Raw genomic sequence first — 55,900 nt, forward strand, 5'->3', positions numbered from 1 at the left:
ATTACGCTGCTGCTCAATGCCAATTCCCGTGAAAGTTATCAAAGCGCGCTTCGTAACGCCGCGCAACTTCCTGTCAGCGCTTTAGTGTTTCTTACCTCGCTGTTTAGTGATGAGCTGAGTGTGGCAGCCGATATTCTGCCGCAGGCGACATCCGTCCATCTCAGCCACAGCGCCAGCGCGGATGCCAACGTCGTGATTGCCGATAGTTATGACGCAGGTGCAGAGATGGGATTATTGCTGCTGTCGCAAGGTCACCAACGTTTCGGCTTTATGCACAGCCAGGAAAACAGCGCGCCTGTGCGCCAGCTGGACGGTTTTGTCGCCAGCCTGCAAGCAGAACAGAAAGAACTGAAAATCGAGCTCTCCGCCGGTGGCAACGATCGCGAACTGGCTTATCAGGCGATGATGGCGTATTTGAAGAAAACTCGTGCTGCCGAGCGCATCAATGCGCTGTTCTGCGAAAGCGATGTGCTGGCTTTTGGCGCGTTACAAGCAGTGCGTGACTTCGCGCAAGGCGCACATGTTGCGGTGGTGGGTTTTGATGATGTCGATGAAGCGCGCGCGTCAACCTGGCATCTCACCAGCTGGGCGCAGCGTCGTGATTTGCTGGTGGCCGAAGCGCTTAATCGTTTACTGGAAAACCGTGCCGATACCAGTAACGCCTGGCAGCAGGGCGAATTGCAGGTGCGCCATTCGCATCACGGCAAGCATGTGCCGGGCGAAATGTCGCAGTGCGGATGTGCGATTCGGCATTGATAGCCGAAACAGGAACGGAAGGAGATGTTAATGCTGTGGCTTATCGCCAAATATGCCATTACTGCCGGCATGGTGGTGCTGATATCTGAAGTGGCTAAGCGTAGCGATCGCCTCGGTGGACTGATTGCCGCGCTCCCATTGGTGACCGTGCTGGTGCTGATCTGGATGAAGCTGGAAGGACAAAGTCAGGCCAAAATTGCCAGCCACGCGTGGTACACCTTCTGGTATGTGGTGCCGACTTTACCAATGTTTGTCGCCTTTCCGTTTCTCTATCAACGCCTCGGATTCTGGCCGACGCTGATTGCGAGCTGCGTGCTCACCATCTTGTTATTTCTGCTGTGGGCCACGCTGCTCAAGCGCTTTGGCATTGAGCTGATGTAATTTTGCTAAGTGAAAAGAGGGCGTTTGCCCTCATTTCCAGTCACTCAGAAAGCATATGCGGCGCTTGAAACTAGCTGTACAAAGGGCCCAGCAAGGGTTTGATTATGGTGCGCAATAATCTGCTCAGCGCTCAGCACGCCGTTATCCATCGAAGTATGTCCATCCTCAATCAGCACCACGCGAAAACCTAAATCTGCGGCAGCGCGACAAGTGGTATCCACGCAGTATTCGCTCTTCATTCCAACAATTACTAACTCTTGAATATCAGCACTTTTTAGCGCTGCCAGTAATTCAGTGTCGCGGAAACAGTTGGGATAGCGCTTCACAAATACCCGATCGCGCGATGCATTCATCTGCAGTTCAGGAATCAGCTGAGTCAGCGGGCTGCTTTCGGCGAAGGGCGATCCATCCGGTCCGATGTGGCGCGCGAAGAAAATGGGCGCATGCGCTTGATGGGCTAACGCGATTAGCTGATTGATATTGGCTAGAACAGTGTCCGCAGCAAAGGGCGCTGGCGAAGCGTGAAATAACCCATTCTGCATATCAATGACTAACAAGGCTTTGTGTTGCGATGGCTGCATGGTGTGTCTCCTTTCTGCATGCTATGAACGGAGACCATTCCCCGTCCAGTGATTGACGGGGCTGAGGATGCTGGAGCTTATCTCTTCGCTACAGATGCACACACGCCGCCGCCATATGCGGTGGTGGTTGTGGTCTCTGTGGTTAATGCGTTGAAGATAGACATAAAAGCTCGCCAGAATGTGGTGTGAGTTTTGAATCTAACAGAGTGCCGCGAGAAAACAAGCGTGAAGTGTTAACAGCTGTGAAACAAAAAGGCGAGCGCGGATTAACATGCGTTCGCCTGGTGTTTAATGCTTGGTTCCATTACCTGAACCGTCACGATTGCGGAAAATATGCGTCACGTTGTCAGTATTCTTGATCGCCACGCCGCTCGACTGCGGTGTTTCAATATGATTCATCACTTCCGACATCGCGCGGCTTAGTGCTTGCTGGCGCGGAGGATCGCGCTCAATCGACGCCATCCCACGCAATTTATCCAGCAGCGCGCGAGGTGAAAGCGGGCCGGATTTTTTCAGCAACTGTAAAATTGCATCGCCCATGATGATGTCGGTGAGCCGTTCTTCATCACTTCTGTACATAGATTCTCTCTGGTTACCGCGGCAGACCTGCGGCAAATAACAAAGTGGATTCAGTCTTACCAGTGTGCGAATGAGGCGGAAACCACTTGGTTAATTCTCAGGCCAGCTACGCCTGGTTAGGATTCTCGTTCTACGGAAAACATCAGTCCAATTAATTGCTGATAGTGAATTTCTGCTTCAGTACCGCGCGCTTGTTCCATGCGGCACAGCAACTTGGTACACAGTGTTTTACGGCTTAGCGTCCGTCCGGAACGCAAGATTTCAACCACAATCTGCCCCAGCGTTTCCTGCTGCGAAGGCAAAGAGGCTTCTTTGAAGTAGCGCGCAATAGCTTCCGACGCGGGGGAAAAGTTACGATCCTGACGCATGGTTCCATCCTTAAGGTTGACGTATACACTTTAGCCAACAAACTTATACAAGTTTAATTAATATGTACAGGAATATGGCGAATCAGCTACGTAGTGATTTGGCCAAAAGTGCTAATTTATTGTTAACAATAACTTAAGGAATGGATAGGCAATGCTGAGTGTATTCAGCGCAATACTCGTCACTTAAGCGTCTTTAGGTCGCCATGAATGGCGACCCTACAAAGGCTTGGCGCGTTTTTTGTAGGTTGCGCATTCATGCGCACCTGCATATTACCGTTTATCTTCCATCAGCCATCCGTCGATCGCGTCAGCGTTTCCCAGCGATCAATCTCTGCGCTAAATGATTCAATCTTCTGCCGCACCAATGCCAAAGCATCGCTGCCTAACAACAGATGCGCCGGGGGATTGCTACTTTCGATCACATCCAGTATCGCACTGGCGGCTTTGAGCGGATCGCCCAGCTGTTTGCCGCTTTTCTCCTCTCGCGCCTGCCGAATCGGGTCGAAAAGCGCGTCATAGTCGGCGATGCTGCGTGCGCTACGCACCATCGAACGGCCAGCCCAATCGGTGCGAAACGATCCTGGTGCGACGGCGGTCACGTGAATGTTGAAAGGTGCAAGTTCTTTGCTCAGGGTTTCCGAAATCCCTTCCAGCGCAAACTTGCTGCCGCAGTAATAACTGATCCCGGGCATGGTGATGAACCCGCCCATTGAGGTTATGTTGATGATGTGGCCGTGACGGCGCTGGCGCATAAAGGGCAGCAAGGCTTTAATCATCGCCACCGCGCCAAACACGTTGACGTCAAACTGGCGGCGCATCTCATCCAGCGATGATTCTTCCATCACGCCTTCATGACCGTAACCGGCGTTATTTACCAACACATCTATTGGGCCAACGTGGGATTCAACATCGGCAATCACCGCATCAATGGCGCCGAAATGGGTGACATCCAACTCATAGGCGAAAGCATTTTCCGCATGCAAACTTTCAAACTCAGCCTTTGCGGCAGCATTGCGCACGGTACCGACCACGCGATAGCCACGACTTAGTGCAACTTGTGCCAATGCGCGACCAAATCCGCTGCTGACGCCGGTAATGAATAAAGTTTTAGTCCTGGACATTTGCGGTTTCTCCTCAAAAAGTAGAGGATGCATAATATTCTGGCGATTAAACGGCTTTAAGACCTTATCTTGTATATTCCTTGCCTAATCTTATGAGAGTGATGTTGCGCGATGAAAGAAACGCTCCAGCAGCAAACGGTAGAACTGCTTAAAACGCTAGCGCCGCAGGAAGGTTACAACCTGACCGCGCTGCCGGACGTGCGCATCCTGCGTTCCGATCGGCCGCTGGCGCGCACGCCGGTGCTGTACGATCCGGGCATCGTGATTGTGTGTCAGGGATCGAAGCGCGGTTTCTTTGGCGAACAGATCTATCTGTACGATGAGCAACATTATCTGGCGGTTTCGGTGCCGGTGCCTTTTACCATGGAAACGGCGGCGTCAGCGGAACATCCGCTGCTGGCGATTTACCTGCATCTCGACTTCAATGTGGCGACTGAATTGCTGTTGCAGTTGGAGCAGCAGGATGTGGCGTTTGAGAGCCAGGCGGCGCAGAGCATGATGTCGAGTCCGATGGATCAGACGCTGCGCGAGACGGTATTGCGCTTTCTCACCACGCTAAATCATCCGCTGGATGCGAAGATGCTCGGTCCTGCGCTGGTGCGTGAACTCTATTATCGCGTGCTGACCGGTGCGCAGGGCAGCGCGATGCGAGCGGCGCTCACCTTGCAAGGGCAGTTTGGCAAAGTGGGCAAAGCGCTGAGCCACATTCACGCACACTATGCGCAGCCGCTAACGCTCGGACAACTGGCGGCGTTGGCGGGCATGAGTGTGCCCACTTTCCACACCCATTTCAAAAGCATCACCAATCAGCCGCCGATGCAGTATGTGAAGTCGGTACGATTGCATCAGGCGCGCATGTTGATGGTGCGTCAGGAGATAACTGCAGCAGCGGCCGGCCATGCGGTGGGCTATGAAAGCGCTTCGCAGTTTAATCGCGAGTTCAAACGTCTGTTCGGTTTGCCGCCAGCAGAAGAGATCAAACGCATGCAGCGTAACTTTGCCGTGCCGCCGGCGCACCAGGCATCGCTGTACGTATCCTCACATTAACGCCAGTCTATGCTATAAATGATAACCATTATCATTTTTGGCGTGAGGCACAGGATGCAGTCAGCACAGGAAAATGCGTTAAGCGCGGATTGTTGTATCGTTGGCGGCGGTCCGGCGGGATTGATGTTGGGCTATTTACTGGCGCGCGCGGGCTTGCGTGCCGTGGTAATCGAAAAACATCCCGACTTTCTGCGCGATTTTCGCGGCGACACCATTCATCCCTCAACGCTGGAGATCATGCGCCAGCTTGGCTTGCTGGATGAGCTGCTAACCTTGCCACATCAGCGCGCGGAGAAGCTGCAAGCGGAAGTGGCTGGCGAAGAGATCACCATGGCCGATTTCTCGCGTTTACCGGTTCAGTGCCGCTTTATCGCCTTTATGCCGCAGTGGGATTTCCTCAACTTTCTCGCCAAAAAAGCCGCTGAATTTCCGGGATTTACTCTGCTGCAATCCACTGCATTTGATGGCTTCGTTTATGAGGATGGCGCAATCAGCGGCGTGCAAACGTTACAGGGTAACGAGCGTCACATCATTCTCACTTCGTTAGTGATAGGTGCAGATGGCCGCAATTCTCAGGTCAAAGCCAAAGCCGGACTTACCGGAAAAAGCTTCGGTGCGCGACGCGATGTGTTGTGGTTCCGGCTGGAAAAACATCCCGATGATCCGCAGTTGGGCATGGGCCATAAAGGGCCGAAGCAGAACTTCATTGTCATCGATCGCGGTGAGTACTGGCAATGCGGCTACACCATTCAGAAAAACCAGTTCGACGAGTTAAAACTGGCGGGATTGCATGCACTGAAAAGCACCATGGCGCAGGTGGCACCGTTCAGCGCAGAGCGCATGGCGGAAGTCGATGAGTGGGACAAACTCAAGCTATTGTCGATTCGCATCGATCGCCTCGATCACTGGATGAAACCTGGCGTGCTCTGTATCGGCGATGCTGCGCATGCGATGTCGCCGATTGGCGGCGTTGGGGTTAACCTGGCGATTCAGGATGCGGTGGCCGCAGCGAATATGCTGACCAAACCGCTGCAGCAGGGCAAGGTTGCCTTGCACGATCTGCAAAAAGTGCAGCAGCGCCGCCAGTTTCCAACGGTCGCTACCCAGTTCCTGCAAATCAAAATGAGCAGCAACAAACGCAAACGTTCTACACCGAGCAAAGTGCCACAGATGATCAGCCGCTTTCCGTTCCTGCGCCATCTGTTTGGCCGCTTAATTGGCCTGGGATTCCGCACCGAAAAGCCGCGTTATTTATAACCGGCAAAAAAAAGCCCGCTAAGCGCGGGCCAGGTAAACGTTACCAATCTGAAATTCTCGTAGCAACGCATTGCTGTGTGTTGCGTCGCTATAGTAGCAACAGATCGCTATCTGTGCAGGAAATGATCAATGAGTAAATTTTGTGCTAAGGATTAGTATTACGCTTTCCGCACGCGCGTTGACCACCAGCACATTAGCGATCCGAGGCTAACCATCGCGGTGCCTTGCCAGAAGGCGACGGTGAGATGCGAGCGCAGAATAAAGGCGGCGAGAAGCGAGGAGATGATCGGAATGAAGTAAGACGCGGCGGCCAAAATGGTGACGTTACCATGTAGAATACCGACATTCCATGCGGCATAGCCAAAGCCCATCGCCATCGCCGCTAGCGCCAGACTGACGCAAACCCCAACGGATAATACAAACGGCGGCTGTGGCGAGAACAAAAACTTCAGCCAAAGCGTCAGTGCGGTTAGGATAAAGAACAGCGTTATGCCATTGCTGCCATTAGCAATTTTTTTGGTTACCACACAATATACCGCCCAGATCACCGCGCCGCTTAATGCCAGGCCGTAACTCAACGGATTATCCATCACGTTATTGGCGATCTCGCTGAATGAAAAACCCTGATCGCCGCCCAAAACGCGACAAATGCCCGCAACCGCCAGCAACACGCCCGGAATAATCAGCGGATGGGTTTTTTGCCGATTCACTATCACCGCTAAAACGATGGTCAAACTTGGCCAGAGATAATTGACCATGCCGACTTCAATCGCCTGGCGTCCGCTGTGGGTAAAGCCTAGTGAAAGCGACAGGCAGAGTTCATAACAGACGAACAGTACGCTGCCGATAATCAAATAGCGGCGCGGAAAAGAGCGCAGTTTTGGCAAGCCTACGGTGAAAATCAGCAAAACCGCGCTGGCGCTGTATATCAGTGCCGCACCGCCCACCGGGCCGAATCCTTCACTGACATTTTTAATTAGTCCTACAATCGCGCTCCACAGCAGAATGGCCATTAAACCAATCAGCGTCGCTCTCTTTTGGGGCATGACCCGCAACCTTATTTCGCAAATTCGGGCCAAAATCCTATCAAATCAAACGCGCTTTGTATTTGCTGGATTATCTGCGGTCTTTCGAGAGGTCGCCATGAATGGCGACCCTACAAGAGAATGGTGCGGTCTTTCGAGAGGTCGCCATGAATGGCGACCCTACATGGGATTTGAGCAGTTTTTCGTAGGGGCGCCATTTATGGCGACCTCACTCACTGAAACATCCATTACCACTTCATCTCGCCGGTATTCACTTTGGCGCTCAGATCCAACGAACTCTCCTCCGGCAGATGCGGATAAGCGGCTTTCATGGTCTCGATCACCTGGGCCGAACCTTTATGCTGCTGTAACGCTTTCTCAAAGGTTTGCAGGTAGTTCAAGGTAAAGGTAATCGCCGCATCACCCGCCGGGCGCTCGCCGAGATAATGGCCCGGAATCACCTGTTTAGGTTGCAGTTTTTGCATCTCGCTCAGCACATTACGCCACTGCTGACGAATAGCTGGCGTTTGTGTATCGGCGGTCCAGACGTGAATGCCGGAAGCCACACCGGTGCCACCGAGAATCGCTTTGTTGGCCGGGATCCACACGTAAGCGGCGTAATCATCGGCGTGACGCAGTTCCAGCGTTTCACCGTCGATTTTAAAGCTGGTGGCATGCGTAACCTGCGGAACATACAACTGCTTTGGTGCGCCGTTCTTCATCTGCGGACCCCAATACGCCAGTTTGGCGGCTTTGGTCGCTTCGATGTGTTTCACCACGTCCGACGTCGCCACAATCTTCACCTGCGGGAACGCTTTTACAATCGGTTCCAGACCGAAATAGAAGTCAGGATCGCCGGAGGTGATGACAATCTGCGTCAGCTTTTTGCCGCTGGCTTTAATCATCTGCACCAGCTTTTCACCGTCTTTAGTGCTGAACTGCGCATCAAACAATATTGTTTCATGCGGTCCGGAAACCAGCGTCGAAGAGACCGGGAAAATGCCGTTCTCCTGCGGGTTATACACCTCTAAATTGAGCGGCGCAGCGAAGGCAGGCAGGGCGGCGAAGGCCAAAGCCAGTGTCATCGTTTTCATTTTCATCGAATTTTCCTTTATCCGGCACCTCGCCGTATTTGTGGGCTCTATTGTAGGGAAATCGCTGGCTGGTAGAATTCCCGAAACTGGATATGATCAGTTTCATAAAACGATCAGATGGAGCCAACATGGACAGAGTCACGGCGGCAACAGTGTTTAACCGCATTTGCGAGCTGGGCAGCTTAAGTGCTGCGGCGCGTGCGTTGGATATTTCGCGGCCGATGGTCAGCCGCTATCTGGATGAAATGGAGAAGTGGGCTGGCGCGCGTTTACTGCACCGGTCATCACGCAAGCTAACCATCACGCCCGCTGGGGAGAAGATCCTCGAAAAATCGCGCGCGCTAGCCAGATTGGCTGAAGAGATTGCCGATCAGGGCGCGGATAGCGAGCCGCACGGCACGTTGCGCGTCGCCTGTGCGCACTCCACCGCCACGCATATTTTGGGCCCGATGATCCCGGCATTCCTGGCGCGTTTCCCGGCGGTGCGCATCGAGCTGGAGATCAATAATCAGCCGGTGAGTTTGATCGGTGAGCGCATTGATGTGGCGATGCGCATTACCGACGATCCCGAACCTGGCGCCATTGCCCGACGTTTAGGCGAGTGTGTTTCGGTGGTATGTGCATCACCGGGCTATCTGCAGGCGCATGGTTCGCCGCACACGCCAGCCGATCTCGCGCAGCATAACTGCCTGCATTACAGCCGTTTCGCTGGGCAGAGCTGGCAATTTTCAGATGCGCAGGGCGAAACGATCTCCGCAGCGGTGCACGGCAATTTCAGCGCCGGCATCTCGTCGGTTCTATGTGATGCGGCGATTGCCGGTTGTGGAGTGGCGATGGTGCCGGAAATGGAAGCGCGTCTCGCCATAGACAACGGACAGCTGCAAACCGTATTGCCGGCTTATCAGCCAAAAACGCTGGCGATCTATGGTCTTTACATGTCGCGTGAACGGCAACCGGCGGCGCTGCGGGCGTTTTTAGATGCGGTGCAGCAGCAGTTAAGCGCCTGAAAGTTCGACATGCATTTGGGCTTGAAGGAATGACCAAATAATCAGTGTGTTAGGCAAATAATTCTGGCTACGAAAAGCCGGTTTTCAGCCTGAAATCGCCAAAGCTGTGGCGAAAATTTGCTCAATTGTGGCCGATGTAAAATGATGGCACCTGACCGGTGACGCGACGAAACATAGTGGAGAAAGCGGAGCTGCTGTCATAGCCGAGTGACAGCGCCACCTCGTTAACCGATTTGCCCGCCACCAGCCACGCCAGCGCCGTCACCACGCAGGCGCGCTGTCGCCAGGCCGAGAAAGACAAGCCGGTTTGCTGTAAGAAATGGCGGCGGAAGGTACTGGGGCTCATACACATCGCGCTGGCCCAGCCATCGGCGGCATCATGAATGGTTGGCGCCAGTAAGAATTCCTGACATTGCGCCAACAGCGCCGGATGCTGGGGCAGCGGAATATCGAATTCCCGTGCTGGCATCGCCGCTAGCTCCAATAGCAGCAACTGCACCAGCGATTGATCGCGATCGGATGCATATAACAGCGGTAAATCAACGGCTTCAATCAACAGCTGTCGCAGTAGCGGCGAGACGCTAATGACGCTACAGCGATCGCGCAATGCTGCCGTACAAGCCGGCTCGATATACAGGCTGCGCGTCGAGACGCCGACAAACTTCACGCTGTGCACAGTGTTCGGCGGAATCCACACCGCATGCTGTGGCGGTACCACCCATTCGCCCGCCTGCGTTGCGAAGTGCATTAAACCTGTCGCGCCATATAGCAGCTGCGCGCGGCGATGGCGATGCTCTGGCAGCACAAATCCCTGCGCGTAGTCATTGCCCAGCGCCACCACGTCACGATCAATATGGTCGTATTCATCAATGTGACTATTTCGCATCCCCGACATCCACCGCAAATTGACTGATTTGCAAGGGTAAATGAGCGCTGCGCAAATGGGAAGCGGGCTGCTTGCTGCGTAAGCTGCATCACTCTTTTCATGATGCAGAGAAAGGCGATGAACGAGCTGTTAATTATTGGGTTGGCGGGTTTTGCCACCGGCATCACCACGGTGTTGTTTGGCTTTGGCGGCGGTTTTGTGGTGGTGCCGTTTGTCTATCAATTGCTGTTGCAGCAGCCACTGCTGGCGGCGCAGGCGATGCATATCGCGGTGGCAACCTCGACCGCCGTGATGATTTTCAACGCCGGTTGGGCCAGCTATAAAAACTGGCGGGCGGGCAAATTGCATGATGTCCCTTTGTTGCCGCTAATCTGGTTTATCGCGCTCGGTGCGGTGATCGGATCCTGGCTGGCGGGCGTGATGAGCGACATTTGGGTGCGCAGGCTGTTTATGCTTTACATGGTGGTGACTATCGCTGATTGCCTGCTGCGGAAAGGCTTCTTTAGCCGCACTGCACCGCGAATGTTGTCGCGGCTGACCGTCAGCGCAGGCGGCACAGTAATTGGTGTGATCGCCGCCATGCTCGGCGTTGGCGGCAGCGTAATGACCGTGCCGCTGCTGCGTCGTCATGGTTATGCCATGCGCGATTGCGTCAGCGCGGCTAATCCACTGTCGCTGCCGGTCGCCATTTTTGGCGCGATAACGTATGGCATCAGCGGCTGGCAGCAGATTCCTGCCAGCGGTTATCTCGGCTTTATCAGCCTGAAAATTTTACTGCTGCTGGTGGTCGCCGGTTTTATCGGGATGGTGTTTGCCCGCCGCTGTATTCCGGCGGTGCCCGATGTCTGGCATGCGCGTACCTATGTTCTGCTGCTATGCATAGTGTTAGTGGCTATCGCCGTGTAAACCGGTTAATCGTTAAGCCAATTTTAAGCTTTGCCACGTACAGTGCCCTCATTGTTACAACCATCAGTAAACGAAGTCAGAATTAGAGGGCGATCGCCGAACTCCTGCAGATTGCCCGCGTCTACAGAGCGTACTGAGCTTTGAGTTAAGCGCTGGAGTGTTCATTTGTTGCGATTACTGTTTCTGCTGATGGGTGGGCCGGCACTCAGATCCGGCTGGCCTTATCTCGCCGCGTTAGGTGTGATTTGTCTGGGGGCCAGTGCCGGGATCGTCATGGATCTGCTGCAACATGGAACGGTCTCCTTTCCCTTGCAACTTTTAGGCATGTTTTTGGCGTTAGAGGGCGGAGCGGAAGCGCTAAATGCATTTTATGCCCCCGCCGGTATCGCCTGGCCGTCTTTGATGAAATCGACGATATTGCTGATCTTTGGCACGCTGGTGTTTCTCGCTCCCCACGACAGCGGCGTTTGTCTTTCACTGGCATTCGCCACAGTATTTTTACTCGATGGCGGTTTTCGCGTCATCTCATGTTGTCTGATGCGCTGTCGGCGCTGGACGCGCAAGTTAACGCTCGGCTGTAGCGAGTTGGTGTTCAGCGTGCTGATTGCCACCAACTGGCCGCTATCACCGCATGTGATTGTGCCACTGTGTTTTGCGCTGTTGCTGTTGGGTTGGGGCATCAATCTGTTGGTGATGACGGCACAAATCCACGCCTTGCCCGCCAACACCAGCGTCACCGCATTGCCAATGTTTACGCGTGCCGGTCTGCGTGCGCCGCACGGATTAGGCTATGTGCATCCGCCGATGAGTCAGAATGCGGTGAGCACGCCACTTAACGTCTACATCTGGACGCCGGTGGGTTCCGGCGATGTGGCAGGTCGTCGTCCGTGGTTTGATCGCTGGGTGGCGGCGATTGACCATCGCGGCGAAGTCTCTACCGGCCATACCTCGCTGGAAATGGGCGAAGAGATTTACATCAGCCTCTATCCTGCGGATGACGTTTCCCGCGATTTTCGTGGCTTTCTGAAAACGTTACGCGCGAAAGAGGAGTTTGATGTAGAAGGTTGTTTCCTGCCTTCACTGGAGAAAGAGATTAAGGCGTGGTGTCGGCCCGACAAACGCCTGACGCTGCCACATTATAATCAGCAAGCGCTGCGTAATTTCTGGCTCAGCAACGCCAGCGACACGCGCTATAACCTGACCTCACGTAACTGTTCCACCAGCGTGATTCAGGCGCTGGATGTCGCCACCGAAGGTTTGCTGGGCGAGCGCGGTTTGCAGGGTTTATGGGTGCTGTTTAATCCTGACTTCTGGCTGTTGAGCCTGGTGCGCAGTCGCGCCGAAGGCATGACCTGGACGCCGGGATTGGTGATGGATTATTGCCTGCTGCTGCGCCAGGTTTTGGCACCGGCACAGCGCTTGAGTCGCTATAAAAGGGCGGCGAGTTGGCTGCAGCAGCAGCTTGGAAATAAGCGTTCGGCTACCGATCCGTAAACGGTATAAAACCGTGCTGCTGCAGAATTGTTTGCGCCGCAGCGGATGAGAGAAATGCCGCGAAAGGCTGTGCGGCAGCTGAGCAGTACGCCCAACCGTATTCGGCCTGAACGTTGAAGGGCGCGGGGATGTTTATCACCTGTAACTGCGGGCAGCGCCGCAAGCGCGGCGCATAGCTGGCGTAACCGATAAACATGTCAGCGTGTTGCTGCTCAATCAACCATTGTGCTGCCAGTTCACCAGCGGGCACCACCAAACTGTCTGGACCGCCGACCAAAGCACGCGCTTTGGTTTTCAGCATCATTCCTAATCCGGGATGCCGTTGCTTAATGTTATCAAACAGTTGCCAGGTGTAATCACCCGAAGGATCGCTGAGCGGCGTTGTGGTCGCTAAGCGCAAATCATCCCGGCACAGCAGCGATAACCAATCATCATTTTGCGTGACAATGTCACGCTTTACCGTCAGGCACAGCGTATTAGCGGCAAACAATCCTACTTCTGATGCGCGTCCAGACTGCAAAAGCGCCTCAGGATGCTGCTTGTTGGCGGAAGCAAAAAAGTCGCAGGGTTCACCTGCTTCGATCCGCTGGCGCAGCAGGCCCGCTGGACCGAAATTGGTGGTGACTGTAAGGCCGCAAAGCGCGCTAAATGCCGCCACCAAATCCGGCCACACGGCGCGCAAGCTACCGGCGGCCAGAATCTTCAGCGTGGTCATGATAATGCGTCCGGTAGAAGCGCTGATACCAGCGATCGGCTTGTTGTTGCATATCGATGTCGCGGAATTTTTCCGGATAGAGCTTTTTCGCCATCCAAAGTTCGCCGAGGCCAATCGCTTCTGGCATCGGATAGCCCCATGCTTTGGCGTATTCCGGCATTAGCCACACCCGATGATTTTTCACCGCGTCAATGGTTTGCCAGCGCGCATCCTGTTGGATCTCCGGCACCACGTTGGGATAGCGATCCTGCACGAAAATCACCTGCGGATTCCACGCCACAACCTGTTCCATGCTGACCTGTTTGAAACCTTGCACGGTCGCGGCCGCCACGTTGAATGCGCCCGCATGCGCCATCATCAAGCCGGTGTATTTGCCCGAGCCGTACGTGGTGATGTCGGGATTCGCCATATAGGCGCGTACGCGCTGTTGTTCGGGCAGATTCTTCAAACGATCGCTGACGATTTTGCGTCCGGCAAAGGCGGCATCAATCAATTCCTGTGCCTGTTTTGGCTTGTTAACCACATTGCCAATCAGCGTGATGCCTTCCTTAATGCCGAGATCGTAAGCCTGGTCTTCATTCTGCATGCTGGGATTGATTTTGCCTTGCTGACCGGCGTCATCGTGACGCAGTGAAATCGCCAGCACCGGAATGCCCAAGGCAGAAATCTGGTCGATCATCTCTTTCGGCGCATAGTTGGTGACAAACACCACCTGCGGATGCAGCGCCACCAGCTTTTCCAAATCGACATGCGTCAAATCGCCCAGCATCGCTTTTTGCGTTAGTTCCGGCACCAATTGCGCATAACCCTCACCTAATTGCTGCTTCCAGTTCGCCAAAATCCCGACGATTTTATCGGTGGCGTTGAGCTGCACCAGCAGGTTCAGGGTTTGATGTTGCAGCACCACCACGCGATCAATCTTGTCCGGAATCGTCACCTGACGGCCAATTTGATCGGTGACGACGCGGCTGGCATAGCTGTGCAACGAGGCGAAAGTGAGTAATCCCGCGAGAATAATCCGCTTAAAAGAGATGTGCATAAAGGCTCCTGAATTCGATATGCACCGGAGTATATAGCGATTAACCAGGCGGAGATATGGCTGTTTTGAACATCACAATACGCGGTGTTACTCGCACATCACTGCGTCGATCATCTTATCGATCATACTGTTAATCACCTTCTGATCAGGATTATCCAGCGCCATCAGGGCTAAACCGCTTTCGAAAGTCAGAATAAATTCAGCGGTTTCTCCAGGAGATAATTTGCCTGAAAGGGTGTTGTTCTGCTGTGCACGCTGCGCTTCCTCGATGATCCACACTTTAAATGCATGACGTTCATTGAATAACTCAGCGCCTAACGATGAGGCTTCAGGGCGAAATGAGAGCGCGGAAAACACCAACAAGCAGCCTGGCGGTTTGCCTTCGCAGGAAAAAAGGTTAAACGCCGAAAACAGGAACTGCTTAATCTTATTGTTAAAACTCAACTCCTCTGAGGAAAGAATCTTCTCCAGATCCGCCAGCCACGTCGTTTTGTAGTGTTCAAGCGCAGCGATAAACATCCCTTCTTTATTACCAAAGGCCTGGTACAAGGTGGCGGGTTTAGTACCCGTTGCCTGGGTAAGATCGTTGAGTGAGGTGGCTTCATAACCTTTGTTCGCAAAGATCGAGAACATGATCGCCGCCAGCTCTTCTTTAGGTAACAGACGCGGTCTGCCTGATTTTTTGTTGACATTCATTGACATAACTCCCTCTCGACCTGAACTTTCTGATAAAGTCATCACATATTTTAGTGTTCACTAATAAAATGTGATGCGTTTGCTCTTAAGCTGCGTTATATATTTTAGCGAACACTAACAAAAGGAAGATATTATGAAAAGCGCAATCATCGCAGTTTTGGTTTTGATCCCATTTTTCTCTAACGCAGCTCAGGAACTCACGCGTAACAGCAGTGAAAATGTGGTGCGTACCGGCAGTATCAGCGTGCAGGGCGGTACGCACAGTGAACTGGTGACAAAATTGGCGGCGAAAGCCGAGATGAAGGGCAGTGATTTTTATCGCGTGACCTATATCAACACGCGTAATCAGGGTTATGCCTCCGCCACCTTATATGACAGCGTTGAGATGTAATCGACATCATGAACCATGACTTTATGCCAGCTCATTTCTTATTGAGCTGGCTGCATAAATCACTGGAGAGTTTATTATGACAACAGCTAAACAAGTCTGTACTTCACGAGTGGTCCATTTTCTCGCGAGCAAAGAACCGATGGTGTTGAGATTATCGGTGATTATTATTTTCCTGGTATTTGGTATGGCAAAGTGGTTTGAATTTGAAGTTCAGGCGCTGGAGCCCATATTTACCAAAACATGGCTGAGTATTTTTCCCTACTTCCTTGGCCTGCACGGCAGCAGTTATTTTCTTGGTGTGGTTGAACTCATCACGGTTATTCTGCTTATTGCGGGTTTTAAACGTCCGGATTTAGGCATGATAGGCGCGGGATTGTTGATTCTTACCGGATTAGTCACGCTAAGCCTGTTACCGCAGTTGGGCGGACTCGATTCGTTTATTTTCAAAGATATTATGGTGGTGGCGATTGGTCTGACGTTACTAAAGCGCGATCTAATCCGTTGGAAAAACAACCTCTAACAGCTACTCTATAATGCGTGTTTACTCTCGGGTATTTAAGAGGGCTTTATGAATAATGTTTACGTGATACTGGCGATATCCATCGTCGCTGAGACGATTGCCACAACCATGATGAAGGCTTCGCAAGGATTCTCACGCCTTATTCCCAGCGTGGTTGTGGTAATCGGTTATGCCATTTCATTTTATGGATTATCTCAAGTGGTTAAACAGATGAATGTCGGCATTGCTTATTCTATCTGGGCCGGAATGGGCATATTTTTGGTGTCGGTCATGTCTTATTTTTTCTACAACCAGAAACTGGATTTTGCTGCAATGGCGGGCTTAATGTTAATCGGGCTGGGCATTGTAGTGATTCAGGTTTTCTCTAAAACTATTTTGCATTAATCGATTAATAACAGGGAAGCGCAGGCTTCCCTGTTGGCTTAAGGGATAATGCGTGCTGCGCGTAACTGCGTAAACAGCGTAAAGAACATCTCATCCGTTGCCTGATATCCGCTAAAACCCGCGCGCCGCAATTTGCTGCCGTCACCAAACATGTCGTAATCCCAGCCAAAGACAAAATCGGCAAATTGCCCATCATTCAGTTGCAAGATATCCGGCTCGATCAGCTGATATTGCTCAGCGAGAGTTTGCCATTGATCGCGGTAATCCTGGAAAAGCTGATGAAACGACAGATTTACCGCTGGCGCGCATTCCAGTTCAAACCAGCGGGCGATCGCCGGCCATAATTCGCTCCAGCGCCACAAATCGCCGTTGTTGACGTTAAATGCCTGATTGTGGGCGCCAGGCGCATTGGCCGCCCACAGCGTGGCCTGCGCCAGCAATCCGCCATCGGTGTGATCGACCATGCTGTGCCAGGCGAGTGAAGAACCGGGAAAACGTAGCGGCAAACCCTGAGATTTACACAGCGATGCATACAGCGCGATGCTCAGCGCCAGGTTCATGGCATTGCCGGGCAGCGCGCTGCCGACCACGCCGGGTCGCAGGGCATGCCAGTGCCAGCTTTTTCCGCGTTGAAAGTCACTGAGCCAGCGCAGCTGTTCCGCATTGAATTCGGCTCCCGCCACGCCGGGATCGCTTTCTCGCGCGGGCGTTTTAAACGGCCCTAAATGCGCGCCATACACTTTGTATCCCTGCATCAAACTGACGCTGCGCAGCAGCGCGACCTTATCGATGTTAACTACCAGATTGCGCAGCATCGTCACGTTAGGCTCGACCATCTCGCGCCAGCTGGCGGCATTCAGCCACGCGCTGTAGAAGATATGCGTGACCTTATTGAGCGGGGCCAGCGCCTGCGCGCTCTGTTGCGCATCCAGCAGATCAACGTGGATGAAAGGGATATCGTGCGTTGAGATTGCGGGCTGGCGCGTCAGGCCGATTATCTGCCAATCCTGCTGACGCAGTGCGGTGACCAGCTGACTGCCAACAATCCCGGTCGCGCCTGCTACCAATGCGACGTTATGTGTTTGCGACATGATGATTCTCCTGTGAACAAGACAGCTGCAGTGTTATCTATTATTTTTATTGCTGATATCCCACAATTCAGATGTCACTTATCAGAAAAATCATTAAATGAATAACAAACTCAACGCCATCAACACCTTCATTCGCGTGGCGCAAGCCGGATCGTTTTCGGCGGCGGCGCGCCTGTGCGGCATGAAACAGTCCGCCGTGAGCCAGCAAATCGCCGCGCTGGAGGATGAACTCGGGATCGTGTTGCTGCACCGCACTACGCGCGCCATGAAATTGACCGAGCAGGGCGAGCGTTATTTGCAGCAGATGCAGCCGCTGCTTGCTGCCATGCAGGAAGTGGAGAGCCAGTTGCGACCGGCGCAGCAAGCGTTGCATGGCAGCGTGCATATCCAGTTACCCAGCGGATTAGGCCAGCGCTTTCTGCCGCATTTGCTGGCGCTGCAAACAGCAAATCCCGAACTGCATCTGACCATTGCGCTCGACGATCGTGTGGCTGAACTGGTGAGTGAAGGCGTGGATATCGCGTTGCGCCTGAGTGAAATGCCGCCTGAGATGTTTCCGGCGCGATTACTGGCGCGTATTGAAACGCCGCTGTTCGCTGCGCCTGAACGGGTACGCGCGACGTCGATTACCACGCTGACAGAGTTGGCGGCGCATCCGCATGTCCGCTTCAGCGGCATCGATAAAGAGGCGCCGCTGCGCCTGATATCCCATCAGGAAAGCGTGGCGATGGCGGTCAATACCGTGTTTCGTGCCAACAGCAGCGAAGGATTGTTGCAGGCGCTGCAGGCGAATATTGGTGTCGGCGGCATGCAATTACCGCTGGTGCACGAAGCGTTGCAATCAGGAAAGCTGGTGCGCATCCTGCCACAATATCGCCTGCCAGATCGTTTTCTCTACGCGGTGTTTCCCGACGCGCGCTTCATCCCGCTGCGCGTTAGACGCGTGGTTGAAGTGATCGAACAGGTTCTGGTGGATTTAATCCCGGCTGCTGATTAAGCCGCTCTCCATTGTGGCGCATGGCTGCGCCATTTTCGTGCTTCTTTTCTCCACATCTGCATTGTAAAGAAACATAAGTATTCGATCTTGTATCCAAGAGCGTATCCCATCTGGCCTGGCAGCCAGCACTCTCATTTTCGGCGTTTTTTGGCACGCAAACTGCAACGTTTCCGATAAGTCATAAATCGGGAGTATTCGCATGTTTGATGCACTGTTGGATGAAGATGCCACCACGCTGGCGGCGTTAATTCGCAGCGGCGACGTTTCGGCGCAGGAAGTGACGCAAGCCGCAATCGATCGCATGGAGCAGCGCGAGCCGCAGATTCAGGCGTTTTGTACCGCCACGCCACAGCTGGCGCTGCAACAGGCGGCCGCCGTTGATGCAAAGCGCGCGCGCGGCGAACCGCTGGGTGCGCTGGCGGGCGTGCCGCTGGCGGTGAAAGACCTGATTTGCACCGCAGGTGTAAAAACCACCTCGGGATCGCATGCCTACGCCGATTTTGTCCCGGAAGAGGATGACATCACGGTTGAACGTCTGCTGGCAGCCGATGCCGTACTGCTGGGGAAAACCACCGCGCCGGAGTTTGGTTATAGCGGCGTCGGGCATAATCCGCTGTTTCCTTCACCGCGCAATCCGTGGGATCTCAGCAAAACGCCGGGCGGTTCCAGCGCCGGTTCCGGTGCGGCATTGGCAGCGCGCCTGTGTCCGATTGCCTTAGGCAGCGACGGCGGCGGTTCGGTGCGCATCCCTGCTGCGCACTGCGGCGTGTTTGGTCTGAAAGCCTCTATGGGGCGTGTACCTTTGTGGCCGGGATGTCGTGATGAGCGTTATCCCGGCGTTTCCAGTTGGGAATCGCTGGAGCATATCGGCCCGATGACGCGTTCAGTGCGCGACAGCGCGCTAATGATGTCGGTGATGGCGGGGCCCGATATGCGCGATCGCCACTCGATTCCCTGCAATGACGTCGATTGGCTGGCCGCGCTGGAAAAGCCGCTCAGCGGTCTGCGCATCGCCTTTAGCGCAGATTTCGGTTACATCGCCGTCGATGCTGAAGTGCGTGACGTTGTCACTCAGGCCGCACGCCGTTTTGCCCGTGAACTGGGTGCGCAGCTTGATGAAGTTGATCCCGGCATCGCCGATGAAGGCGCCACCTTCGCTGCGCTGGTGGCCTTTGAAAGCGATCTTTCCGGCATGCGTAACATGCAAGCTGAACTCGGTTCACGTATGTCACCGCATCTCAGCGCCATGCTGCAACGCGACTGGCGCGCTGAAAACTTTACCGACGCCAACACCACGCGCAAAAAGCTGTGCAACCAGATGTGGCGCTTTATGCAGCACTACGATCTGCTGCTATCGCCAACGCTGGCGGTGCCGCCATTCCCGCTCAATATGCAGGGACCGGAGATTATCGATGGCCGCATGGTGCGCAGCGATCACTGGCTCTCCTTCTGCTTCCCATTCAATTTTACCGGCCAACCGGCGGCGTCTGTTCCCGCGGGCTTTACCGCCAGCGGATTGCCGATTGGCATGCAAATCGTTGGTCGTCATCTGGACGATGGCCTGGTGCTGGCGGCAAGTGCCGCATTCGAGCGCATACAACCCTGGAATCACATCACACCTGTTTCAATCGGAGTTGCCCATGACTAACAAAAATTCACCGGCTTTAGAGCAGGAGTTCGAGCACGAACCGGTTCCGCTCAGCCATCGCCACTCGACCGGTTCGGTGTCGGCGGTGTGGTTTGGTTTTCCGATGATCCTCACCAATGCGCTGTTTGGCGGCATCATTACCTGGCATCTCGGCTTCTGGCCGGCGCTGATTGCCATTTTGCTCGGCAATCTGGTGCTGTTTGCCTATGTCGGCGCGCTCAGCTGGTTCGCGGGTAACACCGGCATGAACTTCGCGCTGCAGGCGAAACGGACTTTTGGTACCAAAGGCTACATTTTGGTTTCGGGCTTCCTTTCTACCGTGGTGATTGGCTGGTACGCCTTTCAGACTGGTTTAACCGGCACGGTGATCAATCAAACCTTTGGCTGGAACGCGCTGGCGGTGACGGCGTTTGCCATGGTGCTGTATACCGCCATCACTTTCCTCGGCGTGCGCGCGTTGTCAGTGCTCGGCATGATCGCGGCACCGCTGTTCGTGGTATTGGGTTTGGTGGCGCTGTGGCTGATTGGGAAGGATCATGATTTTAGCACCATCACGCAGTTTACCGGCAGCAGCAGCGCGGTAGGTGCGATGAGCATGGGCACCGCCGTGACAATGGTGGTGGCCGGATTCGCCGATTCCGGCACCATGACGGCAGATTTCACCCGCTGGTCGAAAGACGGTAAATCCGCGGTGATTGCCGCGTTCTCCGCGTTCCCGGTGGCGAACGTTATCTCTTATTTGTTTGGCGTGGTGATTGTGGCGGTGGGCGCGGCTGTCGATCCGGCGAGCAACGGCGGCAACTTCCTGCCAATGCTAATGGGTCACGGCATGCTGCTCTCGGTGATTGCCTTCCTGTTTGTGTTTATCAATCTCGGTTCGGTGTGTACGCACTGCCTGTATAACGGCGCGGTCGGCTTTAGCCATCTGTTCAGCAGTAAAATGCGTTTGTGGACGGTGCTCCTCGGCGTGATCGGCGGGGCGCTGGCGCTGGCTGGTGTGTGGTCCTATTTCCTCGAATGGCTGAGCTTGCTCGGCATCGTGGTGCCGCCGTTTGGCGCGGTGATGATTGTCGATTTGATCTTCATGGCCAAAATCAGCGAGCAGCGCAAATTGCGCCGCATGCGCGGCAGCGCCTTTGCCGCCTGGGCGATCGGCAGCTTGTGTGCGGTGATTGCGCATATCGCCTTCCCGCAGTTTGGTGAAGCGGTGATTGGCCTGGTCACTGCCGCCGCCAGTTACACGCTGATTGTGAAACTGAAACGTGAAAGTACGGTAAATGTAATGGAGGAAAAAAATGCCTGATTACGCCATTGATTCAACCCCTTACTCGTGGCCGTATGACGGCCGCTGCAGCCCGCAGGACACCGCATTGATCGTGATCGATATGCAAACCGATTTCTGTGGTAAGGGCGGTTACGTCGATAGCATGGGCTACGACATTGCTTTAACGCGCGCGCCGATTAAGCCGCTGCAGCAAGTGCTGGCAACGATGCGCGAATTGGGCTTCCCGATCATCCATACACGCGAAGGACATCGGCCGGATTTAAGTGATTTACCCGCCAACAAGCGCTGGCGATCAAAGCGTATGCAGGCAGAAATCGGCGCGCCCGGTCCATGCGGGCGGATTCTGGTGCGCGGTGAACCGGGCTGGGAGATTATCCCGGAGCTTGCGCCGCTGCCGGGGGAAGTCATCATTGATAAACCGGGCAAAGGTTCGTTTTATGCCACCGATCTCGAACTGATCCTGCGCAGTCGTGGCATTCGCAATCTGATCATCAGCGGCATCACCACCGATGTCTGCGTTCATACCACGCTGCGCGAAGCCAACGATCGCGGCTTTGAGTGTCTGGTGTTGTCAGATTGCTGTGCGGCGACCGAGCTAAAACACCACGAAGCGGCGCTCAGCATGATCCATATGCAAGGCGGGATTTTTGGTGCAGTAGCCAGTTCGCAGACCTTGCTGGCGGGGTTGGCCAGCAAGCAAACGGTGGCGGTGGATTAGCTGTTTATTGGTGTTTTTCGGCAAACATCGCCGAGAACCAGTCGATAAATACCCTGACCTTCGGTGCAAGATAGCGGCGGTCAGGGTACACAATTGAGACAGGTTTGGTGACGGGGGTGAAATCGGTTAACACTTCCGTCAAGCAACCCGACTGAATATGCGGTTCCAGTGCCGCGCGTAATGCATGCACCATTCCCATCCCCGCCAGCCCGCAGGACAGCAGCACATCAGAATTATTCACCAACATCTGGCTGCCGGGACGTCGCGAGATAATGTCGCCTGCACTGACAAACTTCCACTCCATCACTTCACGGCTGTGCTCACTGAAAAAGTTGATGGCTTTGTGATGCCTTAAATCATCTGGTGTCAGCGGCGTACCGCATTTTTCGAGGTATGACGGCGCAGCGCAGGTCGCCATTACAACGTTACCTACGCGTCGCGAAATAAAGCTGGAATCATCAAGTTCGCCCAGACGAATCACGCAGTCGATCCCTTCCTGGATTAAATCTGTCAGGCTATCTGAAGCCGTCAATACGATTTCAATTTCAGGATAGCGCGCCTGAAACTCGGCTAACGAAGGGATAAGGATCGTGTGCGTCAGCGCCAGCGGCGCGTCAATGCGCAGAAGCCCGCGCGGTGGTTGATTCGAAGAATAGGAGGCCTTCATGTCATTGACGTCAGCGAGCAGGGCTTTTGCGCGTTGATAAATCTCATCACCTTCAGTCGTGGTATTCAGGCTGCGCGTGGTGCGATGCAACAGTTTTACGCCTAGCTCATCTTCTAAATGCTGTACGGCTTTACTCACCGCAGGACGATGCAACTGCAAAGCATCAGCGGCTTTAGTGAAACTGCGTAATTCCACTATCTGCACAAAAATACCCATTAACTCAAACATATTGCCGCGCATTGTCTATTTTCCGCTGCATGAGATTAACCCTTGCTGCGAATTATACCCCAGCCGCATTGTTTCCCCTGCAATAACAGTGACGTTCTTTTTTGTGGCTTTTTCCAACAGCCTGCGCTCACTACTCTTGTCCTCTCTGACTTGTTCATCGTGGAAGCGACAGAAATGAAAGCATGGTTACTGAAAGATTTTGGTCTGGAAAATTTGCAGCTTGATGAGGTGCCAACGCCAACGCCAGGACCCGGAGAATTGCTGGTTAAAGTGGGCGCGGTATCCCTGAACTTCAGAGATAAAGCGATTATTGAAGGATTTTATGAACCGCATCTGGTGCCTAAGCCGCTCATTCCGGTGTCGGATGCCGCAGGCACCGTGGTCGCAGTCGGTGAGGACGTCACTCGCTTTAGCGTAGGCGAACGGGTTAATTCCCATCTCTATTCTCGCTGGTTAGACGGCGAGCCTGCCGCAGATGAACCTGCCTGGTGTCTGGGCATGCCACTGCCCGGTGGCCTGGCGGAATATATGATCATTCATGAAAACAGCGCAGTGAAAGCGCCAGACAGCATGTCTGATGAGGAAGCCGCCACGCTGCCGATCGCCGCGTTAACCGCATGGTACTCGCTAATGGATATTGGCAATCTGCAACCTGGACAAACGGTGCTGGTGCAAGGAACCGGCGGTGTCTCGGTTTTTGCCGCGCAGATAGCCCATGCGTTCGGCGCTCGCGTTATTGCGACATCGAGCAGCGATGCCAATCTTGAGCGAATTAAGGCGCTGGGCGCTGATGAAGGGATCAACTATAAAACGCATCCCGAATGGGAAAAACAGGTGCTGGCGTTGACCGGCGGAAAAGGCGCCGATATTACCGTTGAAGTCGCGGGCGGGGCCGGTATCAATCAGTCTATCGCCGCGACAAAAGTTGCCGGCACCATCGCGCAAGTTGGGTTCCTGACGGGGCAAACATCGCAGCTGGATTTAATGCCGCTGATTTTCCGTCAGACAACGCTTCGCGGTATTGCTGTTGCACCACGTTCATCCTTTGATCGTATGAGTCCGTTTCTTGATGAGCATAATATCAAGCCCGTGATTGAGCAGGTTTATCGCTTCAACGACGCGATCGATGCGTTCAAACACCTTTCACGCGGTGCATTTGGCAAAATTGTTATCAAGATGGACAGCTAAAATCAGAGATTAGCCATCAACCACTTCTGATAGCGCTCCGGCCACGCCATTGTGGGCGTGCCGGGCCTGCCCATACCAAATCCATGTCCGCCACTGCTGTAGCGATGCATCTCCACGGGCACGTGCTGGCGCTTACAGGCGTCAGCCATAATCAGCGTGTTATGCGGATCGGAAATCGGATCATCCTCTGCCTGCACCAGAAAGAAGGGCGGCGATTGCGGATTAACAAACTCCTGCACCGACCATGCGGCATCTTCACTGGCGGGCGCATTTTTACCAACCAGGATTTTGTGGGTTGAGGTGTGCGTGTAAGGCGGCTCTAACGTGATGATGGGATAGATCAGCGCAGCGCGATCGGCCGTGGCGGGAAGGTTATCCAGTGCATCGGTGGCACTATACGAGCGGAGATCCGCGCGCGTGACCGCCATACCAAGCAGATGCCCACCGGCGGAAAATCCCAGCACACTGACATGCTTTTCACGCTGCCGCACCACGCGCAGCGCGCGCTGTGCATCCTGCAGTGAAACCATCGCGCCATCTTTCCAGCCTTCATGCGGCAAACGATAGCTCAGCACATAAGCAGTATACCCGCGCGCCGTCAACCAGGCTGCGGCGGGCCAGGCTTCTTTGCCCATTTCAATGCGCGTATAACCGCCACCAGCGGCGATCAATACCGCTCGGCCATTGCGCGAGGGCGGCGTCATTACTGTAAGCGTCGGCCGCACGATATTGCGCTGCGCACCTTTGGCTGAAATCACCAGATCGCCAGCAGGGCCGCCGCCGCCCGGCGGTAAATCCGGCCATAGCGGTATAACTTGAGTTGTTACGCGCGCTGGAGCTGCCCAGGTTAGTCCGCTGCGTACGGCCAGCGTGGAAAGTGTCAGATACGATAAAAAGTGGCGGCGGTTCATGGCGAATCCTCATGAAATTAGAGGCTTATTGAAGCAGATAAATCAGTAGAGAAGATGAAGAGGGCGTTGCTTTGTATTACCAAATGCAACGGAGGGATAATTAAGGTTTATAGTTACAACATACTTTTAGTGGGTTGTTAATTGTAAGTTGTAGACATTGTGCGGAGTTCAATTTGTCCAATGCTTAAGGCACGAGTTGCAGCTTGATTTGTGACAAAAGAAAAGGGCGACTAACGTCGCCCCCGAATCAATTTCACCCACGCATCGGTTCAGCGCGCACCGGTTTATCACCGGCAACAAAGTAATCCGCTTCGCTGCGCGGCAGCGGCTGGCGGCCACGAATGTTGTCTGCGATTTTCTCGCCGATCATGATGGTAGTGGCATTGAGGTTACCGGTGATGATCAACGGCATGATTGAGGCATCCACCACGCGCAGCGCTTCGACGCCATGCACGCGGCCTTCGCCATCAACTACCGACATCTCGTCAGAACCCATTTTACAGGTGCCACACGGGTGATAAGCCGTTTCGCCGTGATTGCGCACAAACTCATCCAACTGCTCATCGGTCTGGCAATCCAGGCCTGGGCTGATTTCTTTGCCGCGATATTTATCCAGCGCCGGCTGGTTAATGATCTGACGCGTGATACGAATCGCATCGCGGAATTCCTGCCAATCCTGTTCGTGTGACATGTAGTTGAACAGAATCGCCGGATGGCGGCGCGGATCGCGTGATTTCAGGCGCACATGGCCGCGGCTCGGTGAGCGCATCGAACCAACGTGACACTGGAAACCGTGCGCTTCCACCGCGTTCGAGCCATTGTAGTTAATCGCTACCGGCAGGAAGTGATACTGAATATTCGGCCAGCTGAACTCTTCACGGCTGCGAATAAAACCACCGCCTTCAAAGTGGTTGCTGGCGCCGACGCCGGTGCCGTTAAACAGCCACTCCGCACCAATTTTCGGCTGGTTCCACCACTTCAATGCCGGATAGAGCGATACCGGCTCTTTGCACTCATATTGCAGGTACATTTCGAGGTGATCCTGCAAGTTCTCGCCTACGCCCGGTAAATCATGCACCAGCGGGATATCAAACTGTTTCAGCAGTTCAGCGGAACCGACACCGGAACGTTGCAGAATCTGCGGCGAGGCGATGGCACCGGCGCACAGCAGCACTTCACGGCGCGCATGTGCTTGATGCGACGTATTGCTGGAACCCAGCAGATACTGCACGCCTACCGCGCGTTTGCCTTCAAACAGAATGCGGTCAGTGGTTGCATGGGTGACGATTTTCAGGTTCGGGCGCGTTTTCGCGGTATCGAGATAGCCGCGCGCGGTGCTGGAGCGGCGACCTTTCGGCGTCACAAAGCGATCCATTGGCCCGAAGCCTTCCTGCTGATAACCGTTGAGATCGTCAGTGCGCGGATAACCCGCCTGCACGCCGGCTTCAATCATTGCGGCGAACAGCGGATTGTTACCTGGTTTACAGGTGGTGATGCTCACCGGACCTTCGCCGCCGTGATAATCATTGGCACCGATATCGCGCGTTTCAGATTTACGATAGTAGGGCAGGCAGTTCAGGTAGCTCCAGTTTTCCAGGCCAGGTTCATTGGCCCAGTTATCGAGATCCATCGCGTTACCACGGATGTAGCACATGCCGTTGATCAGCGACGATCCGCCCAAACCTTTACCGCGTCCGCACTCCATGCGGCGATTGTTCATATACGGCTCAGGTTCGGTTTCGTACGCCCAGTTGTAGCGTTTTCCCTGCAGTGGGAAAGCCAGCGCCGCAGGCATCTGCGTGCGGAAGTCGAAGCGGTAATCTGGGCCGCCCGCTTCTAAAAGCAGCACATTGACGCTGCTATCTTCGGTCAGTCTTGTTGCCAAAACGTTCCCTGCGGATCCGGCTCCGATAATGATGTAATCAAATTCCATTAGTCGTTCCTCAGGTTAAAAGCCAAAATTAAAATACGGACTGAAAACGGGTCATTTCGAGCTGCACAGATTTCACCTGCGTGTAGTTTTGCAGCGTCATCAGGCCATTTTCGCGGCCGACACCCGAATGCTTGTAACCGCCGACAGGCATCGCGGCGTCAGATTCGCCCCAGGTATTGATCCAGCAGATACCTGCTTCAATCTGATGAATCACGCGGTGCGCGCGGTTGAGATCCTGAGTTACCACACCGGCAGCCAAGCCAAATTCGGTGGCGTTGGCGCGGCGAATCACTTCTTCTTCACTTTCGTAGCTCAGAATCGACATCACCGGTCCGAAGATCTCTTCGCGCACAATGGTCATCTCATCGCGACAGTCGGTGAACACGGTCGGTTCCACCCATGCGCCGTTATCGAAAGCTGCGCCGCTCAGGCGTTTACCGCCGCACAGCAGACGCGCCCCTTCGCTGATGCCGGATTCGATAAAGCGCATTACGTTGTCGCGATGTGCGAAGCTCACCAGCGGACCGAAGTTGGTATCAGGATGGTTGAGATCGCCCGCCTTGATACGCGCCACGCGCTCGGCGATTTTCGCTTCAAACGCCGCTTGCAACGTAGCCGGGATAAACACGCGCGTGCCGTTGGTGCAAACCTGTCCCGAGCTATAGAAGTTCGCCATCATGGCGATATCAGCGGCGAGGTCGAGGTCGGCGTCATCGAAGATGATCAGCGGTGATTTACCGCCCAGCTCCATGGTGACGTCTTTCAGCGTGGAACCAGCCGCATTCGCCATCACTTTCTTACCGCTGGCGACGCCGCCGGTGAAGGAGACTTTATCGATGCCCGGATGATCGGTGAGCAGTTGGCCAGTAACCGCGCCGCGACCGTTCAGCACATTGAACACGCCGTTTGGTACGCCCGCTTCGGTGTAGATTTCTGCCAGCTTCAGCGCGGTGAGCGGCGTGACTTCGCTTGGTTTGAAGATCATCGCGTTACCGGCGGCCAGCGCAGGTGCTGATTTCCACAAGGCGATCTGAATCGGGTAGTTCCACGCGCCGATACCAGCCACCACGCCCAATGGTTCGCGGCGGGTATACACGAAAGAAGTATCGCGCAGCGGGATTTGCTGGCCTTCCAGAGAAGGAATCAAGCCCGCGTAGTACTCCAGCACGTCGGCACCGGTCACGATATCCACATATTGAGTTTCACTCAGCGGTTTACCGGTATCGAGAGTTTCCAGCGCGGCCAGTTCGTCGTTGCGCTCACGCAGAATATCGACCGCACGACGCAGGATGCGCGAACGTTCCATGGCGGTCATCGCCGCCCAGACTTTCTGGCCTTTTTTCGCTGCGGCAACGGCGCGATCAACGTCTGCGCGATCGGCTTCATGCACGTCGGCCAGCACTTCGCCGTTTGCCGGGTTGATGGTCTGGAATGTGTTACCTGCCGCAGCGGGAACCAATGCGCCATCAATATAAAGGTGTTGCTCGGTGAATCGGGACATGATTTCTCCTTCCTCAGTGATTCTGGTCAGCCAATTGCTGACGAATGAATTGGGTGGTGAGCTGTCTGGCGATAGCCAAATCGAACGGTTTACCGCTGAGCGCAGCGCGCAGCCACAGGCCATCAATCAGCGAGGCGAGGCCATGTGCCGCCAGGCGCGCCTTTTCGCGCGGAATAACGCGACGAAATTCGGCTGCCAGCGTGGAAAACAGACGACGGCTGCTTACGCGCTCTAAGCGGCCCAACTGTGGCTGATGCATGCTGCTGGCCCAGAAATCCAGCCAGGCTTTCATCGCGGCGCTGTGCACCTGCGAATCATCAAAGTTGCCTTCCACAATCGCCAGCAGGCGCGCTTCGGTGCTGGCGTCGGCCAGCGGTTTTAACCTTGCTGCTACCGCATCACGCAGCTGACGGGTTACGTCACGCATCGTGGCTTCCAGCAGACCGTTCTTGTCTTTGAAGTAGTGGCTGATGATGCCTGTCGATACACCAGCACGTCGCGCAATCTGCGCAATGGTGGCGTCGTTGATCCCGACTTCGTTAATGGTGCTCAGGGTCGCATCAATCAGTTGCCGACGACGTATCGGCTGCATTCCCACCTTTGGCATAACACTCCAGCTCCACCGCAATGTAAGGACACTATTAAAACTTTTTTTGATTGCACGTTCAATATAAAAAAGAAATTTGTTAGGATGCTGTGCTTGGATTGTTACAAAAACGAAGCGGTGAGTTGAAGGGATCTCAGCAGGTGCGTACTCACGCGCACCCCACGAAAACCGCACTTTCCCTCGTCGGGACGCCATTAATGGCGACCTAATCAGGGTTCATTGGCACGTACTACAGGAAATTAACCAGAGGTAATCGATGATTAATCCACCTGCCAGTGAAAAAGACAGAATCAATCCTGTGGTGTTTTACACCTCAGCCGGACTGATTCTGACATTTTCACTTGTCACGATTTTTTACAGCGAACTCGCTGCCAGCTGGCTTCTGACCGCCGTCAATTGGGTCACGTCCACGTTTGGCTGGTACTACATGCTCGCTGCCACGCTGTACATCGTGTTCGTCATCTATATGGCGTGTTCGCGCTACGGCGCGATCAAACTCGGGCCGGAGCAATCTAAACCCGAGTTCAGTTTGCTGAGCTGGTCGGCGATGCTGTTTGCCGCCGGTATCGGTATTGACCTGATGTTCTTCTCGGTTGCCGAACCGGTAACGCAATATATGCAGCCGCCAGAAGGTGCAGGGCAGACCATGGAAGCCGCGCGTCAGGCGATGGTGTGGACGCTGTTCCACTATGGCGTCACCGGCTGGTCGATGTACGCATTGATGGGCATCGCGCTCGGCTACTTCAGCTATCGCTACAACCTGCCGCTCACTATACGTTCAGCGCTTTATCCAATTTTCGGCAAACGCATTAATGGCCCGATTGGTCACACGGTGGATATCGCTGCCGTGATCGGCACCATCTTTGGTATCGCCACCACCTTAGGGATTGGTGTGGTGCAGCTGAACTACGGCCTCAACGTGCTGTTCGATGTGCCGGAAGGTTTCACGGCGCAGGCGGCGCTGATTGTGCTGTCGGTGATCATCGCCACCATTTCAGTGACCTCCGGCGTGGATAAAGGCATCCGTATTCTCTCTGAGTTAAATGTCGCGCTGGCGCTGGGCTTGATTCTGTTCGTGCTGTTTATGGGCAAAACCGATTTCCTGCTCAACGCGCTGGTGCTGAACGTCGGTGATTACGTCAATCGCTTTATGGGTATGACGCTGAATACTTTTGCCTTCGATCAGCCACGCGAGTGGATGAATAGCTGGACGCTGTTCTTCTGGGCGTGGTGGGTTGCCTGGTCACCGTTTGTCGGCTTGTTCCTCGCACGTATCTCGCGCGGTCGTACTATTCGTGAGTTTGTGTTGGGTACGCTGATAATCCCGTTCACCTTTACGTTGCTGTGGCTGTCGGTGTTTGGTAACGCGGCGCTGTATGAAATCATCCACGGCGACGCGGGCTTTGCCCAGGAAGTGATGGCGCATGCCGAGCGCGGCTTCTACAGCCTGCTGGCTCAGTATCCGGCGTTCAAGTTCAGTGCTTCGGTGGCCACCATCACCGGCATGCTGTTCTACGTGACCTCGGCGGATTCCGGTTCGCTGGTGCTGGGTAACTTCACCTCGAAGCTGAAAGACATCAACAGCGATGCACCGAACTGGCTGCGTATCTTCTGGTCGATTGCGATTGGTGTGCTAACGATGGGTATGCTGATGACCAACGGTATTTCTGCGCTGCAGAATGCCACGGTAATCATGGGCTTACCGTTTAGCTTTGTGATCTTCTTTGTGATGGCCGGCCTGTATAAATCGCTGAAGGTGGAAGATCATCGCCGTGCCAGCGCCAGCCGCGACACTGCGCCGTACATTCCGGCCAGTAACGATCGCCTGAGCTGGAAAAAACGTCTGTCGCGCCTGATGAACTATCCGGGCACGCGCTACACGCAGAAGATGATGGAAGAGGTGCTGTTCCCGGCGATGCAGGATGTGGCGAAAGAGCTGGAGCTGCGCGGCGGACGTATCTCGCTGGAGCGCGCCGAGCCAGAAGAGGGGCAGCCGCTGGGGCACCTTGATCTGCGTGTATTGCTGGGCGAAGAGCAGGATTTCGTGTATCAAATCTGGCCGCAGCAGTATTCGGTTCCGGGCTTTACCTATCGTGCACGCAGCGGTAAGTCGACCTATTACCGTCTGGAAACCTTCCTGCTGGAAGGCAGCCAGGGCAACGATTTGATGGACTACAACAAAGAGCAGGTGATTATCGATATACTCGATCAGTACGAACGTCACCTGAACTTTATCCATCTGCATCGCGAAGCACCGGGCAGCAATATGACGTTCCCGGACGTGTGATTTATCCAGGTCGCCATAAATGGCGACCCTACAAAATACTGCTCATGTCACCTTGCGGTCGCCATAAATGGTGACCCTACAAAACCACTTATCTCACCGTAGGGTCGCCATTCATGGCGACCTTCTCATATCGCTCGTAAATGCTTCATTCCTGGCTTTGGCCCGTGCACATTCTCCAATCACAGCTACACTATCAGGCTGATTAAATGGGGGATGAAATGAAATTAGGCTTTGCTTGTAAGTATCTGGATCAACAGGCTAAACAGCCGTATCCCTTCAAAAGCACCACGCGCACGCGCTTTCTCGGCCTTGACGATGATTCACGCATCACGCTGCTGAACCAGCTGGCGCAAAACAATCTGCACAATCTCCTTCTCACGCTCGAACAGCTTGTCACTCAGCCGGAAGCGCTGCGCATGATGCGCATCGGCAGCGATCTATTGCCGCTGTATACCGTGCCGGAAGCAACGCAGCTATATGGTGAATTATTGTCCGACCTCACGCCGTTATTTCGTCGTTGTGGCGAGCTGGCGCGTGCCAATAATATCCGCCTGTCATTCCATCCCGGCCAATATACGGTGCTGGCATCCGATAACGATGGTGTGGTCGATCGTGCAATTGAAGACGTGGAGTATCACACCACCTGCGCGGTATTAATGGGTTATGGCCGCCAGTTTCAGGATTTCAAAATCAATATCCATATGAACGGTAAAAAGGGTTTCGAGGGATTTCGCGCTGCATTTCTGCGGCTGAGTCCTGAAGCGCGCAATATGCTAACGGTGGAGAATGATGAAATATCCTGTTCACTGGACGATGTGTTGCAGGCGCGTGAGCTGTGTCCGGTGGTGTTGGATATTCACCATCATTGGGTGAAAGAGAATCACTATATTCAGGCAGACGATACGCGCATCGCGCTAATCAAAGAATCGTGGCGCGGAGTAAGGCCAGTTTTGCACTATTCAATTGCGCAGGAAGGTCTGATTCCCGATTACGGTTTTCCGGACCAGCAGGATTTGGCGGTATCGAAAAGCAAACTTCGCGCCCATGCCGATTATTACTTTAATCAAAGCTTAAATGATTGGGCGCTGTCGTTTAACGCCTTCGATATTATGTGCGAAGTGAAGATGAAGAATTTAGCGCGCGACCGCCTTTATGATTATGCGATTGCGCGCCAGATTATCACGGCGCCGTAATCACAATCGCCACGCGGCGATTTTGTGCGCGGTCCTGCGCGTTGTTATTGCTGGCAATCGGTGCGCTCATGCCTAATCCGCGCGTAATAATATTTTCGCGCGGAATCGCGGCGCCTGTTGCCCATTGTGTTGCGACGGCGTTGGCTCTTTTCAATGAGAGTTGCTGGTTGTAATCCGCTTTGCCGTAATTATCGGTATGACCATCGATACGCACATGGTTAATACCGGTCGCCGCCAGATTTTTCGCCATCGACTGAATATTCTCTTTGCTGGCGGGAGTGAGTTGCGCTTCATTGACGCCAAACAGGATTTTGTCCGACAAGCCTAATCCCCAGCCTTCAGTATTTTGGCTGAATCCGGCATTGCGCATTGCCGCAATCTGCTCGTCACTGAAACGTCCCTTTGTCTGGCAACCGACCAGCGCTAACACACACACCATCAGGAAAATTTTCATCTTCATATCCGCACCTTACTCATTCCCTTGTTTTTGTACATGTTCATATCTGCGCGTTCCAGAATCGACTCAACGGTATCACCGTGCTGCGACCAGGCGTAACCAATGGTCACCGAAGTAGAAATCGGTGTGCCTTCCGCAATAATGATTTTCTGGCTGATCGATTCGCTAATATCCTGCATCAACAACTGCAGTTGTGCGTCGCTGGCGCGGCTGCTTATCAGCATGGCAAACTCATCGCCGCCTAATCGGGCGACCAGATCCTGCTTATAAGCCAATGTCGAAAGCCGTGAACCAATGGCTTTCAGCACCTCATCACCGGCCGCATGGCCCCAATTATCGTTGATGCTTTTAAAGCGATCGCCATCGAGAAACAGCAAAACGAAGCGCTCTTTCGCCAATTGCTGATCGAGCAACTGTGTTAAGCGCGCCACAAAGGCGGCGCGATTGGCGAGGCCGGTTAAAGGATCTTCCAGCGCTTTAGCCGCCAGCGTGCGGTTATCGCGCATCAGAGAAGCCTGCAGCGTCTGCATCTCGGTCAGCAACGAGTTGAGGTCATTTGAAAACAGCTGAAACTCGCGCGTTGGACTCTCCGGAATACGTAAGGAAAAATCACCGGAATGGATCACATAGTGAATCGAGCTGGTGATGTTGCGCAGCGAGGCGAGAATGCCGCGATGGAGAAACTCACTCAGCAGGAATGAAATGATTAATACACATAGCATGCCGCTGGTCAGAATCATCAGCGAATAACGAATGAAATCAGCCGCGCCGGTCACCGTACCTTCCAGCGTCAGCGTACCGACATTGGTTTCAGAGTGGATAATATTAACGCTAAACGGTTTGAGATAAATCCACTCACGTAATAAACGCGGATACCAGCCGGTTTGTTCCTGTTGATCATGCCAGTCCACTAAAACGGTTTGATCGTCAGTCACTAATTTCGCCGAATCAAACATACCTTCATTGCCGAGACGCGCGATTTTATTATGCGCGTCGTAGCTGTCTTCAAAAACCGTGGCGGCGGTCAGCGTGGTACTGAGCGTGGCGGCAATTAATTCGAGGTTTCTTTTCTCATAGCTTTTAATAAACAGCAGGGAAGTTGACGAGAGCAACAGCCAGCACAGCAATAAAATAACCGCCGAATTAATGGTGCTGATCTTGCGTAACTTGTTGCGAATCGATGATTTATCGTTGATTGAATTTTCTAATTTCATCTTATTTGCTTCCATTGCGGGACAGCAACAGCACGTCCGGACTCACCTTGACGCCGCTCCTGGCAAGCGAATCAAGGTTGACTGAGAACAGCGTGTGATCTGATTTAAAAATCAGGCAGAAAGCCGCCCCGACGGTACATTCCGCATTGTTCTCTGCAAGGGTTAATACCGCTTTACCCTTGAAGTGATTTAACAGTTCTAACTGTTGTTCTGGTGTCTGATCGCCAAAATAGACCGCATCGCACTGTTGCGTCGTTAGTTCGCTCTCGCTGGCAAGATAAACCACGCTGAACGGTACCGCTGAGGGCACTTTATTTTGTGGCAGCGAAAGATGCTGTGCAGAAGAAAATACGCAAAGCTGAGGCGCGCGGGTTAATCCCGGCCAATGGGTAAAACTAATAATGCCGCTGACAATGCGATTAGCTTTATCGTCTTTTATTTCAGCGATTGCTGAGCGAGAAATAAACAGCAGCAGAAAAAGGGCCATAATGACGATTTTGCAAATGTGGAGCAGGGAAAGCAGCACGTCGGCTTCCCGATGAATTTGATGTTTACGTAACATACTGCGTTCCCGAAAGTTCTTCGCATTATTCAGCGCGCAAATATTACCATCGCTGCGGTTAAAAAAGTACACATGTCCCCCGTAGGGTCGCCATTCATGGCGACCTTGCATGCATAAATGCACACCCTGAGAAAATCCCAGTGATATTAGTACCTGTCGATGCGCGAAATTATTTTATGGATAAACGGCCAAAAAGGGCGCATTTCGCGAAAATGTGATCCAGCACACATTTATCGACCTGATAACTAATGTGCGTTAAAGCGGCTCAAAACGCTGATGATGAGTAAATTAGCAACAAAAGCGCATCTTTACCGTGCGTTTCCATTAGCAGAACTTACACTTCCCAGCCACGTACAAACCGCGCGATGAACATGGTTTTCGATTACGAAACAATTCGACATATTTATCGAGGTGAGGCTTTTTCACATTCTGGCAGGATACGCAACATTCAGTACATCCTGGTCACCGTGTCATGCAGTGGTTTTCAAAAAACGCCGTTTTTTTTGCTGTAAAAACCTGTCTGGCCGCCTTTCTGGCACTCTATTTCGCACTCGAATTGAACCTGGATAAACCGGCCTGGGCGGTGACCACGGTTTTGCTCGCGTCACAGCTCTATTCCGCCTCAACCATTTCCAAATCGGTGTTCCGCTTGCTGGGCACCTTATTAGGTGGCGTGTTCGTTTTCTTTATTTTTCCGCCAACCGTGCAGCATCCGCTGCTGTTCTGTTTCTGCATTTCGCTGTGGGTCAGCGTTTGCCTTTATCTGTCGCTGCACGACCGCACGCCGAAAAGTTACGTGTTTATGCTGGCCGGTTACAGCGCGGCGATCATGGGTTTTCCGGAAGTCACCACGCCGTTGTCGATCACCAGCACGGTGATTTCCCGGATAGAAGAGATCACACTCGGCATCGTCTGCAGCAGCCTGGTGCACGCGCTGCTGTTTCCGGTGTCGATGCGCAGCCTGCTGGAGCAGAGCGTCAGCCACTGGTATCTCAACGCGCGCAAACTGTGCAGCGATCTGCTTTCCGGTATTCCAAGCGACAGTTCGCCCGAGCGTGACGACATTCTGATCCGCATGGCGACCCATCCGCAGCAGGTAGAAGTGCTGATCACTCATTGCGTCTATGAAGGTGATGCTGCGCGGCGACTGATTCGGCTGGTGAGCGTGCAGTACCAACATCTTTCTTACTTAATCCCAACGTTAACGGCCATCGAGATGCGCCTGCAGCGGCTCTCGACACTGCAAATCGCCTTTCCGGAAAATGTGGCGCAAACCTTTCAGCTGTTTCTGCAGTGGCTCAACGACGGTGAAGCGGTAGGGGAAACCAGCGGCATTCAACAGACGTTGAGTGATTGCCAGGCTGAAATTAATCTCGCCTGGCAAAATGGCGAATTGCCCACCGAAAACTGGCTGCTGTTTACCGGATTAATGGAGCGGCTGGCGGATTTCGTGCGCATTGCGGGTGCCTATCAAAGCGTCGGCGGATTGGTGAGCGATCTCTCGGGCGACACCACACTGGCGCGCGGCAAACGCACGCACCGCTTTTTCGATAAAGGATTAATCCGGCTGTCGGCATTAACCGCGTTCTGTGCCACCTTTGGTTCCTGCTTGTTGTGGATGGGAACGGGTTGGCGTGATGGCGCATCGGCGCCGGTGATGGCGGCAATCCTCTGCTCATTGCTTGCCAGCCAGGATACGCCGCTGACGTCGATGAAGCTGTTTGTGCGTGGCGTGATCGTGGCGATCATTATCAGCGTGATTTACGTGGCGCTTTTGATCCCGCAAGCCACCTCGTTTGAAGCCCTGATGATTTGCCTCGCGCCCGGCCTGATGTTGCTGGCGCTGATGATTGCGCGTCCCTCCACCAACATGATTGGCCTGAGCGTGGCGATTCAGATCCCCGGCTTTATTGGCCTTGGCCACCATTTAAAACCCGATCTGGTGCTGCTGATCAACAACGCGATTGCCACCATGGCGGGCGTAATGTTTGCGGTAATCATCACCGCCATCATGCGCAATAAGCGACCATCATGGACCGCGCGCCGCGCCGTGCGGCAAGGTCTGCGCGAGCTGCTGCGCTTTATTAAAGAGACGGAACGAAACGGTTCGTCACTGCTGGGACGTCAACGCTTTATCAGCCTGATGCTGGATAAAGTGAACGTGGTGTTGCCGCGTTTACGCCTCGATCCGCATCCCGATATGCGTTCGGCTGGCATGTTGCTCAAGGAAGTGTGGCTGGGCGTTAACAGCTTTGACTATTACGCGCGCCACAAGGAGTTACTACAGCAATATCAGCTGGATAGCGGTCAGATGTTTCATGAGCTGGCGCTGTTTCTCAAGCGCCGCCTAAAGTCTCTGCAAACGCCGCCGCATGCGGATTTGCAGGAGGAGCTGGATTTGCTGCTGCTGAAGCTGGAACAACTGGCGAAACGCGACGAAAGGGTGCTAACGCCGCTGTTCCATCTGTTCAGTATTCGGCTCTATCTGTTCCCGCAACAAGCGTGGCCAACCGCAACGCCGCGCCGCACTTAGTAGGGTCGCCATTCATGGCGACCACCTATTTAAATCGCGTCCAGATTCCGCCCGTTGCTGGCGATCACTTGCTTGTACCACCAGAACGATTTCTTGCGGATGCGTTCAAGGCTGCCGTTGCCTTTATCATCACGATCGACATAAACAAATCCGTAGCGCTTACTCATCTCGCCAGTCGATGCCGCCACCAAATCAATGCAGCCCCACGTGGTATAACCGATCAGCGGAATACCATCGGCAATCGCTTCGCCCATCGCCTGAATATGCTCTTTCAGATAGCTGATACGGTAATCATCGTGAATCTCGCCGTCGGCGTTGATTTCATCGTGCGCGCCGAGCCCGTTTTCCACCAGGAACAGCGGTTTTTGGTAGCGGTCATACATCATGTTCATGGTGATGCGCAGGCCGAGCGGATCGATGCCCCAGCCCCAATCGCTGCGTTTGACATGCGGATTGGTCAGCGATTTCACCACGTTGGCGGCGCTGCTGTTTTGCTCGTTCATCTCTGCCGAGGCGCAGCGTGAAGCGTAATAGCTGAAGGAGACGAAATCGACGGTGTGACGTAGCGTGGCGGCATCTTCCGCTTCCATCGCAATCTCCACGCCTTTTTCGCGGAACACCCGCGCGGCATAGGAAGGGTAAGCGCCGCGCGCCTGCACATCGATAAAGAACAGGTTTTCGCGATCCTTCTCCAGCGCCGCCCACACGTCTTCCGGCTTGCACGACCACGGATAGAAGTTGCCGCCCGCCAGCATGCAGCCAACCTGGTTTTCCGGGTTGATTTCATGGGCGATTTTAGTCACCAGCGCGCTTGCCACCAGCTCATGATGCGCCGCCTGATACTTCACTTGCTCCGGGTTTTCGCCCGGTTCGAACACCAAACCTGCGCCGGAAAACGGGCTGTGCAGTAGGATATTGATCTCGTTAAAGGTCAGCCAATACTTCACCAGACCGTTGAATTCTTCAAAGCAGGTACGCGCGTAGCGGCTGAAAAATTCGATCATTTTGCGATTGCGCCACGAACCGTATTCGGTCACCAAATGCATTGGCACATCGAAGTGGCACAGCGTCACCAGCGGCGTGATGCCATATTTCTGGCACTCTTCAAACAGGCTGCGATAGAAGGCGATGCCTTCTGCGTTGGGCGTCAATTCATCGCCCCGCGGATAAATACGGCTCCAGGCAATCGAGGTGCGAAACACGGTGAAGCCCATTTCCGCCATCAGCGCGATATCGTCTTTGTAGCGACGGTAAAAATCGATGGCGTCATGGCTTGGATAATATTCATCACTGCGCAGCGCGAAGCGCTTCTCCTGACCCAGCTTTACCGGCATGCGATGCGCGCCGTGCGGGATCATATCCACCGTGGTCAAGCCTTTACCGCCCGCCAGATAGCTCCCCTCTGACTGATTGGCAGCTAACGCGCCGCCCCACAAAAATCCCTCTGGAAATGTCACTTCAGACATAAAAACCTCTTTTACACCTTGGATAAATTAACGTTGGTGGGTTTGGCCTCATCCGTTACCGGCTTAGCCTGCGCGGGCTCGGTGACCGGAATATCTTCAAAGCCCAGAATCAACGTAAGAATGAAGGAGAGCACCACCGACAGCACCATCACGCCGCCGACCCACACGATGCTCATGGGATTGGTGGGATCGAAAAACTGCACGCTGGTGAACAAGCCGGGCGAGGCCATCGAATGGCTGGCGAGTCCACCAATCCCGGCCACCGCGCCGCAGATAAAGCCGCTGATCAGGCTGGCGATCAGTGGGCGTTTCAACCTGACCGCTACGCCATACAGCGCCGGTTCAGAGATGCCCGCGACAATCGCCGATGCCGCCGCCGCAAACGCGGTTTGACGCAATTCAGGGTTTTTGGTTTTGAATGCTACCGCCAGCGAGGAACCGCCCAGCGACAGATTGGCGCCGATTTCCGACGGCATCACCATGCCTTCTTTGCCGGTTTCGGCGATGGTTTGAATGATGGTTGGGGTAAACACGCGATGCATGCCGGTCATCACAAGCAGCGGCCACAGCGCGCCCATGATCGCCACCGACAACCAGCCAAGATAGCCGTGAATGGTGTAAACCAGCGCTGAAATACCACTACCGATCCAGATGCCGAGCGGACCGATCAGCACAATGGCGATCGGCGCAGCCACCAGCACAATCAGCATCGGCTTAAGGAAGTTCTTGGTAACCGCCGGCGTGATGCGATCGATCCAGTATTCGATGTGCGACAGGATCCACGTCATCACTAACGCCGGAATCACCGTGTAGGTGTATTTCACCGCCGTCACTGGAATGTAGGCAAATTCCACCGCCTGGCCTTGCGCCGCTTTCGCCATCAAATCGACAAAGTTGGGATGCACCAGCACGCCCGCAATGGCAATCGCCAGCGACATGTTGGTTTTGAATTTCAGCGCGGCGGAGGCGGCCACCATAATCGGCAGGAAGAAGAACGCGCCGTCACCAATCACGTTGAGGATGATCAGTGTGGAAGAGCCTTTCTCCAGCACGCCGCTCATCTCCAGCATCATCGCCAGCAGCTTCACCATCGAGCCACCAATGATCGCCGGGATCAGCGGCGACATGGTGCCCACCAGCGCATCCAGAATCCCGGCACCGATGCTGCGCAGGGTGATTTTGCGTTTCACTGGCGCCGCGCCATCGCTGTTCGGTGTGCCGAGCTTCAACACTTCCTGATAGGCGAGGTTCACGTTGTTGCCAATGATCACCTGACATTGCGTATCGGTATGCACCACGCCCATCACACCGGGAATGGCTTTCAGCACGGCGTTATCAATGTGCGCGCTGTCTTTCACCACGAAACGCAGGCGCGTCATGCAATGCGTCACCGCTTCGATATTGTTCAGGCCGCCGAGCGCAGCCACGATGGCGCGCGAGACGTCCGCATAATTTTTAGCCATGGATTTTTGATCTCTGATTATTTGGTAGAGGTACAGCGGTTTTCTGCGTGATTTTTAATCATGAGAAACCGGTTTCACAAAATCATGAAGATGTGATGTAAACCAGGCAAGAGATTTAAAATTCAATGATTGAAAGTGTGAAGTTGATCGCTGAAGGTGAAAGGGCACTTATGGCGCGATGGCAGAAAAATTGCCGTACATTTCGTCGCTTAGGTACACTGATGCGATGAGCATGGAAAAAGAGTGAAACATGGCGACCATAATCGAGGTGGCAAAAGTAGCCGGCGTATCAAAAGCAACCGTTTCGCGCGTGTTGTCTGGCAATGGTTATGTCAGTCAGGAAAAACGCGAGAAGGTTTATCAGGCGATTGCCGCCACCGATTTCCGCCCCAACTTGCTGGCGCGTAACCTGGCGACCAAATCCAGCCAGACGATTGGGCTGGTGATCACCAACACCCTGTATACCGGCAGCTACTTCACCGAGTTGATGCAGCACTCCGCGCGCCTGATGGAACAGCAAGGCCGTCAGCTGCTGCTGGTGGATGGTAAACACAGCGCCGAAGAGGAGCGCGCGGCCATTCAGTTCCTGCTTGATTTGCGTTGCGATGGCGTGATCATCTATCCGCGTTTTCTCAGCACCGATGAAATGGACAGCATCATCGCGCAGCACAAACACCCGATATTGGTGATTAACCGCCGTCTGCGGCAGCACGACAGTTACTGCATCTACTCCGATCAGCAGCACAGCAGTAGCGCTGCGGTGGAGCAGCTGATTGCGCTGGGTCATCGCGATATTGCCTTTATCACCGGTTCGCTGGATTCGCCGACCGGGCGCGAACGTTTGGCGGGCTACCAGGCAGCACTGACCAAACATGGCATTCCAATTAATGATGCGCTGGTGGTCGAAGGAAAATGGCAGGCGCAAAACGGCATGACAGCGGTGGAACAGTTGCTGAAGCAGGGCAGGAATTTCACGGCGCTGGTGGCCAGCAACGATGATATGGCGGTAGGCGCGTTAAAAGCGCTGGCGGCCGCGCAGATTGCGGTGCCTGCTCAAGTGGCGGTGATTGGGTTCGATGATATCCCGTTGGCGCCGTTTACCATTCCAGCATTATCCAGTGTGAAAATGCCGGTCACCGAGATGATTCAGGAAACCATTGAACGCCTGATTTCTATGCTCGATGGCGGCGAAATGCGCAATGACAAAACCTTTGCCGGTGAATTAATTGTGCGTGAATCTGTCGGGCCGGGACCGCATTACAATCTGTAATGGAAAGTTTTGGTTTCTGATTCCATTAATTTAGTTACTGATATTTTATGGGAATCTTTTTATTTCTCCATTAATGAGTGGCTTTGTTTTTTTAAAGAGACTCTTATTTTAATCTGCGTTAATCAGAATTAGCCTGATTGATTGTAAAACTCTGTCAGTGCTAATTTGACTTTACTCTTCCAGTCATCTTTCCTGAGGGAATTATGCACGCACGTATAACGCACCTTGATGGTATGCGCGGCCTGGCGATCCTGTTAGTTATCGGTTACCACGCTTACGCACGATGGCCGGAATTATTGCCTTATGTCGCGCAAACACAACATATCCCACTTTTCAGCTTTGGCTGGCTCGGCGTAGAACTGTTTTTCATGATCTCGGGATTTGTCATTTTTATGACGCTGGATAAATCGCAGAGTTATGTCAGCTTCCTGAAGAAGCGCTGGCTGCGCCTGTTTCCCGCCATGTTTATCGCCAGCATGCTGCTGTTCGCGGTGGGCGGTTTCTTCCCGGAATGGTCAGCGATGACGCCTTACGTCAGGAATCTGCTGCCTGGCTTGATATTTACCAATCCGGAAACCCTGACGCAATTAACCGGCATTGAATTTAAATCGATGGCGGGATCGTTCTGGTCGCTGTATGTCGAAGCAGTTTTCTATCTGATTATTGGCGCCGTCTACTTTACCCTGGGCCGGAAATATTGTTTGCCTGCTTTGCTGGTGCCAATGCTGCTGTTATCTGCTTCGTCGGTATTAAAATCGCTCGGCCATCCGCTGCTCATCGATATTATTTCTAAGTTTGGTTTTATTCATTATTCCTGGTTTATGGTCGGCTGCCTGGTTTATGAACGTATGCACGGCCGCGATAAACTGTTCCATTACGCGATTGTGGTGCTGGCGATGCTGATAAACTTGAGCTATTTCGTGAAGAATGCTGGCGCGATAACCGTAATTCCGTTGCTGATAGTGATGTTGTTCTTTGTCGCCAGTTTCTACTCAAAGCAGATGGAGCGCTGGCTTTCGATACGCTTCCTGACTGCTGTTGGATTTGCCAGTTACGCATTTTATCTGATTCACGAAAACCTGATGATCGCCACGCTGATTAAACTTAACTTTTATATCAAAAGTGAAGTTGTCATGCTGCTGATGCCTATCGTGGTGGCCACAGTGCTGTACTACATCGCTTTCCTAATCACCAAATATGCCGAACCGGCACTGCGAAATATGCTGAAGGGGAAACGCATCCCCGCGGCACCGCAATCTGGCGCGGGCGCTTAGTACAAAACATATCCTTCTTCCCCATCCCTGGCGTGATTATCGCCGGGGATTTTTTTTTCACTTCTTGCGCTCCGCTATCAACACTCATCATCTCCCATCTGCGCTTTAACATATTTTCACATGCTTAAGAACCTTCACCCTCGCCATCGTGCAAATCCAAACTCACCCCTTTGGGTTAGGCGTTGCAGCGTGCGGCTGTGCGGGTTTGTAGAGATATGAAAGGTAATGTGAAGAATTGTTATTTCAAGCGCTTTACGGTGGGTTTTGTGAAGCCTGACACGTTTATTTAACAACAAAGATGTCAGGATTCACACTAACAAACAAATATTAACGTAATTTAACAAGGAGGGTTGCGAGTGTTACTGACCTACATGTTTGAAAACGGTTTGGGTTCATCGATAGATAAAAAGTAACCCAATGAAAGATTCATATCCCGTTGGGATGAGTCGTTTTTAGCTTCACATTGCGCCAACACCATTTTTACCTGCTGAAAAAAATTATTAGAGGTCTTACTGATGTCTACGACGTTGTTGTTAACCATCGCGCTGGCAAGCGTGATTTTGCTGTTACTTCTGGTGATAAAAGCAAAAGTTCATCCCTTTATTGCTCTGCTGGTTTCCAGCTTGTTTGTGGCGATAACCACCGGAATTCCTAACGGCGAGATCATGAAGGTGATTCTCGGCGGCATGGGCGGTTTGCTCGGTAACATCGCGCTGATTATTGTTCTGGGCGCGATACTCGGAGCGATTATTGAAGCATCAGGCGGTGCGGATGCGCTGGCCAATCGCTTCGCGAAGCTGTGCGGACCACAGCGCATGGTGGCGGCATTGACCACGGTCGCCTTCATCCTTGGCTTGCCGGTGTTCTTTGATGTTGGCTTTATCATTGTGGTACCGCTGATTTACGGTTTCACCAAGGTGCTGCGGGTATCAACGCTGAAGTTCGGTTTACCGATGGCCGGCATGATGTTGATGGTACATGTCACCGTGCCAACCCATCCAGGCCCAGCGGCGGCCGCTGCGCTACTGAATGCGGATTTGGGTTGGTTGATGCTGCTGGGCATTGCGCTTTCTATTCCCGTCGGTGTGGTTGGCTACTTCGCGGCCAAAGCGATTAATCGCAAAAATTACGCGTTGTCAGTTCAGGTGCTGGAGCAGCTGCAATTAACGGAAAGCAGCGAGAAGACATTATCCAGCGAGGAAAAACAAAATGTGCCGGGCGCATGGGTGATCTCTGGCTTGATCGTTCTGCCTATTTTCCTGATTACCTTGGGCACGCTGCTACCGCCATACTTAACCCCAGATAGTGTGTTACTGAACACCTTAACCTTGCTCGGCTCGCCAGGCATTGCTTTGCTGGTGACTGTGGCGTTAGCAGCATGGTTGCTGGGTATTCGCCGTGGCTGGACGAAAGACAAACTGGAAAGCCTATCGAATAACGCCATTTCAACTGCGGCAGGCGTAATTTTGGTATCCGGCGCGGGCGGTGCATTTGGCCGCGTGCTGGTTGAATCTGGCGTCGGTAAAGCGCTGGCGGGTTCGCTGCAAACCATTAATCTGCCGCTCATTCCAGCCGCATTTATCCTTTCATTAGCGCTGCGCGCCTCACAGGGCTCCGCCACCGTTGCCATCGTCACCACCTGCGGCTTGTTAAGCACCGCTGCCGCCGGGCTGGGTGACATGCAGCTGGTATTGGTCGCGCTGGCAGCATGCTTCGGTGCGCTGGGCTTGTCGCATGTCAATGATTCCGGCTTCTGGGTGGTCACGCGCTATCTCGGCTTGTCGGTTGCAGATGGCTTGAAAACCTGGACGGTACTAACCACGATCATGGGATTAAGTGGTTTTGCGCTGACCTGGCTGATTTGGTCGTTTATTTGATAGTAAGGGCAGGATGGCTCATCCTGCCCATTACGCTTATCTCACCCTTAATAAATAAAAAGACCAGACTCTTGCTCGCTAGTCTTTTTATCTTATAGCTCAATGAATATCAGTTAACCTTTGCGCTTCTGCAATCCGCACCTATTGCAGAATGTCGCCACCGGTGAAATCACATTGTTGCAGTTGGGGCAGATGGCATTGGTTTCTCCACCACACTTTCCGCAAAAGCGATCGTCTTTATTGCATTGGTATTGGCAATATGGGCAAGGTATCGTCAGGGATTCATTAGCAGAGGGTGAATATCTGCTGGAATCACTACCCTTGTGATGATGATGTCCATGTCCGCCATGGTGCCCACTTGCAATGCCCGCAAAGAGTGATTTGAATAATCCCATTACACATCATCCCTAATTATTTTTCGCCATATTATTTCTCGGCGAATAAATGGCTGCATTCGCACTCCAGAAACCATTATTCATCATTTGAAGGCGAGTTACATAATACCCAACGGCGCCACGTTTTTGCGCTTCAATTCTGATTGACTCAAGCACTTCTTCAGAAGTTCTTCTTTGGTTGGTAAAGGAGATGTCACCAATATGCTCCCAGTTTCCCCCCTTTGTTTCCTTGTAAGAAATTTCAACCGGAAAATCATCCTGCGCTTGAGAAATTACAGGTAAAATCAATGTGGTAGCAAACATCGCGACAGCAAGCATCATTTTTTTCATATTACACTCTCCATTTACGCCTGGTATTCAGGCTTCCGCTTTTAGTTTTGCATTAAATATACCCAGTCGGGCAACATGTAAACGTCATTATTTACATGAATTTAGTAATTGCATTTATTTTATCGCGCAAAACAATTTATATTTCGTTTAGTGAGTGGGTCTTTGTTTATTTAATTCATGTCGTTATGTTTGTTGTAATAAAACCTTCATGTAATTATTTGTAATTCACGTTGAGCGATTGGAATGATCTGTTGTTTATCTTCTCCCTCGACATGTGTCGCTAATTTGGAGCTGAAGGTGAAAAAGAACATGATATTTAGATCTGGTTTAAATGATTTATTTAAACCTATTGCTGGCTTTTCAATTCTGCTGCTGACTGCCTGGTCGATGCAGATTCTCTCAATCAGATTTTCACAACTGCTCTTTATATTTTTCGTACTCTTTGCGTTGTGGCCAGTTGCCCGCAAAGCATGGAGGAAATCTCTTGAAGGCAATATTTTCAGCATGGAAACCTTAATGAGTTTCGCATCGCTGGGGGCATTGATGATCAATGCCGTATACGAAGCGGCAGTGGTGCTTTGGCTGTTTCATATCGGTGAAAGTCTTGAGCATTACGCTACGCAGCGAGCGCGAGCGGGGGTTTCTTCTCTGATGGCCATAATGCCGGAAACCGTCATGCTTTTGGATGATGGAATCTTGAGGGCGGTACCCGTTAGTCAATTGAAGCCAGGTGATGAAATTGAAATTGCGCCCGGCGGTAGGTTACCGGCTGATGCCATTTTGCAGGACAGCATGGCCGCATTCGATGAGAGTGCATTGACGGGAGAATCTCTTCCGGTGGAATACGCAAAAGGACAACAGATTTATGCCGGTAGCGTGATCGTTGATCGTGTTTGTCGGTTCATCGTCACCTCTGAACAAGGCTGTAACGCCATTGATCGCATTCTGAAATTGATTGATGAAGCCGATGCGCATAAATCACCGACAGAACGATTCATTGATGTGTTCAGCCGCACCTACACGCCGATCATTGCTCTGCTTTCCATGATGGTGATGATTATTCCTCCCTTTTTCTACGACCAACCCTGGGATATGTGGCTCTACCGGGGATTGGCGGTGATGTTAATCGGCTGTCCCTGTGCGCTGGTGATCTCAGTGCCTGCCGCAATTACCTCCGGTTTGGCTGCGGCAGCCCGTCGCGGGATTCTGATTAAAGGGGGAGCCGCATTAGAGAAGTTGGCCGAGATAAAAGTTATCGCCATGGACAAAACAGGCACGTTGACAGAAGGGCGTCCAACAGTGGTTTGCATTATCACCGATAAACCCGACGATGAAGATCGGGTGTTAAGCCTCGCCGCGGGTGTAGAGGAAGGATCATCCCATCCGCTGGCGCAAGCCATTATCCGTCAAGCCAGAAAGCGCTTTAATGATTATCCGATTGCTGGCAATCGCCAGGCGTTATCGGGTCAGGGGGTAAAAGGCGATATTGGTGGTCGGGACGTCAACGTCATGGCACCTACGTTTGCGCCGCCATTCGCACCTGATAGCATCTTGCAGGGTGAAATTGAACGTTTGCAGGACGCCGGATTAACGGTGGTGGTGGTCGCATTAGAGAATGTGCCGCTGGGCATTATTGCACTGCAGGATACGTTGCGTGTCGATGCCAAAAAAACCATTCAGGCTTTAACCGCTATGAATGTTGAGAGCATGATGCTGACAGGTGATAACCCACGAGCGGCTGCGGCTATCGCCGGACAACTTGGGATGAAATATCAGGCTGGTTTATTACCCAGGCACAAAGTGGAAGCGGTCTATCTGCAACAAATCGTAGCGCCAACGGCCATGGTTGGTGACGGTATCAACGATGCGCCTGCATTGCGGGCGGCAGATATTGGCATTGCGATGAGTGGCGGAACCGACGTAGCGCTTGAAACCGCTGACGTCGCGCTAACGCATGATCGCCTTGCTGGATTACCTGAGCTTCTGCATTTAGCCCGTCGCACCCGAACCATCATTGGTCAGAATGTGACGCTCTCCATTGGCTTAAAAATCATTTTTCTTCTGACCAGCATGCTCGGTGTGACCGGTCTTTGGGTGGCTATTCTGGCCGATTCGGGTGCCACGGTGGTGGTAACGTTTAATGCGCTCAGATTATTACGCACTGAGAAAACGCCGCCACAAATGATCCTAAAGGAGAATAGCTAATGCCTAACGCCACATTAGAACTCCTGCTGGCGCGTAACCGCATCCACGCGGCGCGCGTCAGTCGTCACGACGCCGAATACTTTTCCCGTCATGAGGCGGGGCAAGCGCCACGTTGCCTGTGGATTGGCTGTGCTGATAGCCGGGTGCCGGTAGATACTTTGGTTCAGGCATCGCCGGGTGAATTATTTGTCATGCGTAATGTCGCGAATCAGGTGCTGGCAGAGGACGACAGCATTATGAGCGGCATTGAATATGCTCTGAATACGTTACGCGTCGATACCGTGATCATTTGCGGCCATACCCACTGCGGCGGTGTTGATTTTGCCGGATTGATGGCAGTGGTACCGGGCGAAGAAAAAAAGGATACGCCACTCACCCGACAAATGTTTCCTCTCAGCCAGGCCTTGCGCCAGCAGATCAAGCAGCATCCGGAGTGGAGGCAGTTATCCAAAGATCACCTCAAACGATTCTTTGTAGAAGCTAACGTGCGTCAGCAGATTGTCCATTTGCAGCAAACTTCGCTGTTTCAATCGGCAAAACGGCAGCGCCCGCTGGAGATTTTTGGCTGCATTTATGATTTAAAAACAGGGATTCTGGACGTTTTGTCGGACGAGAACGGTGAGGTCACGCTATGAAGACACCTCTTTTTTCTCATTTAGCGACGGTGAAACAGGATGTATTTGCTGGCGTGGTGGTGTTTTTGGTTGCGTTACCATTATGTTTGGGTGTGGCTCAGGCAAGTGGCATGCCACCTTTGGCAGGGCTGCTCAGTGGAATTATTGGCGGTTTATTGATTACAGCCATCAGTCCTTCTCCGCTCTCCGTCAGTGGGCCAGCAGCAGGAATGATAGCGCTAGTGGTGACGAGCATTGCAACACTCGGCAGCATATCAGCCATGTTAGTTGCGCTGATTCTGGCGGGATCACTGCAGATTGCGGCGGGGCTATTTCGTTTAGGCCGGTTGGCTGGCTTAATCCCCGGAACCGTGATTCGTGGTTTGCTGGCGGGCATTGGCATTTTACTAATCGTTCAGCAGATACCTGTCGCGTTTGGTTATGTACCAGACAGACCAGCAGGCAGTGAGATTTCGCTGCACTTTTTCCATGACATCACCGGCGGATCGGTGCTGATTATGGCGGTGAGTTTGGTGTTGCTTGTCCTGATGGAGATGCCACGATTTAAGCAAAGCCGATGGTCTGCGCTGCCAGCACCACTGGTCGTTGTATTGTGGGGAATAGCGGCGCAATTTTTATTATCCACTTCAGAAGGTTGGCAGTTACCATTATCGCAGCGGGTGCAGCTGCCTGACTGGTCATGGGATGAAGCATGGCCACTCTCAGCGCCCGATTGGTCGGCATTATCACAGCCTTCGCTCTATCAGATTGCTTTCAGTCTTGCTCTGCTGGCAAGCCTGGAAACCTTACTCAGCCTCGAGGCGACGTCACGTATAGATCCCCTCAAGCGCGCACCGCACTCCGATCGTGAACTGGTTGCGCAGGGCGCAGGTAATATGGTGAGCGGCTTATTGGGAGGTCTGCCGCTAACGGCGGTTATTGTGCGTAGTTCTGCGAATGTGTATGCCGGCGCTCGCACGCGTTTTTCGGCGATCTTTCACGGTCTGCTCCTGGCATTGAGCGCGCTGTTACTGGGCCCGATATTGAATACGATCCCCTTTGCCAGCCTTTCCGCCATTCTAATTTTCACCGGTTTTAAACTCGCCTCTCCGTCATTGTTCATCAGAGAATGGCGGCAAGGTAAGACGCTATTCATTCCCTTTATGGTTACGGTGACTGGAATTGTCGGAATAGGCCTGCTGCAAGGTATTGGTCTTGGCGTATTGTGCCAGCTATTAATTAGCGTCATGAAAGCCGAGAAAAATACTTTAACGCTCACACAGCACGGCAGCATTCATTTGCTGCGTATTCACCAGAACATTACCTTCATCAGCAAACCCGAACTCTGCCGCTTATTAGACAGTATCCCCAATGAAAGTACCGTCTATATTGAGGTGGCTGATGGCATTACGCTGGCACCCGATCTCCGTGAAGCGATACAAGCATTTGCATCGCAGGCAGAACAACGCAAGCTCACGCTGTTTTTGCCAACTATGATGCAGTGATTTTATCTTCAGACAACGCCTTGCAAGGTAGCTTGCAAGGCGTTGTCTATTATTTCTTTTGCAAAGCATTAAACTCATTAAACCCAGAATCAATTGGCATCCGAAAATAGTCGCCATTGGCGATTAGCATGATGATGCCCATCACACTTTTCACATTCTCTGGCTCTTTTAATCGCGCTCATGTTGAAAATTGATAGTTGCGTCAAAATAACTCTACCTATAATAATAACGAATTAACCTCCCGTAGAGTTTAAATCCATGTTTCTATATTAGTTGAATTTAAGTGTTCAACGATATGTCCATCTTCTGCCCATCATTTAGTATTTTCCTCGTTGCTTATCTCTCGTATAAACGTATCCATAGTGGGTAACGGTGAAAAACAACCAAGGGCGTCAAGAATGACAGCACTGAACCAACGACAAAACGGAATTATTGATTTTCTGATCGCAGAGAATGATTGGGTTCCGGCGAATCGGGTTGCCGAATCTCTCGACATTTCTGTCAGTACGCTGCGAAGAGATATTGAAGTTATCAATGAATTTTTTTCTGACAATCAACGTCGCATCATCAGTAAGCCGGGATTGGGTTTGCGCTTTGATGGCGGATCGGTTTTCTTACGCGGCACACCTGCTGTCTCTGAACCGCACCATGAAATATTGAGTACTAAACGTTTAGTGGGTATTACCACTGATTTATTGACGCAATCACCCGCGCCATTATCGCTCAGCGCGCTGTCTGAGAAATTTTTTGTCAGCCGATCTTCAATTGTGGAAGATTTAAAAAAGGTCGAGACCTGGCTGGCTACATTCGGTTTGACGTTGATTCGCGACCAAACAGGCACGTATATCCACGGTAACGATCTGGATATACGTATGGCATTAAAAGATATCATCACCGTAAGCGTATTGAGTCAGTATCAAACGGCGGATAGCCGAATTGACCGTTTCTCCAGAACCAAATTAGTCGATCAATTTGGCAAGGTGAACGTGGATAATTGCATCTCGCTCATTGGATTAATTGAAGATGAATTAACCTGTGCAATCAGTGAGCCTTATTACACCAATCTCTTTTCACATCTGCTGGTGACGATTCGACGCGCGGCGGGTCTCACGGCGCAATCGGACGTACAAACCTATACGCGACATGAGGGCAAAGAGTGGACGATTGCCGAGAAAGCCGTCAGCTGGTTGCAGGATGAGTACCGAATAACCTTACCGGCGATTGAAGTGAGTTATATCTATCAATATCTGATTTCATCGGGCCGCCATACGCTGACGCCTGGCGATAGCATTCCGTTACCACTCAACAGCGAAGCCGATCGCTACGCCGATGGGCTGATTCGTGAATCATCAGAAGATTTAGGCCTCGACCTTAGCCTGGATAAGAAACTGCGTCACGATTTAGCTCAGCATATTAAGCCAATGCTCAACCGACTTGCCTATGGCATCGCTATTCACAATCCATTGCTGGATGAAATTAAAAGTGAGCTGAGTAGCGCCTTTAATGCAGTGAAAAAGGCGGCTGACCGTATTAATCAAAAATATGGCTATGCGGATATCTCTGATGATGAAGTGGCTTATCTGACGATTTATCTACAAACTGCGCTGGATAAATTCCGTGCCGCTAAGAAGATCATTATCGTTTGTTCCAGTGGCGTAGGAACATCGCAGCTGCTATCCAGTCGTATCAATCGTGCGTTTCCAGAATGGGAAATTATTGCCATCGTTCCCGGCAGTCAGCTCTCAAACACACTGGAAATGAAAGCGTGCGATTTAATTATCTCAACCATCAAGTTAGAGGATGTTGAGTTACCGGTTGCCTATGTCTCAGCAATTTTCTCTAAGAAAGATATTGCGAGAGTTTCAGAAAGACTTTTTTCTGATGAAAATATGAAGGAGAAACATCATGCTGGATAAAGTCATAGTGTCAGATATTTTAACCCGCTCATGCGTGGTTACTGATTTAGTGGCGAGTAATAAATTTGAGGTGATAGAGGCATTATCTTCTCTACTCTATGCCGAGAATATTATTAACGATAAAGCCTTATTTATTGAGGATGTGATTGCGCGAGAAGCGCTGGGGCCAACCGGTTTTGATAATCAGGTGGCGATACCACATGGTAAATCGGTGGCAGTGAATGAAACCCGTATGGCGGTAGCTAATTTACGCACGCCGGTTGACTGGGAAACCGAAGAGGACGTAGCGGTAAAGTTGGTGATTTTATTTGCGGTACGCAATGCCGATAGCGGCATTGGTCATATTAGAGTATTAGCCCGTGTGTCTGTAGCATTGGGTGATGATGAAATTGTTGAGCGATTAATTAATGCGAAAACTAACGAAGAGTTGTATCGGTTAATCGTCAATAATACCGGAGTATAAACTTTTTACCTGGAGTTTATAATGAAACTGATCGCTATTACCGCCTGTCCGACAGGCGTCGCCCACACTTACATTGCAGAAGCCAATCTGAAAAAAAGTGCAGCGAAGATGGGCATCGACATTGTAGTTGAAACCCACGGCGCGGTGGAGAGTGAATATCACTTCACTCAGGATGATATTAGCCAGGCGGATGCGGTATTGATCGCTGCCGATAAAGTCATCGACCTACGCCGATTTAAAGGAAAGCGCATCTTTAAAGTGCCGGTGGCGCGCGCTGCGAAAGATGCCAGCGGATTATTAAGCAATATCATGAGTGGCGCGCTAAAGCCGGAGATGAACAGCAATAGCGAAGTGCTAAACAGCGATGATAGCGAGACGCAGAGCGGAAAATCCACCTTGTCGCAGCTCTATATTCATCTCATTACCGGCGTGAATCTGATGATTCCATTTGTGATAGCCGGAGGCATATTAATTGCCCTCAGCTTTTCCTTTGGTATTACTGCAGCAACGCCGGGCGATGCGAATTTTAGTCCGATTGCGAAAATGCTGTCTGATATCGGTGGCGGTGCGGCCTTTGCGCTGATGTTACCGATTCTGTCGCTCGGCATCAGTAAATCAATCAGCGGCAACCTGGGTATTGTGTCTGGCGCGGTCGGCGGCATGCTCGCGGTGCACACCGGTGCGGGTTTTCTTGGGGCGTTATTTGCTGGCTTCCTCGCCGGATATATCACATTACTGGTGGTGAAATATATCCATCTGCCCAAGGCGATTGCGGGTTTAAAACCGATTCTGATTGTGCCACTGCTGACGGTGTTATTAACCGGCGCATTAATGATTTTAGTTATCGGTCAGCCAATCAGAATGTTGCTTGAAGCGCTGACCTCTTTCCTGCAAAGCATGGGCAATATGAATGCCGCCATTATGGGGTTGATGATTGGCGTAATGGTCGCATTTGATATGGGCGGCCCGTTAAATAAAACCGTGTGCATGTTTGCCATCGGATTAATGTCCACCGGCATTTATGAACCTATCGCCGCTTGTATGGCGGCAGGCATGGTTCCGCCATTAGGTATTGCGCTGGCTACCACGCTGTTTGGTCGCAAATTCACGGCACAAGAGCGTGAAACCGGCAAAGTCACCTATGTCTTAGGGCTGTCATTTATCACTGAAGGCGCGATTCCCTATGCGGTTGCGGATCCGCTGCGCGTGATTCCCGCGATTTGTGCCGGTTCAGGTTTGGCGGGTGCGCTCTCCATGGCGTTAGGTTGCGCTTCACGCGCACCGCACGGCGGCGTGTTCGTCCTGTTTATACCCAATGTGATTACGCATGTATTGGCCTATATGTTTGCCATCTCAGCGGGTGCGCTATTCACTGCGGTGATCCTGCGATTTATTAAGAAAGACGTAAATGAAACCCTTACCGAAGGAGTGAATGATGTTAATCAACATGAAGAATCTTTTGAGCGTGGCTAAGAATAATAAGTTTGGTGTCGGTGCTTTTAATATCGCCTCCGCTGAGTTTGCTCGTCTGGTAATTGAAGTGGCGGAAGAACTTAAATCACCGGTTATTCTGGAAGTACACCCGGTAGAACATGATTTCGTTGGTGATGCTTTTATTGTTTATCTGCGTGAGTTAGGCGCTAAAGCCAGCGTGCCGGTGGTGATTCATCAGGATCACGGTCAATCGCTGGAGCACAATATTAAAGCCATTCAAACCGGCTACACCTCAGTGATGATTGATGCGTCATTACTGCCGTTTGAAGAGAATATTGCGCTGACGCGTAAAATGACAGAAATCGCCCACGCTGCAGATGTGTCAGTGGAAGCGGAATTGGGCACCATTGGCGTTGCTGAAGGCAGTGCGGAAGGCGGGCACAGCGAAATCCTCTTTACCGATCCCGATCAGGCGGAACGATTTGTCAAAGAGACCGGCGTCGATACCTTAGCCGTTGCTATTGGCACATCGCACGGGCTTTATCCAGCTGGCAAACAACCGAAGCTGGATATTCCTCGTTTGAAAGAAATTGCCGCACGCGTGGATATTCCGCTGGTACTGCATGGCGGTTCCGGTAATAAAGACAGCGAAGTTGCCGAAGCCATTCAACATGGTGTCAGTAAAATCAATATATCCAGCGATATGAAGAAAGCCTTTTTTGTCATGCTGGAAGATGAGATTAAACGCGGTGGGCATGAGCCGAGTGAATTGTTCCTGAAACCGATTGCCGCCGCTAAAGAGGTGGTCGCGCACAAGATGCGGTTGTTCTCTTCAGTGGGTAAAGCCGAGCTCTATGCCTAAATGTACGTAGGGTCGCCATTCATGGCGACCCTTACCAAAACCGCATCACGCACCCGCTAACGCATTCATCACCGCATCAGGCATGGAAGGGCGTCCATTCTGCAGGCAGGTGGCAACAAAAGTCGCATCGGCATACACCACGCCATTGACCAGAATCTGTTGCACAAAATTGACGCGATTGCGTTTCTCATTCTTCGCCAGCACACAGGTCACTTCAACCTTGTCACCTTTCACCAGGCTCTTACGAAAGCGCAGGGAGTACTCCAGCACCATGTAAATTTTGCCCTGCTTAAACTCTTCTTCCATATCGATACCCAAGGCTTCACGCATGTAAGCATGGCGCGTCCACTCCATATAAAACGGATAATAGAGGCCATCGACCACGCCCTGAAAATCGATATGTTTTTCATCAACCTCATACTGCTTTGTAAACATTTTTTATCCTTATCTGAGAGTTAGGTGAAGAAGGAGGGTGGTATACCTCAGAACGCGCGTCCGGTAAACGCCGGTTAGGCGACGGGTGATGATGGTCACAATTTAATGCTAAAAAATCATCACCGTGAGCTCCTTCGGATTTTTTAAAGCAACACCTCGGTTAATGCTGTTTTCGCTGCCACGCGTGGGAAGGTATACCTTGCGCAAATCCTTTTCGCATAGCAGGCAAGCATGACCACACATACTCGCATCCGTAAATTCAACACCAAAGAAACCTATCCCAATCAGGCGCTGGATAACGATCTCTGTCAGGCGGTGCGTGCGGGCAACACCGTGTATGTCCGTGGGCAGATTGGCACCGACTTTGCGGGCAATCTGGTGGGTTTAGGCGATCCCGCCGCGCAAGCCGAGCAGGCGATGAAGAACGTAAAACAGCTCCTTGAAGAAGCGGGCAGCGACTTGTCGCACATCGTCAAAACCACCACTTACATCATTGACCCACGTTATCGCGAGCCGGTGTATCAGGTGGTCGGCAAATGGCTGAAAGGCGTGTTTCCCATCTCCACCGGTTTGGTGATTTCCGGTTTAGGTCAGCCGCAATGGTTGATGGAAATCGATGTGATCGCGGTTATTCCAGACGACTGGCAAGCGGAATAAGAGGCAGGAGACGATGACGTTATCCATTGTGGGACGCTGCGATCAAACCGGACAAATCGGCATTGCCATTAGCTCATCCAGCATTGCGGTGGGCGCACGTTGCCCATGGCTACGCTCAGCGGTAGGCGCGGTATCAACCCAAAACATCACCTTACCGGCGTTAGGTCCGCGCATTCTTGATCGCCTGCAACAAGGCGATAGCGCAGAAGCCGCGCTCAAAGCCGGTTTAGCCAGTGATGATTATCACCATTTTCGCCAGGTTACGGTGTTAGCTGCGAATGGCCAAACGGCCTGCTTTAGCGGTGATAAAACCTTGGGAATCAATAACGCGCATACCGGTCATCATTGTGTTGCGGCGGGCAATCTGCTGGCTAGCCCTGAGGTGATTCCGGCGATGGTAAGCGCCTTCGAGCAGCATTCCGGGCATTTAGCCGAGCGCTTAATCGCGGCGATGCAAGCGGGCATGC

Annotated in this window: 54 protein-coding genes (2 of these 54 cut by a window edge); 30 read left to right on the plus strand and 24 right to left on the minus strand. The window is 52.6% G+C overall.

Features of this window, described 5'->3' with window-relative positions:
- Positions 1 to 756: the 3' portion of a substrate-binding domain-containing protein gene (locus ACXIZX_RS21280; protein ID WP_479404939.1), read on the plus strand. Its footprint begins 108 nt before the window's first position; 756 of the gene's 864 nt are visible here — the last part of the coding sequence; the start codon falls outside the window, past its left edge; the stop codon is at positions 754 to 756.
- 30 nt (positions 757 to 786) lie between these two features.
- Positions 787 to 1,137 carry a DUF3147 family protein gene (locus ACXIZX_RS21285; protein ID WP_008102074.1) on the plus strand — a complete coding sequence of 117 codons (351 nt, stop codon included), beginning with the start codon at positions 787 to 789 and terminating at the stop codon, positions 1,135 to 1,137.
- A 44-nt stretch (positions 1,138 to 1,181) separates the two neighbouring features.
- Here the strand turns inward: ACXIZX_RS21285 and ACXIZX_RS21290 are convergent, their stop codons facing one another.
- The 4 genes from ACXIZX_RS21290 to ACXIZX_RS21305 all read right to left on the minus strand — a co-directional run bounded on the left by ACXIZX_RS21290 (position 1,182) and on the right by ACXIZX_RS21305 (position 3,786).
- A complete protein-coding gene (locus ACXIZX_RS21290; protein ID WP_479404940.1) occupies positions 1,182 to 1,718 on the minus strand; it encodes a cysteine hydrolase family protein in 537 nt (178 codons plus the stop codon).
- 288 nt (positions 1,719 to 2,006) lie between these two features.
- On the minus strand, positions 2,007 to 2,297 hold the full coding sequence (locus ACXIZX_RS21295; protein WP_008102070.1) for a hypothetical protein: 291 nt from the start codon (positions 2,295 to 2,297) through the stop codon (positions 2,007 to 2,009).
- 116 nt (positions 2,298 to 2,413) lie between these two features.
- A complete protein-coding gene (gene ycgZ / locus ACXIZX_RS21300) occupies positions 2,414 to 2,665 on the minus strand; it encodes a regulatory protein YcgZ (RefSeq protein ID WP_479404941.1) in 252 nt (83 codons plus the stop codon).
- 287 nt (positions 2,666 to 2,952) lie between these two features.
- Positions 2,953 to 3,786, minus strand: a complete 834-nt coding sequence (locus tag ACXIZX_RS21305; RefSeq protein WP_479404942.1) for an oxidoreductase — start codon at positions 3,784 to 3,786, stop codon at positions 2,953 to 2,955.
- 111 nt (positions 3,787 to 3,897) lie between these two features.
- On the opposite strand from ACXIZX_RS21305, the gene ACXIZX_RS21310 reads away from it, so the two are divergent.
- Both ACXIZX_RS21310 and ACXIZX_RS21315 read left to right on the plus strand, forming a co-directional pair.
- Entirely contained in the window at positions 3,898 to 4,833 is a 936-nt protein-coding gene (locus ACXIZX_RS21310) for an AraC family transcriptional regulator (RefSeq protein WP_479404943.1), read from the plus strand.
- Between the two features lie 54 nt (positions 4,834 to 4,887).
- Positions 4,888 to 6,090, plus strand: a complete 1,203-nt coding sequence (locus ACXIZX_RS21315; protein WP_479404944.1) for an FAD-dependent oxidoreductase — start codon at positions 4,888 to 4,890, stop codon at positions 6,088 to 6,090.
- Positions 6,091 to 6,248: 158 nt separating this feature from the next.
- Here ACXIZX_RS21315 and yddG read toward each other — a convergent pair whose 3' ends face one another.
- Both yddG and ACXIZX_RS21325 read right to left on the minus strand, forming a co-directional pair.
- Positions 6,249 to 7,136, minus strand: a complete 888-nt coding sequence (gene yddG, locus ACXIZX_RS21320) for an aromatic amino acid DMT transporter YddG (protein WP_479404945.1) — start codon at positions 7,134 to 7,136, stop codon at positions 6,249 to 6,251.
- A gap of 227 nt (positions 7,137 to 7,363) precedes the next feature.
- The gene (locus ACXIZX_RS21325) at positions 7,364 to 8,215 is read right to left on the minus strand and encodes a Vmh family MBL fold metallo-hydrolase (protein ID WP_479404946.1); all 852 of its coding nucleotides are present in this window, start codon (positions 8,213 to 8,215) and stop codon (positions 7,364 to 7,366) included.
- Between the two features lie 122 nt (positions 8,216 to 8,337).
- On the opposite strand from ACXIZX_RS21325, the gene ACXIZX_RS21330 reads away from it, so the two are divergent.
- On the plus strand, positions 8,338 to 9,216 hold the full coding sequence (locus ACXIZX_RS21330; RefSeq protein ID WP_479404947.1) for a LysR family transcriptional regulator: 879 nt from the start codon (positions 8,338 to 8,340) through the stop codon (positions 9,214 to 9,216).
- 121 nt (positions 9,217 to 9,337) lie between these two features.
- Here the strand turns inward: ACXIZX_RS21330 and ACXIZX_RS21335 are convergent, their stop codons facing one another.
- Positions 9,338 to 10,102, minus strand: coding sequence for an AraC family transcriptional regulator (locus ACXIZX_RS21335; RefSeq protein ID WP_479404948.1), 765 nt, complete (start codon positions 10,100 to 10,102; stop codon positions 9,338 to 9,340).
- A 117-nt stretch (positions 10,103 to 10,219) separates the two neighbouring features.
- On the opposite strand from ACXIZX_RS21335, the gene ACXIZX_RS21340 reads away from it, so the two are divergent.
- Both ACXIZX_RS21340 and ACXIZX_RS21345 read left to right on the plus strand, forming a co-directional pair.
- Positions 10,220 to 11,008: a sulfite exporter TauE/SafE family protein gene (locus ACXIZX_RS21340; protein ID WP_479404949.1), complete on the plus strand. Its 789-nt coding sequence runs from the start codon at positions 10,220 to 10,222 to the stop codon at positions 11,006 to 11,008.
- 168 nt (positions 11,009 to 11,176) lie between these two features.
- Positions 11,177 to 12,502 (plus strand): hypothetical protein, encoded by a 1,326-nt coding sequence (locus ACXIZX_RS21345; protein WP_479404950.1) that lies wholly within the window; start codon positions 11,177 to 11,179, stop codon positions 12,500 to 12,502.
- Here the strand turns inward: ACXIZX_RS21345 and ACXIZX_RS21350 are convergent.
- The 3 genes from ACXIZX_RS21350 to ACXIZX_RS21360 all read right to left on the minus strand — a co-directional run bounded on the left by ACXIZX_RS21350 (position 12,489) and on the right by ACXIZX_RS21360 (position 14,994).
- Positions 12,489 to 13,217, minus strand: coding sequence for a molybdate ABC transporter substrate-binding protein (locus tag ACXIZX_RS21350; protein ID WP_479404951.1), 729 nt, complete (start codon positions 13,215 to 13,217; stop codon positions 12,489 to 12,491). The genes ACXIZX_RS21345 and ACXIZX_RS21350 overlap by 14 nt on opposite strands.
- Positions 13,186 to 14,256: an ABC transporter substrate-binding protein gene (locus ACXIZX_RS21355; protein WP_479404952.1), complete on the minus strand. Its 1,071-nt coding sequence runs from the start codon at positions 14,254 to 14,256 to the stop codon at positions 13,186 to 13,188. The genes ACXIZX_RS21350 and ACXIZX_RS21355 overlap by 32 nt, the downstream gene beginning before the upstream one ends.
- 87 nt (positions 14,257 to 14,343) lie before the next feature.
- Positions 14,344 to 14,994 carry a TetR/AcrR family transcriptional regulator gene (locus ACXIZX_RS21360; RefSeq protein WP_479404953.1) on the minus strand — a complete coding sequence of 217 codons (651 nt, stop codon included), beginning with the start codon at positions 14,992 to 14,994 and terminating at the stop codon, positions 14,344 to 14,346.
- A 91-nt stretch (positions 14,995 to 15,085) separates the two neighbouring features.
- Between ACXIZX_RS21360 and ACXIZX_RS21365 the strand changes: the two genes are divergently transcribed.
- From ACXIZX_RS21365 to ACXIZX_RS21375, 3 genes are all read left to right on the plus strand, one after another.
- Positions 15,086 to 15,343, plus strand: a complete 258-nt coding sequence (locus ACXIZX_RS21365) for a YdgH/BhsA/McbA-like domain containing protein (protein ID WP_154191121.1) — start codon at positions 15,086 to 15,088, stop codon at positions 15,341 to 15,343.
- A gap of 76 nt (positions 15,344 to 15,419) precedes the next feature.
- Complete coding sequence (locus ACXIZX_RS21370) at positions 15,420 to 15,863, plus strand: DUF417 family protein (protein ID WP_061719207.1); 444 nt, start codon at positions 15,420 to 15,422, stop codon at positions 15,861 to 15,863.
- 48 nt (positions 15,864 to 15,911) lie between these two features.
- Positions 15,912 to 16,247, plus strand: a complete 336-nt coding sequence (locus ACXIZX_RS21375; RefSeq protein WP_008106908.1) for a DMT family transporter — start codon at positions 15,912 to 15,914, stop codon at positions 16,245 to 16,247.
- Between the two features lie 38 nt (positions 16,248 to 16,285).
- Here ACXIZX_RS21375 and ACXIZX_RS21380 read toward each other — a convergent pair whose 3' ends face one another.
- Positions 16,286 to 17,338 (minus strand): SDR family oxidoreductase, encoded by a 1,053-nt coding sequence (locus ACXIZX_RS21380; protein WP_479404954.1) that lies wholly within the window; start codon positions 17,336 to 17,338, stop codon positions 16,286 to 16,288.
- 97 nt (positions 17,339 to 17,435) lie between these two features.
- Between ACXIZX_RS21380 and ACXIZX_RS21385 the strand changes: the two genes are divergently transcribed.
- The 4 genes from ACXIZX_RS21385 (at position 17,436) to biuH (ending at position 21,986) form a co-directional block, all read left to right on the plus strand.
- On the plus strand, positions 17,436 to 18,335 hold the full coding sequence (locus ACXIZX_RS21385) for a LysR family transcriptional regulator (RefSeq protein ID WP_479404955.1): 900 nt from the start codon (positions 17,436 to 17,438) through the stop codon (positions 18,333 to 18,335).
- A 199-nt stretch (positions 18,336 to 18,534) separates the two neighbouring features.
- On the plus strand, positions 18,535 to 19,983 hold the full coding sequence (locus ACXIZX_RS21390) for an amidase (protein ID WP_479404956.1): 1,449 nt from the start codon (positions 18,535 to 18,537) through the stop codon (positions 19,981 to 19,983).
- Positions 19,976 to 21,286, plus strand: coding sequence for a purine-cytosine permease family protein (locus ACXIZX_RS21395; RefSeq protein WP_479404957.1), 1,311 nt, complete (start codon positions 19,976 to 19,978; stop codon positions 21,284 to 21,286). The genes ACXIZX_RS21390 and ACXIZX_RS21395 overlap by 8 nt, the downstream gene beginning before the upstream one ends.
- Positions 21,279 to 21,986, plus strand: a complete 708-nt coding sequence (gene biuH / locus ACXIZX_RS21400; RefSeq protein WP_479404958.1) for a biuret amidohydrolase — start codon at positions 21,279 to 21,281, stop codon at positions 21,984 to 21,986. The genes ACXIZX_RS21395 and biuH overlap by 8 nt, the downstream gene beginning before the upstream one ends.
- Positions 21,987 to 21,990: 4 nt before the next feature.
- Here the strand turns inward: biuH and ACXIZX_RS21405 are convergent, their stop codons facing one another.
- The gene (locus ACXIZX_RS21405; protein ID WP_479404959.1) at positions 21,991 to 22,893 is read right to left on the minus strand and encodes a LysR family transcriptional regulator; all 903 of its coding nucleotides are present in this window, start codon (positions 22,891 to 22,893) and stop codon (positions 21,991 to 21,993) included.
- A gap of 162 nt (positions 22,894 to 23,055) precedes the next feature.
- Between ACXIZX_RS21405 and ACXIZX_RS21410 the strand changes: the two genes are divergently transcribed.
- On the plus strand, positions 23,056 to 24,069 hold the full coding sequence (locus ACXIZX_RS21410; RefSeq protein WP_479404960.1) for a zinc-dependent alcohol dehydrogenase family protein: 1,014 nt from the start codon (positions 23,056 to 23,058) through the stop codon (positions 24,067 to 24,069).
- 2 nt (positions 24,070 to 24,071) lie between these two features.
- Here ACXIZX_RS21410 and ACXIZX_RS21415 read toward each other — a convergent pair whose 3' ends face one another.
- The 4 genes from ACXIZX_RS21415 to betI all read right to left on the minus strand — a co-directional run bounded on the left by ACXIZX_RS21415 (position 24,072) and on the right by betI (position 29,021).
- Positions 24,072 to 24,980: an alpha/beta hydrolase gene (locus ACXIZX_RS21415; RefSeq protein WP_479404961.1), complete on the minus strand. Its 909-nt coding sequence runs from the start codon at positions 24,978 to 24,980 to the stop codon at positions 24,072 to 24,074.
- A gap of 253 nt (positions 24,981 to 25,233) precedes the next feature.
- Entirely contained in the window at positions 25,234 to 26,913 is a 1,680-nt protein-coding gene (gene betA, locus ACXIZX_RS21420; RefSeq protein WP_479404962.1) for a choline dehydrogenase, read from the minus strand.
- 28 nt (positions 26,914 to 26,941) lie between these two features.
- Positions 26,942 to 28,414, minus strand: coding sequence for a betaine-aldehyde dehydrogenase (betB, locus tag ACXIZX_RS21425; RefSeq protein WP_479404963.1), 1,473 nt, complete (start codon positions 28,412 to 28,414; stop codon positions 26,942 to 26,944).
- Positions 28,415 to 28,427: 13 nt separating this feature from the next.
- On the minus strand, positions 28,428 to 29,021 hold the full coding sequence (gene betI / locus ACXIZX_RS21430; RefSeq protein WP_008106889.1) for a transcriptional regulator BetI: 594 nt from the start codon (positions 29,019 to 29,021) through the stop codon (positions 28,428 to 28,430).
- A gap of 256 nt (positions 29,022 to 29,277) precedes the next feature.
- Between betI and ACXIZX_RS21435 the strand changes: the two genes are divergently transcribed.
- Both ACXIZX_RS21435 and uvsE read left to right on the plus strand, forming a co-directional pair.
- Complete coding sequence (locus ACXIZX_RS21435) at positions 29,278 to 31,308, plus strand: choline transporter (RefSeq protein WP_008106887.1); 2,031 nt, start codon at positions 29,278 to 29,280, stop codon at positions 31,306 to 31,308.
- Between the two features lie 218 nt (positions 31,309 to 31,526).
- Complete coding sequence (gene uvsE, locus ACXIZX_RS21440; RefSeq protein ID WP_479404964.1) at positions 31,527 to 32,501, plus strand: UV DNA damage repair endonuclease UvsE; 975 nt, start codon at positions 31,527 to 31,529, stop codon at positions 32,499 to 32,501.
- Here the strand turns inward: uvsE and yfiB are convergent.
- Genes yfiB through yfiR form a run of 3 tightly spaced genes read right to left on the minus strand, consistent with a single transcriptional unit; the run spans position 32,488 to position 34,734 of the window.
- Positions 32,488 to 32,961, minus strand: coding sequence for an outer membrane lipoprotein YfiB (gene yfiB / locus ACXIZX_RS21445; RefSeq protein ID WP_179452993.1), 474 nt, complete (start codon positions 32,959 to 32,961; stop codon positions 32,488 to 32,490). The two genes, uvsE and yfiB, sit on opposite strands and share 14 nt — an antisense overlap.
- The gene (gene dgcN, locus ACXIZX_RS21450) at positions 32,958 to 34,172 is read right to left on the minus strand and encodes a diguanylate cyclase DgcN/YfiN (protein ID WP_008106879.1); all 1,215 of its coding nucleotides are present in this window, start codon (positions 34,170 to 34,172) and stop codon (positions 32,958 to 32,960) included. The genes yfiB and dgcN overlap by 4 nt, the downstream gene beginning before the upstream one ends.
- A 1-nt stretch (position 34,173) precedes the next feature.
- A complete protein-coding gene (yfiR, locus tag ACXIZX_RS21455; protein ID WP_179452994.1) occupies positions 34,174 to 34,734 on the minus strand; it encodes a regulatory sequestration protein YfiR in 561 nt (186 codons plus the stop codon).
- 472 nt (positions 34,735 to 35,206) lie between these two features.
- On the opposite strand from yfiR, the gene ACXIZX_RS21460 reads away from it, so the two are divergent.
- A complete protein-coding gene (locus tag ACXIZX_RS21460; protein ID WP_179452995.1) occupies positions 35,207 to 37,267 on the plus strand; it encodes an FUSC family protein in 2,061 nt (686 codons plus the stop codon).
- A gap of 29 nt (positions 37,268 to 37,296) precedes the next feature.
- Here the strand turns inward: ACXIZX_RS21460 and ACXIZX_RS21465 are convergent, their stop codons facing one another.
- Both ACXIZX_RS21465 and ascF read right to left on the minus strand, forming a co-directional pair.
- On the minus strand, positions 37,297 to 38,733 hold the full coding sequence (locus ACXIZX_RS21465) for a 6-phospho-beta-glucosidase (RefSeq protein ID WP_179452996.1): 1,437 nt from the start codon (positions 38,731 to 38,733) through the stop codon (positions 37,297 to 37,299).
- Positions 38,734 to 38,744: 11 nt separating this feature from the next.
- Positions 38,745 to 40,196, minus strand: a complete 1,452-nt coding sequence (gene ascF, locus ACXIZX_RS21470) for a PTS cellobiose/arbutin/salicin transporter subunit IIBC (RefSeq protein WP_479404965.1) — start codon at positions 40,194 to 40,196, stop codon at positions 38,745 to 38,747.
- A gap of 250 nt (positions 40,197 to 40,446) precedes the next feature.
- Between ascF and ACXIZX_RS21475 the strand changes: the two genes are divergently transcribed.
- The 3 genes from ACXIZX_RS21475 to ACXIZX_RS21485 all read left to right on the plus strand — a co-directional run bounded on the left by ACXIZX_RS21475 (position 40,447) and on the right by ACXIZX_RS21485 (position 44,617).
- Entirely contained in the window at positions 40,447 to 41,466 is a 1,020-nt protein-coding gene (locus tag ACXIZX_RS21475) for a LacI family DNA-binding transcriptional regulator (protein ID WP_061719223.1), read from the plus strand.
- A gap of 203 nt (positions 41,467 to 41,669) precedes the next feature.
- Positions 41,670 to 42,740 (plus strand): acyltransferase family protein, encoded by a 1,071-nt coding sequence (locus tag ACXIZX_RS21480; protein ID WP_479404966.1) that lies wholly within the window; start codon positions 41,670 to 41,672, stop codon positions 42,738 to 42,740.
- A gap of 515 nt (positions 42,741 to 43,255) precedes the next feature.
- Positions 43,256 to 44,617 carry a GntP family transporter gene (locus tag ACXIZX_RS21485; protein ID WP_479404967.1) on the plus strand — a complete coding sequence of 454 codons (1,362 nt, stop codon included), beginning with the start codon at positions 43,256 to 43,258 and terminating at the stop codon, positions 44,615 to 44,617.
- A 113-nt stretch (positions 44,618 to 44,730) separates the two neighbouring features.
- Here ACXIZX_RS21485 and ACXIZX_RS21490 read toward each other — a convergent pair whose 3' ends face one another.
- Both ACXIZX_RS21490 and ACXIZX_RS21495 read right to left on the minus strand, forming a co-directional pair.
- On the minus strand, positions 44,731 to 45,012 hold the full coding sequence (locus ACXIZX_RS21490) for a double zinc ribbon domain-containing protein (RefSeq protein ID WP_479404968.1): 282 nt from the start codon (positions 45,010 to 45,012) through the stop codon (positions 44,731 to 44,733).
- Between the two features lie 12 nt (positions 45,013 to 45,024).
- On the minus strand, positions 45,025 to 45,342 hold the full coding sequence (locus ACXIZX_RS21495; RefSeq protein WP_479404969.1) for a YdgH/BhsA/McbA family protein: 318 nt from the start codon (positions 45,340 to 45,342) through the stop codon (positions 45,025 to 45,027).
- A 297-nt stretch (positions 45,343 to 45,639) separates the two neighbouring features.
- Here ACXIZX_RS21495 and ACXIZX_RS21500 point away from each other — a divergent pair, with 297 nt between their 5' ends.
- The 7 genes from ACXIZX_RS21500 to ACXIZX_RS21530 all read left to right on the plus strand — a co-directional run bounded on the left by ACXIZX_RS21500 (position 45,640) and on the right by ACXIZX_RS21530 (position 54,341).
- Complete coding sequence (locus ACXIZX_RS21500) at positions 45,640 to 47,547, plus strand: heavy metal translocating P-type ATPase (RefSeq protein WP_479404970.1); 1,908 nt, start codon at positions 45,640 to 45,642, stop codon at positions 47,545 to 47,547.
- Positions 47,547 to 48,182, plus strand: a complete 636-nt coding sequence (locus ACXIZX_RS21505; protein WP_154157036.1) for a carbonic anhydrase — start codon at positions 47,547 to 47,549, stop codon at positions 48,180 to 48,182. Before ACXIZX_RS21500 ends, ACXIZX_RS21505 begins: the two co-directional genes overlap by 1 nt.
- The gene (locus tag ACXIZX_RS21510) at positions 48,179 to 49,666 is read left to right on the plus strand and encodes a SulP family inorganic anion transporter (protein ID WP_479404971.1); all 1,488 of its coding nucleotides are present in this window, start codon (positions 48,179 to 48,181) and stop codon (positions 49,664 to 49,666) included. Before ACXIZX_RS21505 ends, ACXIZX_RS21510 begins: the two co-directional genes overlap by 4 nt.
- A gap of 398 nt (positions 49,667 to 50,064) precedes the next feature.
- Positions 50,065 to 51,582 (plus strand): BglG family transcription antiterminator, encoded by a 1,518-nt coding sequence (locus ACXIZX_RS21515; RefSeq protein ID WP_479404972.1) that lies wholly within the window; start codon positions 50,065 to 50,067, stop codon positions 51,580 to 51,582.
- A complete protein-coding gene (locus tag ACXIZX_RS21520) occupies positions 51,572 to 52,045 on the plus strand; it encodes a PTS sugar transporter subunit IIA (RefSeq protein ID WP_479404973.1) in 474 nt (157 codons plus the stop codon). Before ACXIZX_RS21515 ends, ACXIZX_RS21520 begins: the two co-directional genes overlap by 11 nt.
- Positions 52,046 to 52,066: 21 nt before the next feature.
- On the plus strand, positions 52,067 to 53,518 hold the full coding sequence (locus ACXIZX_RS21525; protein WP_479404974.1) for a PTS fructose transporter subunit IIC: 1,452 nt from the start codon (positions 52,067 to 52,069) through the stop codon (positions 53,516 to 53,518).
- Positions 53,481 to 54,341: a ketose-bisphosphate aldolase gene (locus tag ACXIZX_RS21530; protein WP_061719233.1), complete on the plus strand. Its 861-nt coding sequence runs from the start codon at positions 53,481 to 53,483 to the stop codon at positions 54,339 to 54,341. Before ACXIZX_RS21525 ends, ACXIZX_RS21530 begins: the two co-directional genes overlap by 38 nt.
- A gap of 45 nt (positions 54,342 to 54,386) precedes the next feature.
- On the opposite strand, the gene ACXIZX_RS21535 is transcribed toward ACXIZX_RS21530, so the two are convergent.
- Positions 54,387 to 54,776: an acyl-CoA thioesterase gene (locus ACXIZX_RS21535; protein ID WP_179453006.1), complete on the minus strand. Its 390-nt coding sequence runs from the start codon at positions 54,774 to 54,776 to the stop codon at positions 54,387 to 54,389.
- A gap of 231 nt (positions 54,777 to 55,007) precedes the next feature.
- Between ACXIZX_RS21535 and ACXIZX_RS21540 the strand changes: the two genes are divergently transcribed.
- Both ACXIZX_RS21540 and ACXIZX_RS21545 read left to right on the plus strand, forming a co-directional pair.
- Positions 55,008 to 55,433 carry a RidA family protein gene (locus ACXIZX_RS21540; RefSeq protein WP_008106850.1) on the plus strand — a complete coding sequence of 142 codons (426 nt, stop codon included), beginning with the start codon at positions 55,008 to 55,010 and terminating at the stop codon, positions 55,431 to 55,433.
- A 13-nt stretch (positions 55,434 to 55,446) separates the two neighbouring features.
- A protein-coding gene (locus tag ACXIZX_RS21545) for a DUF1028 domain-containing protein (RefSeq protein ID WP_479404975.1) crosses the window boundary here: on the plus strand, positions 55,447 to 55,900 show its 5' portion. It continues 221 nt past the right edge of the window; only the first 454 of its 675 coding nucleotides appear in the window; its start codon is at positions 55,447 to 55,449; its stop codon lies off the right edge, out of view.

The organism is Candidatus Pantoea symbiotica, assembly GCF_056491525.1.

What these genes read in the sequence shown, in the direction of transcription:
- ACXIZX_RS21380 (WP_479404954.1), bottom strand. Translation starts at nt 17,338, where the DNA reads ATGTCGCAAACACATAACGTCGCATTGGTAGCAGGCGCGACCGGGATT.
- ACXIZX_RS21385 (WP_479404955.1), top strand. Translation starts at nt 17,436, where the DNA reads ATGAATAACAAACTCAACGCCATCAACACCTTCATTCGCGTGGCGCAA.
- ACXIZX_RS21290 (WP_479404940.1), bottom strand. Translation starts at nt 1,718, where the DNA reads ATGCAGCCATCGCAACACAAAGCCTTGTTAGTCATTGATATGCAGAAT.
- ACXIZX_RS21515 (WP_479404972.1), top strand. Translation starts at nt 50,065, where the DNA reads ATGACAGCACTGAACCAACGACAAAACGGAATTATTGATTTTCTGATC.
- ACXIZX_RS21495 (WP_479404969.1), bottom strand. Translation starts at nt 45,342, where the DNA reads ATGAAAAAAATGATGCTTGCTGTCGCGATGTTTGCTACCACATTGATT.
- yddG (WP_479404945.1), bottom strand. Translation starts at nt 7,136, where the DNA reads ATGCCCCAAAAGAGAGCGACGCTGATTGGTTTAATGGCCATTCTGCTG.
- ACXIZX_RS21330 (WP_479404947.1), top strand. Translation starts at nt 8,338, where the DNA reads ATGGACAGAGTCACGGCGGCAACAGTGTTTAACCGCATTTGCGAGCTG.
- ACXIZX_RS21415 (WP_479404961.1), bottom strand. Translation starts at nt 24,980, where the DNA reads ATGAACCGCCGCCACTTTTTATCGTATCTGACACTTTCCACGCTGGCC.
- ACXIZX_RS21315 (WP_479404944.1), top strand. Translation starts at nt 4,888, where the DNA reads ATGCAGTCAGCACAGGAAAATGCGTTAAGCGCGGATTGTTGTATCGTT.
- ACXIZX_RS21490 (WP_479404968.1), bottom strand. Translation starts at nt 45,012, where the DNA reads ATGGGATTATTCAAATCACTCTTTGCGGGCATTGCAAGTGGGCACCAT.
- ascF (WP_479404965.1), bottom strand. Translation starts at nt 40,196, where the DNA reads ATGGCTAAAAATTATGCGGACGTCTCGCGCGCCATCGTGGCTGCGCTC.
- ACXIZX_RS21395 (WP_479404957.1), top strand. Translation starts at nt 19,976, where the DNA reads ATGACTAACAAAAATTCACCGGCTTTAGAGCAGGAGTTCGAGCACGAA.
- ACXIZX_RS21505 (WP_154157036.1), top strand. Translation starts at nt 47,547, where the DNA reads ATGCCTAACGCCACATTAGAACTCCTGCTGGCGCGTAACCGCATCCAC.
- ACXIZX_RS21370 (WP_061719207.1), top strand. Translation starts at nt 15,420, where the DNA reads ATGACAACAGCTAAACAAGTCTGTACTTCACGAGTGGTCCATTTTCTC.
- ACXIZX_RS21465 (WP_179452996.1), bottom strand. Translation starts at nt 38,733, where the DNA reads ATGTCTGAAGTGACATTTCCAGAGGGATTTTTGTGGGGCGGCGCGTTA.
- ACXIZX_RS21295 (WP_008102070.1), bottom strand. Translation starts at nt 2,297, where the DNA reads ATGTACAGAAGTGATGAAGAACGGCTCACCGACATCATCATGGGCGAT.
- ACXIZX_RS21485 (WP_479404967.1), top strand. Translation starts at nt 43,256, where the DNA reads ATGTCTACGACGTTGTTGTTAACCATCGCGCTGGCAAGCGTGATTTTG.
- ACXIZX_RS21475 (WP_061719223.1), top strand. Translation starts at nt 40,447, where the DNA reads ATGGCGACCATAATCGAGGTGGCAAAAGTAGCCGGCGTATCAAAAGCA.
- ACXIZX_RS21390 (WP_479404956.1), top strand. Translation starts at nt 18,535, where the DNA reads ATGTTTGATGCACTGTTGGATGAAGATGCCACCACGCTGGCGGCGTTA.
- yfiR (WP_179452994.1), bottom strand. Translation starts at nt 34,734, where the DNA reads ATGTTACGTAAACATCAAATTCATCGGGAAGCCGACGTGCTGCTTTCC.
- ACXIZX_RS21535 (WP_179453006.1), bottom strand. Translation starts at nt 54,776, where the DNA reads ATGTTTACAAAGCAGTATGAGGTTGATGAAAAACATATCGATTTTCAG.
- biuH (WP_479404958.1), top strand. Translation starts at nt 21,279, where the DNA reads ATGCCTGATTACGCCATTGATTCAACCCCTTACTCGTGGCCGTATGAC.
- ACXIZX_RS21360 (WP_479404953.1), bottom strand. Translation starts at nt 14,994, where the DNA reads ATGACTTTATCAGAAAGTTCAGGTCGAGAGGGAGTTATGTCAATGAAT.
- betB (WP_479404963.1), bottom strand. Translation starts at nt 28,414, where the DNA reads ATGTCCCGATTCACCGAGCAACACCTTTATATTGATGGCGCATTGGTT.
- betI (WP_008106889.1), bottom strand. Translation starts at nt 29,021, where the DNA reads ATGCCAAAGGTGGGAATGCAGCCGATACGTCGTCGGCAACTGATTGAT.
- ycgZ (WP_479404941.1), bottom strand. Translation starts at nt 2,665, where the DNA reads ATGCGTCAGGATCGTAACTTTTCCCCCGCGTCGGAAGCTATTGCGCGC.
- betA (WP_479404962.1), bottom strand. Translation starts at nt 26,913, where the DNA reads ATGGAATTTGATTACATCATTATCGGAGCCGGATCCGCAGGGAACGTT.
- uvsE (WP_479404964.1), top strand. Translation starts at nt 31,527, where the DNA reads ATGAAATTAGGCTTTGCTTGTAAGTATCTGGATCAACAGGCTAAACAG.
- ACXIZX_RS21355 (WP_479404952.1), bottom strand. Translation starts at nt 14,256, where the DNA reads ATGCACATCTCTTTTAAGCGGATTATTCTCGCGGGATTACTCACTTTC.
- ACXIZX_RS21525 (WP_479404974.1), top strand. Translation starts at nt 52,067, where the DNA reads ATGAAACTGATCGCTATTACCGCCTGTCCGACAGGCGTCGCCCACACT.
- ACXIZX_RS21520 (WP_479404973.1), top strand. Translation starts at nt 51,572, where the DNA reads ATGCTGGATAAAGTCATAGTGTCAGATATTTTAACCCGCTCATGCGTG.
- ACXIZX_RS21435 (WP_008106887.1), top strand. Translation starts at nt 29,278, where the DNA reads ATGATTAATCCACCTGCCAGTGAAAAAGACAGAATCAATCCTGTGGTG.
- ACXIZX_RS21365 (WP_154191121.1), top strand. Translation starts at nt 15,086, where the DNA reads ATGAAAAGCGCAATCATCGCAGTTTTGGTTTTGATCCCATTTTTCTCT.
- ACXIZX_RS21340 (WP_479404949.1), top strand. Translation starts at nt 10,220, where the DNA reads ATGAACGAGCTGTTAATTATTGGGTTGGCGGGTTTTGCCACCGGCATC.
- ACXIZX_RS21540 (WP_008106850.1), top strand. Translation starts at nt 55,008, where the DNA reads ATGACCACACATACTCGCATCCGTAAATTCAACACCAAAGAAACCTAT.
- ACXIZX_RS21310 (WP_479404943.1), top strand. Translation starts at nt 3,898, where the DNA reads ATGAAAGAAACGCTCCAGCAGCAAACGGTAGAACTGCTTAAAACGCTA.
- ACXIZX_RS21460 (WP_179452995.1), top strand. Translation starts at nt 35,207, where the DNA reads ATGCAGTGGTTTTCAAAAAACGCCGTTTTTTTTGCTGTAAAAACCTGT.
- ACXIZX_RS21285 (WP_008102074.1), top strand. Translation starts at nt 787, where the DNA reads ATGCTGTGGCTTATCGCCAAATATGCCATTACTGCCGGCATGGTGGTG.
- ACXIZX_RS21305 (WP_479404942.1), bottom strand. Translation starts at nt 3,786, where the DNA reads ATGTCCAGGACTAAAACTTTATTCATTACCGGCGTCAGCAGCGGATTT.
- ACXIZX_RS21480 (WP_479404966.1), top strand. Translation starts at nt 41,670, where the DNA reads ATGCACGCACGTATAACGCACCTTGATGGTATGCGCGGCCTGGCGATC.
- ACXIZX_RS21405 (WP_479404959.1), bottom strand. Translation starts at nt 22,893, where the DNA reads ATGCGCGGCAATATGTTTGAGTTAATGGGTATTTTTGTGCAGATAGTG.
- ACXIZX_RS21530 (WP_061719233.1), top strand. Translation starts at nt 53,481, where the DNA reads ATGTTAATCAACATGAAGAATCTTTTGAGCGTGGCTAAGAATAATAAG.
- ACXIZX_RS21335 (WP_479404948.1), bottom strand. Translation starts at nt 10,102, where the DNA reads ATGCGAAATAGTCACATTGATGAATACGACCATATTGATCGTGACGTG.
- ACXIZX_RS21510 (WP_479404971.1), top strand. Translation starts at nt 48,179, where the DNA reads ATGAAGACACCTCTTTTTTCTCATTTAGCGACGGTGAAACAGGATGTA.
- ACXIZX_RS21375 (WP_008106908.1), top strand. Translation starts at nt 15,912, where the DNA reads ATGAATAATGTTTACGTGATACTGGCGATATCCATCGTCGCTGAGACG.
- ACXIZX_RS21410 (WP_479404960.1), top strand. Translation starts at nt 23,056, where the DNA reads ATGAAAGCATGGTTACTGAAAGATTTTGGTCTGGAAAATTTGCAGCTT.
- ACXIZX_RS21350 (WP_479404951.1), bottom strand. Translation starts at nt 13,217, where the DNA reads ATGACCACGCTGAAGATTCTGGCCGCCGGTAGCTTGCGCGCCGTGTGG.
- yfiB (WP_179452993.1), bottom strand. Translation starts at nt 32,961, where the DNA reads ATGAAGATGAAAATTTTCCTGATGGTGTGTGTGTTAGCGCTGGTCGGT.
- dgcN (WP_008106879.1), bottom strand. Translation starts at nt 34,172, where the DNA reads ATGAAATTAGAAAATTCAATCAACGATAAATCATCGATTCGCAACAAG.
- ACXIZX_RS21325 (WP_479404946.1), bottom strand. Translation starts at nt 8,215, where the DNA reads ATGAAAATGAAAACGATGACACTGGCTTTGGCCTTCGCCGCCCTGCCT.